This window comes from Synechocystis sp. LKSZ1, assembly GCF_040436315.1.
Taxonomy (GTDB): Bacteria; Cyanobacteriota; Cyanobacteriia; order Cyanobacteriales; family Microcystaceae; genus Synechocystis.
On the sequence record NZ_AP031572.1, the window covers coordinates 3,105,981 to 3,163,651 of the forward strand.

The 57,671-nt window shown below is 52.5% G+C and carries 50 protein-coding genes (2 of these 50 cut by a window edge); 20 read left to right on the plus strand and 30 right to left on the minus strand.

Features of this window, described 5'->3' with window-relative positions; genetic code table 11:
- Both ABXS88_RS14080 and ABXS88_RS14085 read right to left on the minus strand, forming a co-directional pair.
- A protein-coding gene (locus tag ABXS88_RS14080; RefSeq protein ID WP_353672678.1) for an AI-2E family transporter crosses the window boundary here: on the minus strand, positions 1–299 show its start. The gene continues 739 nt to the left of window position 1, outside the view; the window shows 299 of its 1,038 coding nt (coding positions 1–299); the start codon lies at positions 297–299; its stop codon lies off the left edge, out of view.
- A gap of 123 nt (positions 300–422) precedes the next feature.
- Positions 423–1,364: a DNA adenine methylase gene (locus tag ABXS88_RS14085; RefSeq protein WP_353672679.1), complete on the minus strand. Its 942-nt coding sequence runs from the start codon at positions 1,362–1,364 to the stop codon at positions 423–425.
- 113 nt (positions 1,365–1,477) lie between these two features.
- Between ABXS88_RS14085 and ABXS88_RS14090 the strand changes: the two genes are divergently transcribed.
- Positions 1,478–2,491: a folate-binding protein gene (locus ABXS88_RS14090; protein ID WP_353672680.1), complete on the plus strand. Its 1,014-nt coding sequence runs from the start codon at positions 1,478–1,480 to the stop codon at positions 2,489–2,491.
- On the opposite strand, the gene ABXS88_RS14095 is transcribed toward ABXS88_RS14090, so the two are convergent.
- The 18 genes from ABXS88_RS14095 to ABXS88_RS14180 form a co-directional block, all read right to left on the minus strand.
- A complete protein-coding gene (locus ABXS88_RS14095) occupies positions 2,488–3,075 on the minus strand; it encodes a PAP/fibrillin family protein (RefSeq protein ID WP_353672681.1) in 588 nt (195 codons plus the stop codon). The two genes, ABXS88_RS14090 and ABXS88_RS14095, sit on opposite strands and share 4 nt — an antisense overlap.
- Before the next feature lie 54 nt (positions 3,076–3,129).
- The gene (locus ABXS88_RS14100) at positions 3,130–4,911 is read right to left on the minus strand and encodes a DUF389 domain-containing protein (protein ID WP_353672682.1); all 1,782 of its coding nucleotides are present in this window, start codon (positions 4,909–4,911) and stop codon (positions 3,130–3,132) included.
- Between the two features lie 12 nt (positions 4,912–4,923).
- Complete coding sequence (locus tag ABXS88_RS14105) at positions 4,924–5,901, minus strand: ribonuclease Z (protein WP_353672683.1); 978 nt, start codon at positions 5,899–5,901, stop codon at positions 4,924–4,926.
- Between the two features lie 167 nt (positions 5,902–6,068).
- On the minus strand, positions 6,069–7,127 hold the full coding sequence (gene aroF, locus ABXS88_RS14110; protein ID WP_353672684.1) for a 3-deoxy-7-phosphoheptulonate synthase: 1,059 nt from the start codon (positions 7,125–7,127) through the stop codon (positions 6,069–6,071).
- 91 nt (positions 7,128–7,218) lie between these two features.
- A complete protein-coding gene (locus ABXS88_RS14115) occupies positions 7,219–7,674 on the minus strand; it encodes a PAM68 family protein (protein WP_353672685.1) in 456 nt (151 codons plus the stop codon).
- Between the two features lie 17 nt (positions 7,675–7,691).
- Complete coding sequence (rpsO, locus tag ABXS88_RS14120; protein WP_353672686.1) at positions 7,692–7,961, minus strand: 30S ribosomal protein S15; 270 nt, start codon at positions 7,959–7,961, stop codon at positions 7,692–7,694.
- 68 nt (positions 7,962–8,029) lie between these two features.
- Positions 8,030–8,494, minus strand: coding sequence for a hypothetical protein (locus ABXS88_RS14125; protein WP_353672687.1), 465 nt, complete (start codon positions 8,492–8,494; stop codon positions 8,030–8,032).
- Positions 8,495–8,649: 155 nt separating this feature from the next.
- Complete coding sequence (hisH, locus tag ABXS88_RS14130) at positions 8,650–9,282, minus strand: imidazole glycerol phosphate synthase subunit HisH (RefSeq protein WP_353672688.1); 633 nt, start codon at positions 9,280–9,282, stop codon at positions 8,650–8,652.
- A gap of 60 nt (positions 9,283–9,342) precedes the next feature.
- Positions 9,343–10,632: a glutamyl-tRNA reductase gene (locus tag ABXS88_RS14135; RefSeq protein ID WP_353672689.1), complete on the minus strand. Its 1,290-nt coding sequence runs from the start codon at positions 10,630–10,632 to the stop codon at positions 9,343–9,345.
- A gap of 131 nt (positions 10,633–10,763) precedes the next feature.
- The gene (locus tag ABXS88_RS14140; RefSeq protein WP_353672690.1) at positions 10,764–11,954 is read right to left on the minus strand and encodes an aldo/keto reductase; all 1,191 of its coding nucleotides are present in this window, start codon (positions 11,952–11,954) and stop codon (positions 10,764–10,766) included.
- A 12-nt stretch (positions 11,955–11,966) separates the two neighbouring features.
- Positions 11,967–14,111 carry a glycine--tRNA ligase subunit beta gene (gene glyS, locus ABXS88_RS14145; protein ID WP_353672691.1) on the minus strand — a complete coding sequence of 715 codons (2,145 nt, stop codon included), beginning with the start codon at positions 14,109–14,111 and terminating at the stop codon, positions 11,967–11,969.
- 91 nt (positions 14,112–14,202) lie between these two features.
- Positions 14,203–14,502 (minus strand): hypothetical protein, encoded by a 300-nt coding sequence (locus ABXS88_RS14150; RefSeq protein WP_353672692.1) that lies wholly within the window; start codon positions 14,500–14,502, stop codon positions 14,203–14,205.
- Positions 14,474–15,337 (minus strand): sulfite exporter TauE/SafE family protein, encoded by an 864-nt coding sequence (locus ABXS88_RS14155; RefSeq protein WP_353672693.1) that lies wholly within the window; start codon positions 15,335–15,337, stop codon positions 14,474–14,476. The genes ABXS88_RS14150 and ABXS88_RS14155 overlap by 29 nt, the downstream gene beginning before the upstream one ends.
- 9 nt (positions 15,338–15,346) lie before the next feature.
- The gene (locus ABXS88_RS14160) at positions 15,347–15,520 is read right to left on the minus strand and encodes a type II toxin-antitoxin system HicA family toxin (protein WP_353672694.1); all 174 of its coding nucleotides are present in this window, start codon (positions 15,518–15,520) and stop codon (positions 15,347–15,349) included.
- Positions 15,521–15,570: 50 nt separating this feature from the next.
- Complete coding sequence (locus tag ABXS88_RS14165; RefSeq protein ID WP_353672695.1) at positions 15,571–15,795, minus strand: type II toxin-antitoxin system HicB family antitoxin; 225 nt, start codon at positions 15,793–15,795, stop codon at positions 15,571–15,573.
- Positions 15,796–15,829: 34 nt separating this feature from the next.
- On the minus strand, positions 15,830–16,369 hold the full coding sequence (locus ABXS88_RS14170; protein WP_353672696.1) for a rhodanese-like domain-containing protein: 540 nt from the start codon (positions 16,367–16,369) through the stop codon (positions 15,830–15,832).
- 52 nt (positions 16,370–16,421) lie between these two features.
- Positions 16,422–16,931, minus strand: coding sequence for a DUF3122 domain-containing protein (locus tag ABXS88_RS14175; RefSeq protein WP_353672697.1), 510 nt, complete (start codon positions 16,929–16,931; stop codon positions 16,422–16,424).
- Entirely contained in the window at positions 16,924–17,622 is a 699-nt protein-coding gene (locus ABXS88_RS14180) for an MBL fold metallo-hydrolase (protein ID WP_353672698.1), read from the minus strand. Before ABXS88_RS14180 ends, ABXS88_RS14175 begins: the two co-directional genes overlap by 8 nt.
- Before the next feature lie 133 nt (positions 17,623–17,755).
- Here ABXS88_RS14180 and ABXS88_RS14185 point away from each other — a divergent pair, with 133 nt between their 5' ends.
- The 7 genes from ABXS88_RS14185 (at position 17,756) to psbB (ending at position 29,666) form a co-directional block, all read left to right on the plus strand.
- A complete protein-coding gene (locus tag ABXS88_RS14185; RefSeq protein WP_353672699.1) occupies positions 17,756–19,630 on the plus strand; it encodes a DnaJ domain-containing protein in 1,875 nt (624 codons plus the stop codon).
- Positions 19,631–19,782: 152 nt separating this feature from the next.
- On the plus strand, positions 19,783–22,698 hold the full coding sequence (gcvP, locus tag ABXS88_RS14190) for an aminomethyl-transferring glycine dehydrogenase (protein WP_353672700.1): 2,916 nt from the start codon (positions 19,783–19,785) through the stop codon (positions 22,696–22,698).
- Positions 22,699–22,808: 110 nt separating this feature from the next.
- On the plus strand, positions 22,809–24,086 hold the full coding sequence (gene ahcY, locus ABXS88_RS14195; protein WP_353672701.1) for an adenosylhomocysteinase: 1,278 nt from the start codon (positions 22,809–22,811) through the stop codon (positions 24,084–24,086).
- A 161-nt stretch (positions 24,087–24,247) separates the two neighbouring features.
- Positions 24,248–24,865 carry a DedA family protein gene (locus ABXS88_RS14200; protein ID WP_353672702.1) on the plus strand — a complete coding sequence of 206 codons (618 nt, stop codon included), beginning with the start codon at positions 24,248–24,250 and terminating at the stop codon, positions 24,863–24,865.
- A gap of 9 nt (positions 24,866–24,874) precedes the next feature.
- A complete protein-coding gene (locus ABXS88_RS14205; protein WP_353672703.1) occupies positions 24,875–26,107 on the plus strand; it encodes an SUMF1/EgtB/PvdO family nonheme iron enzyme in 1,233 nt (410 codons plus the stop codon).
- Positions 26,108–26,130: 23 nt separating this feature from the next.
- On the plus strand, positions 26,131–27,933 hold the full coding sequence (locus ABXS88_RS14210; RefSeq protein ID WP_353672704.1) for an N-acetylmuramoyl-L-alanine amidase: 1,803 nt from the start codon (positions 26,131–26,133) through the stop codon (positions 27,931–27,933).
- Positions 27,934–28,139: 206 nt separating this feature from the next.
- Positions 28,140–29,666 (plus strand): photosystem II chlorophyll-binding protein CP47, encoded by a 1,527-nt coding sequence (gene psbB / locus ABXS88_RS14215; protein WP_353672705.1) that lies wholly within the window; start codon positions 28,140–28,142, stop codon positions 29,664–29,666.
- Positions 29,667–29,767: 101 nt separating this feature from the next.
- On the opposite strand, the gene psb28 is transcribed toward psbB, so the two are convergent.
- On the minus strand, positions 29,768–30,148 hold the full coding sequence (psb28, locus tag ABXS88_RS14220) for a photosystem II reaction center protein Psb28 (RefSeq protein ID WP_353672706.1): 381 nt from the start codon (positions 30,146–30,148) through the stop codon (positions 29,768–29,770).
- 72 nt (positions 30,149–30,220) lie between these two features.
- On the minus strand, positions 30,221–31,510 hold the full coding sequence (proA, locus tag ABXS88_RS14225; RefSeq protein ID WP_353672707.1) for a glutamate-5-semialdehyde dehydrogenase: 1,290 nt from the start codon (positions 31,508–31,510) through the stop codon (positions 30,221–30,223).
- Between the two features lie 196 nt (positions 31,511–31,706).
- Here proA and priA point away from each other — a divergent pair, with 196 nt between their 5' ends.
- From priA to ABXS88_RS14240, 3 genes are all read left to right on the plus strand, one after another.
- Entirely contained in the window at positions 31,707–34,157 is a 2,451-nt protein-coding gene (gene priA / locus ABXS88_RS14230; protein ID WP_353672708.1) for a primosomal protein N', read from the plus strand.
- 94 nt (positions 34,158–34,251) lie between these two features.
- Positions 34,252–35,076, plus strand: a complete 825-nt coding sequence (locus ABXS88_RS14235; RefSeq protein WP_353672709.1) for a hypothetical protein — start codon at positions 34,252–34,254, stop codon at positions 35,074–35,076.
- Positions 35,077–35,121: 45 nt separating this feature from the next.
- Positions 35,122–37,614: an HD family phosphohydrolase gene (locus tag ABXS88_RS14240; RefSeq protein ID WP_353672710.1), complete on the plus strand. Its 2,493-nt coding sequence runs from the start codon at positions 35,122–35,124 to the stop codon at positions 37,612–37,614.
- Here ABXS88_RS14240 and ABXS88_RS14245 read toward each other — a convergent pair.
- From ABXS88_RS14245 to ABXS88_RS14260, 4 genes are all read right to left on the minus strand, one after another.
- Positions 37,611–38,552 carry a UDP-glucuronic acid decarboxylase family protein gene (locus ABXS88_RS14245; protein WP_353674828.1) on the minus strand — a complete coding sequence of 314 codons (942 nt, stop codon included), beginning with the start codon at positions 38,550–38,552 and terminating at the stop codon, positions 37,611–37,613. The genes ABXS88_RS14240 and ABXS88_RS14245 overlap by 4 nt on opposite strands.
- A gap of 59 nt (positions 38,553–38,611) precedes the next feature.
- On the minus strand, positions 38,612–40,966 hold the full coding sequence (locus tag ABXS88_RS14250; RefSeq protein ID WP_353672711.1) for a transglutaminaseTgpA domain-containing protein: 2,355 nt from the start codon (positions 40,964–40,966) through the stop codon (positions 38,612–38,614).
- A gap of 78 nt (positions 40,967–41,044) precedes the next feature.
- Complete coding sequence (locus ABXS88_RS14255) at positions 41,045–41,935, minus strand: amino acid ABC transporter substrate-binding protein (protein WP_353672712.1); 891 nt, start codon at positions 41,933–41,935, stop codon at positions 41,045–41,047.
- A gap of 55 nt (positions 41,936–41,990) precedes the next feature.
- Positions 41,991–42,779 (minus strand): ABC-2 family transporter protein, encoded by a 789-nt coding sequence (locus ABXS88_RS14260; protein ID WP_353672713.1) that lies wholly within the window; start codon positions 42,777–42,779, stop codon positions 41,991–41,993.
- Positions 42,780–42,800: 21 nt separating this feature from the next.
- Here ABXS88_RS14260 and ABXS88_RS14265 point away from each other — a divergent pair, with 21 nt between their 5' ends.
- Complete coding sequence (locus ABXS88_RS14265; RefSeq protein ID WP_353672714.1) at positions 42,801–43,586, plus strand: biotin/lipoate A/B protein ligase family protein; 786 nt, start codon at positions 42,801–42,803, stop codon at positions 43,584–43,586.
- Here the strand turns inward: ABXS88_RS14265 and ABXS88_RS14270 are convergent.
- Positions 43,572–44,651: a helix-turn-helix domain-containing protein gene (locus ABXS88_RS14270; protein WP_353672715.1), complete on the minus strand. Its 1,080-nt coding sequence runs from the start codon at positions 44,649–44,651 to the stop codon at positions 43,572–43,574. The genes ABXS88_RS14265 and ABXS88_RS14270 overlap by 15 nt on opposite strands.
- 102 nt (positions 44,652–44,753) lie before the next feature.
- Between ABXS88_RS14270 and carA the strand changes: the two genes are divergently transcribed.
- Both carA and ccsB read left to right on the plus strand, forming a co-directional pair.
- Positions 44,754–45,902: a glutamine-hydrolyzing carbamoyl-phosphate synthase small subunit gene (gene carA / locus ABXS88_RS14275; RefSeq protein WP_353672716.1), complete on the plus strand. Its 1,149-nt coding sequence runs from the start codon at positions 44,754–44,756 to the stop codon at positions 45,900–45,902.
- Between the two features lie 302 nt (positions 45,903–46,204).
- Positions 46,205–47,170: a c-type cytochrome biogenesis protein CcsB gene (gene ccsB, locus ABXS88_RS14280; RefSeq protein WP_353672717.1), complete on the plus strand. Its 966-nt coding sequence runs from the start codon at positions 46,205–46,207 to the stop codon at positions 47,168–47,170.
- Here the strand turns inward: ccsB and ABXS88_RS14285 are convergent.
- Both ABXS88_RS14285 and ABXS88_RS14290 read right to left on the minus strand, forming a co-directional pair.
- Complete coding sequence (locus ABXS88_RS14285) at positions 47,167–47,913, minus strand: DUF2232 domain-containing protein (RefSeq protein WP_353672718.1); 747 nt, start codon at positions 47,911–47,913, stop codon at positions 47,167–47,169. The genes ccsB and ABXS88_RS14285 overlap by 4 nt on opposite strands.
- A gap of 17 nt (positions 47,914–47,930) precedes the next feature.
- A complete protein-coding gene (locus ABXS88_RS14290) occupies positions 47,931–48,629 on the minus strand; it encodes a Crp/Fnr family transcriptional regulator (protein ID WP_353672719.1) in 699 nt (232 codons plus the stop codon).
- Between the two features lie 176 nt (positions 48,630–48,805).
- Here ABXS88_RS14290 and ABXS88_RS14295 point away from each other — a divergent pair, with 176 nt between their 5' ends.
- From ABXS88_RS14295 to mfd, 6 genes are all read left to right on the plus strand, one after another.
- Complete coding sequence (locus tag ABXS88_RS14295) at positions 48,806–49,978, plus strand: AI-2E family transporter (RefSeq protein WP_353672720.1); 1,173 nt, start codon at positions 48,806–48,808, stop codon at positions 49,976–49,978.
- Positions 49,979–49,983: 5 nt separating this feature from the next.
- Entirely contained in the window at positions 49,984–50,280 is a 297-nt protein-coding gene (locus ABXS88_RS14300; protein WP_353672721.1) for a hypothetical protein, read from the plus strand.
- Between the two features lie 85 nt (positions 50,281–50,365).
- Entirely contained in the window at positions 50,366–51,385 is a 1,020-nt protein-coding gene (locus ABXS88_RS14305) for an FAD-dependent oxidoreductase (RefSeq protein ID WP_353672722.1), read from the plus strand.
- Positions 51,375–52,370 (plus strand): YihY/virulence factor BrkB family protein, encoded by a 996-nt coding sequence (locus ABXS88_RS14310; RefSeq protein WP_353672723.1) that lies wholly within the window; start codon positions 51,375–51,377, stop codon positions 52,368–52,370. The genes ABXS88_RS14305 and ABXS88_RS14310 overlap by 11 nt, the downstream gene beginning before the upstream one ends.
- Positions 52,371–52,508: 138 nt before the next feature.
- Entirely contained in the window at positions 52,509–53,588 is a 1,080-nt protein-coding gene (gene fba / locus ABXS88_RS14315; protein WP_353672724.1) for a class II fructose-bisphosphate aldolase, read from the plus strand.
- A 175-nt stretch (positions 53,589–53,763) separates the two neighbouring features.
- Complete coding sequence (gene mfd, locus ABXS88_RS14320; RefSeq protein ID WP_353672725.1) at positions 53,764–57,243, plus strand: transcription-repair coupling factor; 3,480 nt, start codon at positions 53,764–53,766, stop codon at positions 57,241–57,243.
- A 56-nt stretch (positions 57,244–57,299) separates the two neighbouring features.
- Here the strand turns inward: mfd and ABXS88_RS14325 are convergent, their stop codons facing one another.
- Positions 57,300–57,671, minus strand: the 3' portion of a protein-coding gene (locus ABXS88_RS14325; RefSeq protein WP_353672726.1) for a hypothetical protein. The gene runs 270 nt beyond the window's last position; 372 of the gene's 642 nt are visible here — the last part of the coding sequence; the start codon falls outside the window, past its right edge — the gene reads right to left on this strand; it ends in the stop codon at positions 57,300–57,302.

Consider the following 57,671-nt stretch of genomic DNA (forward strand, 5'->3'; position numbering starts at 1 on the left):
CCCTGGCCCTGGTTGATCACTTCTATGCCTAGTAGAGTAACCGCTCCCACCAAGGTCACCACGGCAATGGTAAAAGTTAGGGCAATGGCCCCAGGCCGGGGAATATAGCGAGAGAGCCAGGCCACAGGATAGTTTAAGAGAGCGGCGAAGATACCCGCCGTCGTAAAAATGGCAATGACACTGTAGAAATAGTTGATCAAGAGCATGAGGGCCCAGCCACAACCAAAGAGCAACAGAATATTGAGGAGGGTGGCGTTACTGAGGTTGGGCCAAAATTTAGCAGAGGGCAGTTGGCGCATAGTTTAGAGTCGTCTTTGGCCAGCGGAGTGGGACGCCAGCGGCAGAATAGTCGTATTTTGAGCTATTTCACTTTAGCAAATCTCCTGGCCCAGTAAAGTCTTCTAGCGCTTGTCTGTAATCAACTAATAGTTAACAATTACCAGTTCTTTAATGAAGCCTCTTTTTTGAGCATTACTATTAATCATCCGATGGGCTTGAACCCGATAAATCCGATAGTCTTGATAGAGTATTTCAAAAAAATCATCATCACTGTTTTCATTGTGGGGGTCAGAATTACTTAGCATCAATTTGGCCCCAGAGGATTGATCTAGATGACGAAAAAATAGACTTAGACGGTGTTGCTGTTGATCGTTAAAAGTGAAGGTAGAGTAGGTGGTAAAATTAGCAGTTCGGTTAAGGGGACGATAGGGTGGATCGAAATAGACAAAAGTATTAGAGTTGATATGCTGAGCGCAAACTTCAAAATCACCCCATTTTATTTCCACATTTTTTAAGAGCTGGGCAACAGCTAATAAATTTTGAGCATCTAGAATTTTAGGATTTTTATAGCGACCATGGGGAACGTTAAACTCTCCTTGGTGATTAAGGCGGAATAGGCCATTAAAACAAGTACGATTTAAAAATAATAATAGGGCTGTTTGCTGAAGCCACTGGCCAGAATAGCAATGATGATCTAGAGCCTGTTTATTTTGATTGTAGCGTTGACGCAGGGCATAGTAAAATTCTTTACGTTCTAGTTCAGACCGTTGTAAATAATCTTCTGCGATCCCTTGGAGAACGGAGATCAAATCTTCAACATTACTTTTAACTACATTGTAGGCAATAATCAAATCCCAATTGATATCATACAAAAAAGCAGATTCAATTTTATAGGTCTGCATCACATCAAAAAAAACAGCGCCTCCTCCGACAAAGGGTTCTACATAGCGATTAAGCTTGTGCTCCTTTAATGCCAATGGATACAGATTATGGAATTGGGATAGTAGTTGGGATTTGCCGCCGGCCCATTTAAGAAACGGTTTAGCCTTGGGGACATTAGCAAAATCAGCCTTGACTGGGTTCATTTTTAACCTAAAGAAAATGTGGAGATTTGAGTAGTTGTTTTCGGTTTTCCTCAGCTTCAACTGGTCTGCTAAGCTAGGGTAGCGCTTCTCTTCTAACCCCTTGCCTTTCGGCTATGAATGCTCACCCTTCTGATCACGACACTAATAGTACATTATCTGAACACCTAGCTTGGCAAGCTCTCCAAAGCACCGTTGCTGTTTATTGGCCACAGACTGTTGGTCTAATTAAATTAACGGGGGCCGACCGGGCCCGTTTTTTGCACAACCAGAGCACGAACGACATCCAGGGCCTGAGAGTAGGCCAATTTTGCGAAACGGTTTTTGTGACTTCGACGGGACGAACCCTCGACCTAACCACAGCCCTTATTCTCGATCAAGAAATGATCCTCCAGGTATCGCCCCAACGCCGTGATTTTTTGCTGGGCTGGATGGATCGTTATCTCTTTCCCATGGATAATGTCCAACTCCACGACCTCTCTTCAACCTATACGTGGATCAGTTTAATTGGCCCGGGTGCTAAAGCCCAATTAGCGCAATGGGGCCTGCCTGTCCCCTCACCTTCCCAGATGGCCCTGGCCGGGCCAAGTGATGCACCTTTCTACCTGCTACCGCAGACGGGCCTAGACCTACCGGGCTACACCATCATTTTTCCCGTTACCCAACAGACTCAGTTTCAGCCCTGGATAGAAAGCGCTGGCCTGGAAGTCATGGGGGAAGACCTCTGGGAACATCTGCGCGTTCAACAGGGCCGGCCGGCCCCCGGTATGGAATTAACGGAAGACTACAATCCCCTAGAAGCTGGCCTGTGGCGGGCTATTTCCTTCACCAAGGGCTGTTACATCGGCCAGGAAACCATTGCGCGCCTCAACACCTACCAAGGGGTCAAGCAACGCCTCTGGGGAATTCGCCTAGAGAGACCGGTTGCGCCTGGAACGCCCCTGATGGTTGCCGAAGAAAAGGTAGGCCTGATTACTAGCCTCAGTCCCCTCGATTCTGGTTTAGGCCTGGCCTATGTCAGAACCAAGGCCGGGGGCCAGGATTTAAGGGTGCAAGCCGGAGACAGCACTGGCCTCATTACCGCTGTTCCCTATCTGTCCCATGAGTATTATCGGCCCTCTTCCTCCTAGGCCTCCTTGGCCAGGATGAAGACATTGCCTTCATTGCCCCGGCCAATGCGGAGATCCTCGTCAAGATAGGTGATTTCTAGCCAGCCCATGGATTCTCGGCGGTCTAGGCTGAAATCGATGGGGAAAAATTTCTTGCCCAGTTCCAGGGCCTGAACAAACTGGGTTGGATTTTGATAATTGAGCCACCGTTGTAGGCCAATAATTGAGCGCTCAAATTTGACCTCCACCCGGCGATCTGATACGGCTTCAAAACTGGCCCCGACCACCACCAAGGCCTCCAGCAACGGCAGGCCCTCGATTTCTGCCACGTTGTACAGTTTGCCATTGATCAAATCTAGGTATTGATAAATTTGGCCGAGTTGGATTAGGGGAAACCGATCAAGGCCCAGGATCCCCCGACTGGTGGTGTAGAGAAGTCGCCAATTACCGTCCAGCAGGGCCTGGAACTGTAGAGGATGGGGATGGGGATTGTGATCCTCCAATTGTTCGACGGCGGAGAGAATCGCAACCCGGTCGGCCTCGGTGGCGAGGAGGCCACGATTAGTGCCGGCAATGGCTTCAAGGAGTTTAGTTTTTTCCTGCATAGTCAATTAGGAGAAGGTCACATTGTCTATTGTCTGTTAAAAAGCAAGGAGAGATTAGCCCTGGCCATTCTTCTCGTGTCCACTTTGGGTTTCGAGGCGGAGTTGAATATCGGTGGCTGGAGTCGTCACTTCCCGGAGGCGGTCACGGGGAATTTGCCATTTTTGTTCTAGATAGGTTTGCAGGGCCAAAAGAGAACTGATCAGGTCTGGTGAACTGGATGAGCCTAAAGCTGGTATTTCTAGGACAAGCTGTAAGCTGGGATAGCGTTGGAGGGTTTGGCCCGCTTTGTCCAGCATAGCCTTGGCTTGGGAGGAAAGATCAGAGGTTGGAGAAGGGGAGATTTTGCCGAGATTGGGATGGAGGCGGGTAAAGCGAATCGAGGTCTGGGGTAGGCCAAGGGCCTGACGGAGATTTTGGCTTAATAGGGCTTGGGCATCGGCCTGGAGCTCCCGTGGGGCAAGATAGATAATGTCTAGACTGAAACTCTGTTGGGGACGCAGCTCCAGTTGATAGGTTACAAGCTCTGCAACGGAGGGCAGGCTGAGGGTCTCTAGACTAGCACCGACGTTCTGGAGAAGTTGAGCTTGCAATTCACTGATTGGTGGCGGTAGGATTGCCGGAACATTCGGAACCCGGAGATTCTCTGCCAGTTGGCTAGTGGGAATTTCAACCAAGTTGAGATTAATACTATCGGGAGTACGTCGGAGGGCAGTCGCCAAACGCTCTAGAAAACGTTGTTTGTCGGCATCAGAATAGAACTGATTCGTGAGGATCTGGAGTTGGATGTTGAGGCTATTGGCGGTTTCAGTAAACGTTAGTTTATTGATATAGGCTTGGAGGTCTTCGCTAGAAGATGACCCTAGGGTTTGTTGCCAGACTTCCGTGATTTGGTTACGCAGGTCACTGCTAGCTCGTTTACGGACAACTTCTTGGCGTAACTCCTGAAGCGACTGCGTCAACGGAAAGGAAATGGCCACCATGGTGACAACGATCAGTAAAAAGCGTGCTGGCAGACCACCAATTTTTTTAAGGTAGTGGCCCTGGGGAAAGGAACTCAATAGATTTTGAATGATCAAGCTTTCACGGTTGCCAGCCTTCCAGGCCTGCATGTGTTCCCGCACCGCTGGTGTTTCAAAATGCACCAAAAAAAAGACCACCATGGCCGTAAAAATAATGGCCACCAGGTTTGTAAAAAAGAGCAGTCCTCCCCCCTGGGCAATGGTCAGGCCCTGGAGAGTGCCAGAACTCCAGGCCGTTCCCAGGCCGTAACCCACCACACAGAGGGGGGGCATCAGGGCCACAGCAATGGCAACCCCTGGAAGAGAAGCGGCAATGCCTTTGACCTGTTTACAGGTGGCCACAGAGCCAACGGCCCCGGAAAAAAGGGCCACCAACAGATCCAGTAGAGTCGGATTGGTGCGAGCAGCAATTTCGGAGGTGACTTCCTGAAACGGCAGTAAAAAGACCAAAACCATGGCCAAAAGAATGGCCAGGCTACAACTCAGAACTAAATTCAGGGCCGAGCGCAGGGCCAAGACCACATCCCCCACCGCTAAGGCAAGTCCATTGGCCAAAATACTGCCCATCAGCGGCGAAATCACCATGGCCCCGATAATCACCGCCGGGCTATTCAGCACCAGGCCCAAGGTGGCAATGCCAGCGGCAAAGATGACCTCTAGCCAAAAACTGATGTTATTAAGACTAACGGACTCGCTCAGTTGTTCATAAATCAAGGTCTTGTGACCATCGTTAAGGGCCAAATTGTGGGCAAAGGCCCGGCGAATGCGGCTAATCCAGCGGAGCCAACGACGGGAGGAGAGAACTTTATCTGGCATACGACGAGACTCCTAGGCGAGAGGGGTGGCTAGGGGTTGGGCGTGGGCCCCCTTAACTCGTTGACGGGGAATTTCGTAGCAGAGAAAATCCTTGGCTAATCGCGTATTAGGGAAAATGGCCTGGGCTTCTGCAAGCAGATCTTCTAATTGCAGAGAATTACCGGGAGCATAGCGGGGGCTGAAGTGGGTCATAATCAGCTCTCGTACCTGGGCCAACAGCGCCACCTGGGCCGCCATGGTGGAGGTGGAATGCAAACGCTCAAAGGCCATCTCAGCGTCTTGATGGGCAAAGGTCGCCTCATGGATTAGGACATCGACCCCCTGAGCCAACTGGACGGCCCCATCACAAAATACGGTATCGGTACAATAGGCCAGTTTTCGTCCCGGTTCCGTCGGATCACACAGTTGAGACCCCTGAATACGTCGGCCGTCGGCAAGGGTAATGGTCTCGCCTCGTTTCAGTTTGCCGTAGAGTGGGCCGGAGGGAATACCCAAGCCCTGGGCCTCTTCTACCCGAAAGCGGCCGGGACGGTCTTTTTCTTCAATGCGATAACCGTAGGCCGGGATGCGATGCTTCAACAGACCACAGCTAACCCGAAATTCGTCATCTTCGTACAGCAGGCCGTCCCCCTCAATGGTGTTGACCCGGATGCGATTGATGAGATGGGTGGCGGAATACTTGCAACAGGCCTTAAGATAATCCGCTAGGCCCGGCGGGCCATAGAGTTCAATGCCTTGACCAACCCCGGCGAGGCCACAACTGGCTAACAGGCCCATCAGTCCAAAAATATGATCCCCATGGAGATGGGTAATAAAAATCCGGGTCAACTGAGAGATTTTGACATCACTGCGGAGTAACTGGTGCTGGGTGCCTTCGCCACAATCCAAGAGCCAAACTTCGGCCCGCTGGGGCAAACGCAGGGCGATACTCGACACATTGCGTGAACGAGTGGGGACACCAGAACTGGTTCCTAAAAAAGTAATCTCCACGGGCCTGTGATCTAAAAATAAGGTTTTGTCGTTTTATTGTAGCCCTTTGTTTACGGACGAAAAACAGCCAAGAGGCAGCCCTGCGGTTGTGAGTCGCCTGGTTCTGCTGTGATAAAAATAGGCCCCTGGGATGGGGGCCTGGCATCTTTAGAACAAGTTAACTTGACCTAGGCAATGGCCGCCGCTACTTTCGGCCAACGACCAACGGCGTGACCAATCGTGCCCAACTGTTGCATGACTTCATCAAAACGGTCAGGAGTCAAGGACTGGGGCCCGTCGGACAGGGCCTTGGCTGGATTGGGGTGGACTTCAATCATCAGGGAATCTGTGCCAGCGGCAATGGCCGCCATAGCCATCGAAGGAACGTAGTCTGATTTACCCGTGCCATGGCTGGGGTCGATCATGATCGGCAGGTGAGTCAGGGCCCGCAGAACCGGCAACACCGAGAGGTCTAAACAGTTGCGGGTGTAGTGGCTATCAAAGGTGCGAATACCCCGTTCACAGAGAATGACGTTGGGATTACCAGCGGCGAGGATATACTCGGCGGCCATTAGCCATTCATCAATGGTGGCGGCCATACCCCGCTTCAGCAGAACGGGCTTATCTTGGGCCCCGACTTTCTTCAGCATGGCGAAATTTTGCATGTTGCGGGCCCCAACTTGAATCACGTCGGCAACTTCAGCAATTTTCTCTAGATCCGCTGCATCCATCACTTCTGTGATGATGCCTAACCCCGTAGCTTCTTTAGCGGCGGCCAACAAGCCCAAGGCACTTTCCCCATGGCCCTGGAAGGCGTAGGGGGAGGTGCGGGGTTTGTAGGCTCCCCCCCGGAGGAATTTGGCCCCAGCCGCCTTGACGCGCTTGGCGGTTTCGATAATCATGGCTTCGTTTTCCACGGAACAGGGCCCGGCCACTACCGCAACGGGATGGTGTTGGCCAATGGCCACAGGGCCAGCGGGAGTTGATACAATGACTTCGCTATATTCGCCGTGACGGAAGGTAAGGCTAGCGCGTTTAAAGGGTTGTTCCACCCGGAGAACATCTTCAATCCAGGGGCTGACTTCTTGGATTTGTAGGGGATCTAGGGCAGCAGTTTCCCCCACTAGGGCAATGACCACCTTGTGTTTACCAACAATTTTTTCGGGGGTCAGGCCCCGTTCTGTGAAGTCTTGGCTAATGCGTTCAATTTCTAGCTCAGGGGTGCCGACCTTCATCACGACGATCATGACAACATTCCTCGGTATTTGGATTTAGGGAAAGCGTTAGACGGGCTAACAGAATTTTTTGACTTTTTGATTAAAACTAATCTTAGCTAAACTAATTTTCCTTTGCCTCCTGGGCCTGGGCACGAGCATTCCGCCAGGCCTGGACAGTACGGCCAAGATTCAGGGTAAATTCTTGCCAACCCCACCAACTTCCGGCTTCCCGTTCATCCCAAGAGGTGGAGAAAATGCCGTAACTGAGGCCCAACACCCCTAGGCCAAATAACAGTAGGCTGACGGCAAAGACAACGTAGGTCGGAATCTCTAACCAATCGTGGCTGACAATCCAATAAAAGGCTACAAAGGAAAACATGCCCAGCCCCGTGGGGATACCGGAAAAAAGGGCCATTCGCCGTACCATCCGATTACCCACCACCTCAGGAATCCTTCCCTGCTGGGCCTTAGACGAGGGAGCGGGGGACGGAGAGGTTAGCGGGGGTGTTTTTTCAGGCTTTTTTTTCTTGGCTTTTCGCTCAAAGGGAAGACGGTCGCGGGGGGAGGGCGCAGGCATAGTTTTTTCAAGACAAATTAACGGCGGATGCCTAAACGCTTAATCAGGGCTTGATAGCGTTCGGGTTCCTTGGCATTGATATAGCCTAACAAACGGCGACGATGGCCGATCATCTTGAGCAGGCCACGGCGGGAAGCATGGTCTTTGGGATTGGCTTGCAGATGACCCGTGAGTTGAGAGATCCGCTCGGTGAGCAGGGCCACTTGCAAATCAGGGGAACCGGTATCGGTTTCGTGGACTTGATACTCGGTCATCAATTCTTGTTTACGGGTTTGGGTTAACGCCATAATGCTGAGCAGGGAAAAGTAACTGGACTAGGAATTAAATTTGCAATCTCCCATATTACCACGACTCCTTAAGGATAGGGGGAGTTCTGGCCAGCTAGACCCTGCTGGCCGATCACAACCAAGCCGGGATAACAGGCTTCTTGCCATTCAGGATGAAGCACGGCTTTACAATCTCCCTGGCCCCTGAGTTCCCAGCCCAAACAAGCCGAGACCAGGGCCGGCAGGTCAAAAACCTGGGAACCAACCTGAGAATATTGCGGCTGGCCGGAGCGGGGGCAAATAATTTCCACGGGCAAGGAGGAAGACGCTAGATCTCGATAAATTTGCTGGCCCCAATGCTGAAAAGCCTGCCATAGTCGTTCTTTTTCCTGTTCAACAGCGTCGCCTGCCAACGCTAGGGACAGTTGGGCCTGGAAGAAAATGAAAAGAAGTTGCTGGGGAGGCGTCGGCCAGTCCGGCAGGAGGGTGGGGTAATGACGCAGGAGATAGGCCGAGGGCGGGACAAGATAGGTTTCGTACAAATTCGCAACCAAACGGGAAAAATGAGGAAAGTTAGGGCTAATACCAATTCTCCAAAAATTAAAGCTACAAATTTTTGCCCCTCCGCCTACGGCACCTCCCCTTGCCAAGGGGACAGTGGGGTCAATTGTGTCGTCATATTTCAGAGATTCCGTATTACGTCAGCAGCTTAAGGCGCAAGACCCACCAGGGGTTTGACAAAATTAGCCAGGATTTGCAGGCCTAGGGTTGAAGACTTTTCGGGATGGAACTGGACGGCGGCAAGATTCTCCTGAGCAATGGCGGCAGTAACGGTCTGCTGGCCATGGGTGACAGTGGCCGCTATTACCCCTGAATCACTGGGATCGACGTAGTAGGAATGGACAAAATAAACGCTGGGATCTGGGGGCAGGCCCTGCCAAAGAGGATGTTGGGGTTGGGTCAGGGCCAGGGAATTCCAGCCCATGTGGGGAATGGTCAGGCCCGGTTCAGAACGAAAGCGACGGACGCGCCCCGGTATTACCCCCAGGCCCGCTTCTTGGCCTTCCTCCGAGCCTTCAAACAAAATCTGGAGGCCGAGGCAAATACCCAAAAACGGTTTACCGGCGGCAATCAGGTCTTGAATAGGCGCGATTAAGTCCCGTGACCGGAGATGCTGGATGGCTGGATCAAAAGAACCTACCCCTGGCAAAACAACTCCGGCGGCTTGGGCCAAGGTCTGGGGCGAGTCGGTGACAATGGGCTGGCCCCCCACTTTTTCGATGCCTTTACAAACTGAGTGTAAATTGCCCATATCGTAATCAATAACGGCAATTAAACCCATGGTTTTCTCCTCAGCGACTGGGCTTCGATCTTATCAAGTTTCTGAGACGATTTGAGCCGCCTAGGCCTGGCCCAATTGTTCTTCTACCTCTAGGTTGAACAGCATCTTAAGCGATTGCAGGCATTGTTTCCGGGCTTCGATATCCTGCTGGGCCCGCAGTTGTACCATGGGTTCGTGGAGAATTTTATTGACGATGCCACGGGTCAGGGCCTCGATCACTTCCTGGTGTTTTTCGGCAAATTCACTGCCGAGGCGGGACAGGGCCTTTTCCAGTTCCTGCTCACGAATATCCTCGACTTTATTGCGCAGGGAGCTAATGGTGGGAACCGTTTCCAGGGAACGCCACCAGAGTTCAAAGGCATCTACCTCTTCATCCAACAGGCTTTCGGCCTCTTGGGCCATCTTGCGGCGACTGGCCTGGTTTTGGGCTACGACGGCCTTGAGGTCATCCACATTAAAGACTTGAATATGGCCCAACTCCTCAACATCAGTAGACACGTTTCTTGGTACAGAAATATCCACCAGCATCAGTGTAGCGGCACTCAAGGCACAAGGACTTAAATTGGCCTTGGTCAGAATCGGATCGGTAGCCCCGGTACTGGTAAAAACAATATCGGCTTCCGCGATGGCCGCCAACATCTCCGCCAGCGGCCGCAGGTTGAGATGGGCCTGGGGAAATTGAGCCGCCAGTTCCTCCGAGCGGTGCCGAGAACGGTTAACAATGGTAATGGCTGTGGCTCCCTTTGCTAACAAGTGTTTCACCAACAGACAGGACATTTTGCCAGCCCCGATAATGGCGACGCGCTGACAGGTCAAGTCAACCTTGGTATGCACTAACTCCACCGCTGCTGAACTAATGGAAACGGCCCCGGTGCCAATGCTGGTTTCGGTACGGACACGACGTCCGGCGGTGATGGCCTGCTTAAACAAACGGTCGAGGAGACGGCCCACGCCCTGATATTTTTGACCAAGCTTATGGGTAGTACGAACTTGGGCCAGAATTTGCCCTTCCCCCAGGACGAGGCTTTCTAGGCCAGCGGCTACCCGCATGAGGTGACGCACCGCATCCTGATGGAGCAAGGTGAACAGATAGCGACGCAGGGTAGCCAGGGGAATATGGCCGATTTCCGAGAGAAACTGCGTAATTTCAATCACCCCTTTTTCCGTTTCCGTGACAACGGCGTAGATTTCCAGGCGATTACAGGTGCTGATAATGGCGACTTCTTCGATGTGGGGATAGCCCCTTAGGTGCGTCAGGGATTCTTCTATTTTGGCTTCTTGAATACTGAGCTTTTCACGAATTTCAACGGGGGCTGTTTTGTGACTCAGTCCCACAACGGCAATATTCATGGGTTCTCCTAAGGATGGTTATCGTTGCGTTACTAAACGATGGGTTTAAAGGGGTTTCTCTAATCTTTGCAATGTAGTCTGAATTGGCTTAGGGAACAAGGGGCTGTCTGCCTAATCTCCATGAATTTTTGTTAACTCTGGGAAAGACGTTTAACGGCCGCCCCCCCTAATAATTCATCCATGTCCTGAAGCAATTGGGGAATGATCTCACGGTGGGGACTGTGGCGCAGACAATCCTGGAGGGCCTCGGGGTTAATGTTTTTCGCGGGTTGGCCAGGGAACCAGTGGCCACCATTGCCCAAGAGGTTGTAGCGCATTCTGCCGTAGTCCACCAGATCGTAGGCCAACACCAGATTGCGGAGCCAGAGAATCTTGCTAATATTGATGTTTCCGGGGGTTTCTTCCGGAGTCGGCAGGCCCTCTTGCCAAGTAGCCAACCAATCAGACCCAAGAGCTTCCACTAGCCGCTGTTCTAGGCGTTCCACAATGGGATTCAATAAGCCTGGCAGGCATTCTGGTTCTGCCAGGTAATCCAGGGCCTGGAGATGTGCCTGAAAATCCGTCGGCCGGGCCGCACCAATACTCAAGGTATGCACCTGGGAATAGGACAAGCAAAAGAGGTCATTAAAGACCATGGGACTGAGCGGGGCGCAGAGATCGACGAGTCTAGGGGGCGGGTCGTAGAGATTTCCCCCCTTATTATTGGGACTGATGATAAACACCCCCATGTCCTGCTGGGCCGCCGCCAGAATAGCTGGCCAGTTGTCCTGAAAAATGTAGTACCAATGCAGGTTGACGTAATCAAATTCTCCCGTTTGAATCGCCTGACAAATCAAGTTCGTCGGGGCGTGGGTGGAAAAGCCGATAAATCTGACCCGGCCCTCTCGTTGCCATTGACGGGCCTGGTCTAAACATCCCCCTGGTCGCAGGCTATAGTCCAACAGTTCGGGAGTGTTAATACCATGTAGGCCGAGCAAATCAACGTAGTCCAATTGCAAATAGGCCAGGGACTGCTCAAACTCTGCTTGAAAATCCTCTGCCTTAGCCTTGGGGGAAATTTTAGTCTGGACAATCAGTTGCTCACGGGGAAATTGGGGCAAGATCTGGCCCAGTTGCATCTCTGAGGTGCCGTAGCCCCGTGCCGTTTCAATGTGGTTAATGCCGAGACTTAGGGCCTGACGGATGGTCGCTTCTAGATTTTCTTGATTGGCCGGGGGAATCTGGTCTAGGCCGGTGTCCTGCCATTGGTATTGATACCGCATACCGCCACAGGAAAACACAGGCATGGCTAATTCAGTACGGCCAAACCGTCGATAGAGCATGGCTGAAGACTCCTAACCTTTCACAATGGCGCCAAAGTCGGCCAAAATGCGGGCATGGTTGCGCAGTAACCCTAACAAATTCAGCCGATTTTGACGAACGGCTTCCGCCTCCGCCATCACCAGCACGCTATCCGGGCCATCAAAAAATTCAGCCACCGTGGGGGCAATCTCCGCCAGAGCATCCACTAATTGTTGATAGTCGCGATTGGACTGGGCCGCCTGGGTTTTGGGTAAGAGGGCCAGCAAGGCCTGGTAAACAGCCTTTTCAGAAGCTTTTTCAAACAAAGCTGGCTGAATTACCGGCACGGGGTCGAGTTGAGTGGTCGCTAAATTGCCCTTCACCGCCAGACGACTGGAACGGTTCACCGTGGCATAGATTTGTTCGAGTTGGCCGTTGTTGCGGATCTGCTGAAGGAAGTGGGCCCGGTCGCGGACATCCAATAAATCCGTTAAGGCCCGCTGACGATAATCGGGATCGTTATCGCCTAAAACCGCTTTCACCAAGTCATAATCTAGGCCCTGTTCATCTTCTAGCAAGGCCTGGAGCCGTTGCATAAAAAATTGGCGTAGGGCCTCTAGGGGCGACGTTCTGTTATCGTGCCCGGTTACAAAGTCTTGGCTTCCCTGCTGGAGGAGTTGGTCAAGATTGAGGGGCAGATCCGCTGCCCAAGTAATGTTAATAACTGCGTTGGCGGCCCGACGCAGGGCAAAGGGATCGGAGGAACCCGTCGGCAACAAGCCTAGACCAAAAATACTCACCAAGGTATCCAGACGGTCACTTAGGCCCACGACTTGGCCGGTAAGGGACTGGGGCAGAGGATCTTCTTGATTGCGGGGTAGGTAATGCTCAAAAATCCCTAGGGCCACCTGTTCCGATTCCCCACTCACTAGCGCATATTTTTGGCCCATCACCCCCTGGAGTTCCGGAAATTCGTAGACCATCTGGGTAACGAGATCTGCTTTGCAGAGCATAGCGGTACTTTCCACCTCAGCCCGCTGGTCTTCATTCAGATCCAGTTGCTCCGCAATGGCCTGGGCCAAGTTCATAATCCGGTCTACCTTGTCCCGCATCGTGCCCAATTCTTCTTGAAACGTGACGGTTTCCAATTGGGGTAAATAGCTATCGAGGGGTTCATCACAATCGGCCTGGAAAAAGAAGTTCGCATCCGCCAAACGAGCCCGGATGACTCGGGCATTACCTTCTGCGATTAAGTCAGCTTTTTGGGGGTCGCCGTTGGCAATGGTGATGAAGTGCGGCAAGAGCTGGCCCTGGGCATCATAAATTGGAAAATAGCGTTGGTGGGTCACCATCACTGTTGTAATCACTTCCTTCGGTAGGCGTAAAAACTCGGCTTCAAATTGGCCAATCACCGCCGTCGGAAACTCGACCAACTGCACCACTTCATCGAGGAGATCGGGATAAATTTCCGCCGTTCCCCCCAGGTGTTGGGCCTGGGCTTGAATTTGCTCTAGGATGATTTGCCGCCGTTCCTCGGGATCTACAATAACGGCCGCTGAACGGAGCGCCAGGGTATAGTCTTCGGCTTTCACCAGGGAAACCGGTTCGGGATGCAGAATGCGATGGCCACGAGAGGTGCGGTCACTGGCAAGGGTGTGACTGCCGTTGGTCAAACTTAGGGGTAAAACGTCACCATCGAGGAGGGCCAACAGCCAACGAATCGGCCGGGGAAAACGAAAATCGCCATCACTCCAGCGCATAAAGCGGCGGCCTTCCAGGCCCTGTAACCACTCCAGGGCCTGGTCGGGAAGCAGTTCTTGGGCGGGTTTCCCCGGAATTTGCCGACGCACAAAGACAAACTCTCCCTTATCCGTCGGACGGATTTCCAGGTCAGCCAGGTCAATGCCCTGTTTTTTGGCAAAACCCAGCAGGGCCGGGGTGGGCTGGCCTGCTTTATAAGCCGTGGTCACGGGAGGGCCTTTAATGTCTTCCTCGCGGTCAGGCTGTTGATGGGGCAGGCCAGTGATTAAAACCGCTAAACGCCGGGGCGTTCCAAAGACTTCCACTTTGCTCGGCGTGAGGGAGGCTGCTTCTAAAGCCAGGGGAATGCGGGCCTGCCATTGGGCTAGGGCACTCCTGACAAAATCCGCAGGCAATTCTTCAGTACCGATTTCAAGGAGGAAAGTCTGCAAAGACATAGGATTTGTAGAGTGAAGTGGACGGCGCTAAGGCATTTTAGCAAACCGGGAGTCTCTCAGCTTTCCTCGACCCAGGAATTGGCCTCTTTGGTTAAGACAATTGTTCGAAATGAGTTGACAGGACTCGGAAGTCCAGAACCAGGGCATAGCCCCCGTAGATGGGTGAAGTTCTATCGGCTTCAGAGACAAAGCGTTTTTCAAAGGCGGGATAGTCCAGCGGCCGGGCATAGACAGCGGTGGCCCTCGGCGGCGGATCATTCACAATTTCTAGTACATCGCCAGGGGATAGCGTAGCCGAAAAACTCCCACTCACCGGGGCTGCAAAACTAGTGATGCCGGTTACGGAAAGGATTTTGAGGGCCTTATACTTTTGTCCTTTCTGGGGAGTCATAGGGAATGGTGGGCATAAGGGACGTTTTGGGCTGACGAAAACTATCCCGCTGTTGGAAGAGGATAAAGGCCGCGATTACCATTAAAAAATAGCCAAAGCCTTGCTGTAAATCCTTCGGTTTGAGATAGCGAGACAAGTAGCTTCCCAATAAAATACCCAGGGCCGCCAGAAAACTAAAGGAGACCACCAAAGGGTAGTCTAAATCGACTCGACCCAGATAACCGAGAAAACCCGCCACCGAATTTAAGCTAATAATCAGCAGGGAGGTGCCAATGGCCTCCTTCATCGGGACTTTACCCAATAGAACTAACGCTGGCACAATGGCAAAGCCGCCCCCGACCCCCACCAGGCCGGTCAAAACGCCAATACCCAGGCCCTCGGTTAATAACCATAACCAACAGTAACGACACACGGGCGGCGGATACTGACTCAGGTCAATTTCATCCTCAGGAACCCTGGCATGGGGCTGTCGCGATTTGAGGATCATAAACACTGCCGCCATCAGCATCAGTACGGCAAACAACAAAAGCTGGAAGGTATCGGTCACCCAGGGATAGCTAGCCAGCTTTGCTCCCAGAAAGGCCCCCACCATGGTTGCAGAGCCAAAAATTAAGGCTTTGGGGAGATTAACATGGCCCTTGCGCCAATGGGGAATTACCCCAATCAAGCTGACAACCCCCACAATCACCAGGGTCATGGCCACCGCCGACTTGGTGGGAATGTGGAGTAAATAGACCAGAACCGGCAGGGCCAAAACCGAGCCACCGCCACCAATCAGACCCAAACTTAGGCCAATAACAATCGCCAATAGATAACCAACAAACTGTAACACCATAAATATCGCCTAGAAATCCTCTGGAGTTAAGCCCGTTTTTCTAGCAATACGAGATAGCATTTTGGGGCCAATTTCATCACTATCTCGAAACGCAAAGACATAATCGTCCCAACCCTCTCGACTTAAAACTTTATGGGAGCCTGTTTGGCGTTTGATTTTCCATCCCACTGTCTCCAGGGCCATCAATACTTTCCTTGCTTTTTGTGATGATCACTGCCCCATCTGAGTTGCTCCTAAGCAGCAATAAATCGAAAGGAGTCTGTATCGACTGCAACCTCTCCCTGCTCCAACTTATCCGCCAGCACTCGCAGGGCCAAGGCTTTGACTTTTTGGATAGCGTGCAGTTGACTATCTGCGTAGACGAGAGTCCCAGGAAGTTCTAACACTTCTGCCAACCAACGGCCATCCTCCTCCTGTTCCGTTTCAATGGTGAACTGAGAGAGTAATGATAAGGACATAGATGCTCCCACTAAACCTTATTTATCTTGGCACTTACTTCACTTGATTATAGGGAAGCTTGCCTAAAAGATTGGCCATCATGCAAGTCCCGGAAAGACCAGCAAAAGTCAGGCCCGCGCCGACAAAACCACTCAGCAATAGGAAATAGGGAGAAACCAAGGCCCCCAATATAGTTCCCGTCAATACCAGTGTGCCGGCAATGATTTGCACCTGGCGCATGATGCTGATCGGGGCATTTTTACGTTTAATCGTGGGAAAGCCGGCCTGTTTCCAAGCAGTTAATCCTCCCTGGAGATGTAGGACTCCTTCTTCCCCAAAATTCTGGGCCTGTTTCAACGCTTGGCCAGAGCGATGACTACTTTGACAATACAGAACTAAACTTTTACCAGCGGCCCAGGGGAGTTCCTGGGGCCTGAACTGGGAAAGGGGCATTAACTTCGCATCGGCAATCCGTTCTCCGGCATATTCCAGAGGCTCCCGCACGTCGACAAGAACAACGGAATCCTGCTCGATTAATTGACGAAGGGTTTGGACATCAATGGTTTGGTTAGTAGGCACTTGAATGGAGGTCATAGCGTTGAATGTTATTCAAAAAAGAAGAGAATGACAGTAATCCGGTGAGGTGTTAACGAGCACTGGGAGGAGATTCCGCCACCTTTTGCCATTCCTGGATCAGAAAGTAGGGCACATTCAAAACCGTTGGCTCCAGGTCTTCGAGGGGCAATTGCAATTGCCAGAAATTATTAGCCGGCAGTTGGCTGAGCAGGCCCTGAAAATCGTACTCCCCCACATTCTCGCCAGGGTTATTCTGGCCCAATAGATCCGGCGCTGCTAGGGTAACGGTCTCATCGGCCTTGATGGTTAGCGGGGCCGGGTGCCGAAAATGGGTTACTCCTGGAAAACCTACCAATCGCAGGTGCAGGGCGGATACGGTGTCTGCTTTAACCCGCTTAAAGAAAACCACTTGCCAAGTATGCCCCGTAGAATCCCGTAGGCTTTTGCGAGATTGGTAGAGGTGTTGTCCTGGTGCTTCCGCCATCTCCCGCAGACTGGCCTGGGCCGGTGCGGGGGAAAGGATCAACAAGCTCAAAACCAAACTCGCTAGCAGTAGTCGGGTAAACCATCGCTTAAGCATGAACTTCTACCTGACCACAGACTTGGTTGGCGGGCACGGCTTCCATCATTTTTTGGGGCGGGGGCAGTCTTAAACCCGCCATGAACTCGATGAAATCCTGGCGACTACGCCTGGCTAGGCGGGGATTCCACTGGCGTTCCTCCCAGATGGTCGAAACGGTTTGGCCACGGTAATCATGGCCAGGATAAACCAAGGTATCTCCTGGTAAGGTAAAAAGCCGTTGGGTAATGGCATCGTAGAGGAGGCCGGCATTGCCACTCTGAAAATCGGTGCGACCACAGCCGCGAATCAGTAGGGCATCACCGGTTAAAAGATGGGTTTGATTCACCAGATAGGCCAAATGACTATCGGTATGGCCCGGTGTCGCAATGGCTTTAATCGAAATGTCGCCGATCCAGATTTCTTCATCATCGTGAAGCTGTCGATCCGCACAGGCCACTTCGGCATACTGGGGCACGATGGTTTGACACCCCGTTAAGGCCTTGAGTTGCCCGGCCCCAGTAACGTGATCGGCATGGACATGGGTTTCCAGACAATAGCGCAGGGCCAGGCCCAGTTCCCGCAGTAGGCGAGTGTCCCGTTCTACCTGCTCTAGAACCGCATCCACCAGGGCCGCTTCCCGCGTTTGGATATCGGCGATGAGATAGGTGTAGGTACTGGTGCCTGGATCAAAAAGCTGACGAAAGAGCATAGTCTTTATCCAACCAATTGACTATATGGTAAATCATGGAATTGATTTCTGTCAAGGGTAAGAAGATTAAGGTAGCAACAGCAGTCTAGATTAATGTGCTAGATTCCTCGTACTGCATTGATGGATAGAGAGAATGGACTTCCCAGCAGATCAAGGTTTTGTCGTGGTCGGCGCCTCCAGTGGCTATGTGATGGCGAGTCAGGTAGGAGGTATTGGCGTCATCGGTGGTTTTGGAGGAATTGCTCTGGGGACACCCGTTATCGTCATCAGTGGCGCGATTGTAGGGGCGGCAGTTCAGGGAATTTTAGAAGGAATAGAAAGCGATGATGTCAACATTTTAGGCGTGACAACAGTCGGCTCTGTGTTGGGGGCCGGGTTTTCAGCAGCGGTCGGGAATGTAGGGGTTGGTGTCGCGGGAACCGCTTTTAGCGTCGGCATGGGGACAATGGCTGTAACCGGCGGAATCTTTGCCTTGGGTGTTTATCAGTTGCTCAAAAAATTTGTCCAACAAGACAGTCAAGAATCCATTCAGCAAATTTTTGCCCGAATGGAGGACAAGATTTTAGATCAAGAGTTTTATTATCAAGCAATGCTTGAACTTGACCCCGTACTGGGAGAATTGGCGTGGAAGCAAAAGATAACTGAGCTAGAACTGGAGGAGGAATTACAGCAATTAAAAGCCAATGTACAGAGTAATCTGACAGAGGATAATGACCAAAATTACCAGTGGCAATCATTGGATAATCAGCAGGATCTAGAAAAAATTAAGCAACACCTGAAAACCTATTTACAAAACTCAGATGGTGTTCCTCAGCTACTCTATGATTTAACCGAAGCTAGTCAACCGTTAGGTCAGTTAATAACCCACAAGAGACAAAAACTCCAGTGGCAAGCAAAAACGTTAAGCTATTTTGACTTGCAAGCGATTAGTGCCGTAGCGATCACTAAAAATAATCGTTACTTGTTCAGTGGAGACAGTCGAGGAATGATTAAGCAATGGGACTTAGTCACACACCAGGCAGTCTTTAGTTTTATTGGCAACACAAAAGAAATACAGGCTCTCGTTGTTAGTCCTGACAGTCAAAAGTTATTGGCTGGCGGTTTCCATGGTCATATCAACGCTTGGCATCTTGAAAAGAGAGCCATTTTCCCCGCATTTTATAGTGCGAACTCTGCCCTTAGTCATCAAGGGATTATCAATGCTTTAGCGATCAGTCCCGATGGTCAATGGTTAGCCAGTGGAAGCAGTGATCATAAAATTAAGATTTGGAATACCCTGACTGGCACATGGGAAAGAACTTTAAATGACCATTCTAATAAAGTCACCGTTTTAGCTTTTAATCGTGATGGTCGGCTCTTAGCGAGTGGAAGCGAGGATAATAGTATTTTGCTGTGGGATACTACGAATTATCAGAAGCCCCTACTTCAATTAGACAATCATCATCGGCCAATCACGGGTTTAAAATTTCTTCAGGATTTCCCATTATTAATCAGTAGTGATGTAGCAGGAACAATTCAGATTTTTGACACTGCAAACCAAACTATCCTGAAAACAATCAATAGTCATGAGCCGATCTTTTCCCTAGATGTTAATTCTTCCTTGGGAGTGATCGCAACAGCTAACTATCAAGCAGTTAAACTCTGGGATTTAGAAACTGGGGAATGCCTACAAGCCTTAGCCGGCCGTCATCCTATTACCTTTAGTGAAGATGGTCAAATCTTGGTTAGTGGAAGTCTCCAGCAGAAACCAATGATCAAGCTTTGGCAATGCTCTTTAGATCGTTTTAATCAACCCAATGAAAGTGATGACGTACTTTTTGACTTGTCCCAAGCTTGGTGGCAGATCTTAGGCGTTGATCCCGATGCCGATCCTCAATCTGTAAAACTTGCTTACTATCATTTAGCCAAACAATTTCATCCAGATCAAAATGCTACTCAGGAATCCGTTCAGGCCATGCAAGCTATTAACCATGCCTATCGACAGTTTCGCCAGCAACGAAAGTATTAAAGTAATAATTTGTTAATTTGGGTAAATTCCATCACCAGATTCTGACAACCGGTTAATACCCGTAATACCCGTAACTGAATCTTCTCCAGAGTTTGCTAAGCTTTGTAACTGAACTCTTGCTTTTGGTAACGTTTTCTTCATCTATTCTGCCCATGTCTAATGTTGCTCCTCTCCCTCTTACCTTTGTCTCCCCGGACGTTACCAAAGCTGAACCACTGGCTACAGCAGATTTTGTGCGTCGTCACCTGGGGCCGAATGAAGCGGATCAGGCCAAGATGTTGGCATTTCTAGATCTGGAGAATCTTGATCAACTGGTTCAAAAAACAATTCCCCCCAGTATTGCCCTCCAGCAGCCGCTAGAGCTACCAGCCCCCCAGAGCGAAGCCCAGGCCCTGACGCAGTTAAAAGCCATCGCGGCTCAAAACCAGATTTTTCGTTCCTACCTGGGCCAGGGCTACTACAACACCATCACGCCGCCGGTGATCCAGCGCAACATTTTAGAAAATCCCGGTTGGTACACAGCTTACACCCCTTACCAGGCTGAAATCGCCCAGGGCCGCTTGGAAGCCCTCCTGAACTTCCAGACGATGATCGTCGAATTGACAGGCCTGGAAATTGCCAATGCCTCCTTGCTGGATGAAGGCACGGCGGCGGCGGAGGCCATGAGCTTGAGTTACGGCGTGAGTAAAAGTCAGAGCCACACTTTTTTTGTCTCGGCCCATTGCCATCCCCAGACTCTTGCGGTTCTCCAAACCCGCGCCAATCCCTTGGGCATTGAGTTGCTGATTACCGATCATCGGGAGTTTGATTTTTCTACCCCCATTTTTGGGGCCCTCCTGCAATACCCGGCCACCGATGGTGCGATCTACGATTACCGGGCCTTCATCGACCAGGCCCACCAGCGCCAGGCCCTGGTTACGTTGGCGGCCGATCCCCTCAGCTTGACCCTGCTGACACCGCCGGGGGAATTAGGGGCCGATATTGCCGTCGGCAGTACCCAGCGCTTTGGCGTTCCCCTGGGTTACGGGGGCCCCCATGCGGCCTACTTTGCCACCAAGGAAGCTTATAAACGGCAGATTCCCGGTCGTTTGGTGGGGGTTTCCAAGGATCGTCGCGGTAAACCGGCCCTGCGTCTGGCCCTGCAAACCCGGGAGCAACATATTCGTCGAGAAAAAGCCACCAGTAATATTTGTACGGCACAAGTCTTACTAGCGGTGATGGCGGCGATGTATGGGGTTTACCATGGCCCTGAGGGGTTGCGCCAGATTGCCCAACGCATTCATCACCTGACAGTGCTCTTGGCTACAGGCCTGCAAAAACTGGGCTATGGCCTAGGCCCTGAACCCTATTTTGATACCCTGGCGGTTCAGGTAGGGGAAGATTTGGAGACAATCCAGGCCCGGGCCCTCGACGGTCGCATTAATTTACGTCGCCTGGATACTCACCGCCTGGGGATTAGCCTTGATGAAACCACGACGATTCAGGATGTCGTCGATTTGTGGCAGATTTTTGCCGGTCAGGCCCCACTGCCTTTTACGGCCGAAAGTTTACTGGCTCAGGTTAACCCTGACTTTCCGCTGGCCCTGGCTCGCCAAAGTCCCTTCCTGCAAGACCCGGTGTTTAACCGTTACCACTCGGAAACGGAGCTCCTGCGCTACCTTCATCAATTAGAGAGCAAAGACCTGGCCCTGAATACGGCCATGATTCCCCTCGGTTCCTGCACGATGAAGCTCAACGCAACGGCGGAAATGCTCCCCGTTACCTGGCCCGAATTTAGCCAATTACACCCCTTTGCTCCCCGCGATCAGGCCCGAGGTTATCAGATCCTTTTTCAGCAACTCGAGGCCTGGTTGGCAGAAATTACCGGCTTTGCGGCCATTTCCCTCCAACCCAATGCCGGTTCCCAGGGAGAATACGCCGGCCTGCAGGTCATTTGTCAATACCATCGCAGTCGCGGCCAGGGCCAACGCAACATTTGTCTCATTCCCGAGTCGGCCCATGGCACTAACCCCGCTAGTGCCGTGATGTGCGGCCTTAAGGTGATTGCGGTGAATTGTGATGGTGAGGGCAATATTGACCTGACCGATTTAGCCAGCAAGGCCGAGCAGTACCAAGACACCCTGGCGGCCCTGATGGTCACCTATCCCTCGACCCACGGGGTTTTTGAGGAAAACATTGTCGATATCTGCGCGATCATCCATCGTTACGGCGGCCAAGTATATATGGACGGGGCCAATATGAATGCCCAGGTGGGCCTGTGTCGGCCGGCGGATTTTGGGGCTGATGTGTGTCATTTAAACCTGCACAAGACCTTTTGTATTCCCCATGGGGGCGGGGGGCCGGGGGTCGGCCCGATTGGAGTACAGTCCCATTTGCGTCCTTTCCTACCCCCAACAACATTAAACAGTGAGCCGACAGCGTCCATTGGCCTGGTTTCGGCCGCTCCCTACGGCAGTGCCAGCATTTTGGTAATTTCCTGGATGTATATTGCCCTGATGGGGGCCACTGGCCTGACCCAAGCGACTAAGGTAGCCATTCTCAATGCTAACTACGTGGCCCGGCGTTTACAGGCCTATTACCCAATTCTGTTCCGGGGCCTTCATTCCCTAGTGGCCCACGAATGTATTTTGGATTTGCGGCCCTTGAAAAAACAAGCCGGCATTGAAGTCGATGATGTCGCCAAACGTCTGATGGATTTTGGCTTCCATGCGCCGACGGTTTCCTGGCCGGTGCTGGGCACGATGATGGTGGAACCAACGGAAAGCGAGTCCCTCGCCGAACTCGACCGCTTTTGCGAGGCCATGATCGCCATCTACCACGAGGCCCAGGCTATTGCGGAGGGTAACATTTCCCCCGAGGATAACCCGCTGAAAAATGCCCCCCATACCGCAGAAAGCTTAATTTGCCAGGATTGGAGCCATTCCTACTCCCGAGAACAGGCCGCCTATCCGGCCCCCTGGAGCAAGCAATATAAATTCTGGCCGGCGGTGAGTCGCATTGATAACGCCTACGGCGACCGCCATCTGGTCTGTTCCTGCGAAGGCATGGAGTCCTACCTATCCCAATAGTGTTATCCTTTAAACTTCAAGCTACGTGGGGATTACCCTGGCCTGATACAATCTGTTAGACATGTTACGTTACGTTACACTGGCAAAAGTTTTTAGAGGAATTACCGTCGATGGTTGCCGCACCGGTCAAACAGAAATACGACATTAAAGATATTAATCTGGCTCCCCTAGGCCATCAGCGCATCGAGTGGGCTGGCCGGGAAATGCCCGTACTGAAGCAAATTCGGGAACGCTTTGCCCAAGAAAAACCCTTTGCGGGCCTGCGTCTGGTGGCCTGTTGTCACGTCACCACCGAAACTGCCCACCTGGCCATTGCCCTCAAAGCGGGTGGAGCCGATGCGGTGCTGATTGCCAGTAATCCCCTCTCGACCCAGGACGATGTGGCAGCCTGCCTCGTCGCCAACTACGACATTCCCGTGTTTGCCATCAAGGGCGAAGATAACGATACCTATCACCGCCACGTCCAAACAGCCCTAGACCACCGCCCCAATATCATCATCGACGATGGTAGCGATGTGGTTGCCACCCTGGTGAAAGAACGCCAGCACCAAATTGCGGATCTGATCGGCACCACCGAAGAAACCACCACCGGGATCGTTCGCCTCCAGGCCATGTTTAAGGATGGGGTTCTGAGCTTCCCCGCTATGAACGTCAACGATGCAGACACCAAGCATTTCTTTGATAATCGCTACGGCACCGGCCAATCTACCCTAGATGGCATTATTCGGGCTACCAATATTCTCTTAGCCGGTAAAACCATTGTTGTGGCTGGCTACGGTTGGTGTGGTAAAGGCGTTGCCATGCGGGCCCAGGGCCTGGGGGCCAACGTGATTGTGACCGAAATCAATCCTGTTCCCGCCATTGAGGCCGCCATGGATGGTTTCCGGGTGATGCCCATGGCTGAAGCCGCTAAGGAAGGGGACATTTTCATCACCGTCACCGGCAATAAGCACGTCATCCGGGCCGAGCACTTTGCTTCGATGAAGGATGGGGCCATTGTTTGTAACTCCGGCCACTTTGACATTGAAATCGACCTTAAATCCTTGGCTAGCCAGGCCACAGAGGTCAAAGATGTCCGTAACTTCACCCAGCAGTACACTTTGCCCAGTGGCAAGTCCGTGATTGTGATTGGCGAAGGCCGCCTGGTAAACCTAGCCGCTGCCGAAGGTCATCCCAGCGCCGTGATGGATATGAGCTTTGCCAACCAGGCCCTGGCTTGTGAATACTTGGTGAAAAATAAAGGCCAACTCCAACCCGGCCTGCACTCGATTCCGCGGGAAGTTGACCAGGAAATTGCTCGCCTTAAACTCCAGGCCATGAGCATCCAGATTGATAGCCTAACCCCGGAACAGGTGGAATACATCAACTCCTGGACTTCGGGAACCTAAGGATTTAGGCAATTATTAAAGGGCGGGAGCTTTCCCCCCTTTTTTTGCGCTGAACAGCCTTCAACTTCGCTACTGATACTGAGCGAGGAGAGCAGAGATGCTTAGATTATCTTTGCAACAGCAATAGGTTTTGTTAACACAGTTTTTTGGTACTAAATCCTATGTCTCAATGGCTTGCCGAGTGGATTCCTAACATCATGAACCAGTTGGGGTATTTTGGCATTGCCCTGCTGATGTTTCTGGAAAACCTTTTTCCGCCGATCCCCTCCGAACTGATTATGCCCCTAGCAGGTTTTACCGTTGCCCAGGGCAAGATGGAATTTATGCCCGCGATCCTGGCGGGGGTCTTAGGTACGATTCTAGGGGCCTATCCCTGGTACTACGTCGGCAAGCTCGTCAGTGAAGAACGCCTAGAGCATTTAGCCGACCGCTACGGTAAATGGATTGGCCTAAGCGCCCAGGATATCCACAAGGCCAACCGTTGGTTTAATCGCCATGGCACTAAAGCCGTGTTTTTCTGTCGTCTGGTGCCGGGGGTTCGCACCCTAATTTCCTTACCTGCCGGTATCAATGAAATGCGGCTCTTGCCCTTTACCCTCTACAGCACTCTAGGAACCGCTTTGTGGGTGCTCTTTTTAACCGGCGCTGGTTACAAGCTCGGTGACAACTACGAGTTAGTTGATCAATATTTAGGCCCTGTTTCTAAAATTGTCCTCGTCAGCCTGGTCATTTTTGCTGTGCTTTGGCTGGTACGGAAACAACTACAACGTTCTAGCTAGAAGCCAGGCATGTCTGCGCCAATCCTCACTATGAATTGGGAAAGTCTGAAACAGGCTTTCCATGACTGTCGGGCCCAAACCTTGACTTTATTGGCGGCCATTGAACCTCACTGGTGGTCTTGCCAACTCCATCCCGACTTTAGCCCCATCGGTTGGCACTTTGGCCATATTGCCTTTACGGAAGGATATTGGTTGCTAGAACATTGTCAGGGTCAGGTTCCCCCCCTGGCCCAGTACCGAGACCTCTTTCGTGCCGATGGCCTGCCCAAGGCGGAACGCCAACAATTACCCTCTCCAGAGGGTATCTTCGACTATTTGCAACAGGTTCGAGAACAAGCCCTTAACTACCTAGTCCAAGCTCCCCTCGAAAGTCAGGCCCGGCTCTGGTGGTGGTTAATCCAGCATGAAAGTCAGCACACCGAAACCATTGTTTTTCTGCGTCATCTGGCCCAATACGCTGTCAAAAATCCTACGGCCTCGACAAATCTAGACTGGCCAGCCCCACCCCTGACCCCTTTGGTGGAAATTTCGGCGGGTAGCTTTGAAATGGGCAGTAATGCCCTGGTAGCCCAGGACAACGAACGGCCAGCTCACGCTGTTTTTCTAGAGACTTACGGGCTAGAACAACATCCCGTTACCCAAGGCCAGTATCAGCAATTTATTCAAGCCGGAGGCTACCAAACTCCTGACTATTGGAGCCCCGAGGGCTGGCAATGGCGACAGGGCCAGGAAATCCATTGTCCTTTGTACTGGCAACCCCAGTCGGCCGCCTGGCACCATCCTGTTTATGGGGTCAGCTACTACGAAGCCCAGGCCTACGCCAACTTTGTGGGGCGGCGACTACCGACGGAGGCTGAATGGGAAAAAGCAGCCCGTTGGCCCACCGCTTTGGAAATTTCAGCCAAGGAACAATCGTCTATCCCCAGTTCAAACCTGGGTAACTTTAACCAATGGCAACGCCAGACAACGCCGGTGGGTCATTTTCCCCAGGGCCGGAGTCTGGCGGGTTGTGATGACCTCGTGGGGAATGTTTGGGAATGGACGAGTTCTTTGTTTACCCCCTATCCTGGCTTTGAGTCCTATCCCTACCCCGGCTACTCCCAGGCCTACTTTGACCAGCAACACTACGTTCTGCGGGGGGGCAGTTGGGCCACCCGGCCCTGGGCCCTGCGGGCCAGCTTTCGCAATTGGTATCATCCTTGGGTACGGCAAATTTTGGCGGGTTTCCGCTGTGCTGTTTAGTCAAAAAATCTGCGATGAACGTCATGCTGAAGACTGCTTTTTCCTTCGCCTTTGGTTGCGGCATGAGTATAATGCTTCCCTGTTGGGCCCAGACCGAGGGCCGTCTTTTTTTGGCCTATCCGCCGGATCAGCATCAAACCCAGGCTAGTCAAATCTTTTTTATCGGCTCGGCGCCTCCTAACGCAGAGGTCACTATCAATGGCCAGAGGATTGATCGCAGTCCTGCCGGCTATTTTGCGCCCTCCTTTCCCCTACAACTGGGAGAAAATCGTTTTTTGCTCCGCTACCAAGGCCAGGAAATTCGACGCACCATCACCCGCCGCAGTGACCAGCCGCTCCTAACGCCTGGTTCCATTTTTATTCCGGCATCCTTAACCCCAGCCCAGGATATGGCGCGATTACCCGGAGAAGCGATTTGCTTTTCAGTGCTTGCGGTACCCCAGGCCAAAGTGACGGTGAAGCTCGGACAACAATTGATTCCCCTCTCCAGCCAAGGGCCAGCCGTACAATTACCAACCAATGCGGCCCTGCTTAACGGTGATAATCAGCCCCAAGTTAATTCCCTGGATAAATATCAAGGCTGTACAACTTTTTTACAGTCGGGTTCTTTAGGCCAACCCCAGTTTCAAGTGCAGGCCCTGGGCCGAACCCAGGCAGGATCAGCCGTTGGCCGTATTACGCTCCTGGATCAAGGCCCTAGCGCTCTGTCGCACACCGAAGTCATGGCCGTGACCAGCGAGGCGGGAGTCACCCGCACCGGGCCAGGGAGTGACTATTCTCGCCTAACGCCCTTGCCCAAGGGCACTCAGGCCAGCGTTACCGGTGCAGAAGGAGATTGGCTTCGCTTAGACTATGGGGCCTGGATTCATCGCTCAGAAACCCGCTCCCTAGGGAATAAAGTTCTCCCTCGTTCTGTGATCCGTAGCGTGGCTTATCGCCGCCTAGCCGATGCCACAGAATTACGCTTTCCCCTAGAAGTTCCCGTCCCCATTACCCTTGAGCTGGGCCTCGACCAACTTCAATTAACGTTGCATAACACCACGGCCCAAACCGATACGATCCGCCTGGATGCTGAAGATCCGGTGCTGAAATTGCTGACGTGGCAACAGGTCAATCCTCAACAAATCACCTATACTCTGAAATTTAAAAGCCAACAGCAGTGGGGTTACGATCTCCGCTACGAAGGTACGACCCTCGTTTTATCTCTACGACATCCCCCGGTTTTGAGTCCGACCCAGGGAAATCTCCGGGGTATCAAAATTCTTCTTGATCCGGGCCATGGCGGCTCGGAATTGGGGTCAGTCGGCCCCAATGGCTATCCCGAAAAGGCAATTAATTTATTAATCAGTCAAAATCTGGCCAAAACTTTACGGCAACGGGGCGCAACCGTTTACTTGACCCGCGAGAATGACCAGGCCGTTTCCCTGGCTGAGCGAGTGCGTCAAATCAATACCCTAAAACCTAACATTGCCCTTTCCATCCATTACAATGCCCTCCCCGATGGCGGCGATGCCCTCAATACCCAAGGGATTAGTGCCTTTTGGTACCAACCCCAAGCCCAACCCCTGGCCGCTTTTCTTCAACAGGAGCTGGTCAAGCGCTTAAATCGCTCTTCCTACGGCTTGTACTGGAATAATCTAGCCCTGACCCGGCCCTACAGTACGCCGAGTGTGTTGCTGGAACTGGGTTTTATGATTAATCCCCAGGAATTTGAATGGATTACTGATCCCCAGGCCCAGGGCCAACTCGTCCAGGCCCTGGCTGATAGTCTGAGCGCCTGGTTTTTTCAGCAAGCGGCTAGTCAGCGGCCCCTAGAGACCCGTTAGCCAAAATTCCTTGCCGAATTCCCTGGCCCTCGTTAGACTACTTCAAAATATCCTCACTTTCGTTGGATAATGAAAAGAACTTGACTCTGTTGGCCGGACGTTATTTAACGCCCCAACGACGACAGCAGTTCTACCGATAACCTAAACCATTCATTAAAAAAGCGTCTCTAAAGACACTAAATTGTCCGTTATTAGAAGGAGCGTCAATGGGACTACCTTGGTATCGAGTTCATACCGTCGTTCTGAATGATCCAGGACGACTGATTTCTGTTCACCTGATGCACACCGCACTGGTTGCCGGCTGGGCAGGTTCTATGGCTCTCTATGAGCTAGCTATTTTTGACCCCAGTGACCCCGTGTTAAATCCCATGTGGCGTCAAGGGATGTTTGTTCTTCCTTTCATGGCTCGCCTCGGGGTGACCTCTTCCTGGGGGGGCTGGAGTGTGACGGGAGAAACCGGTGTTGATCCTGGCTTCTGGTCCTTTGAAGGCGTTGCCGCAGCCCACATTATTCTCTCGGGCTTACTTTTCCTAGCCGCCGTTTGGCACTGGGTATTCTGGGATTTGGAATTATTCGTTGATCCCCGTACGGGTGAAGCCGCCTTGGATCTGCCCAAAATGTTTGGGATTCACCTGTTCTTGTCTGGTCTTCTCTGCTTTGGCTTTGGGGCCTTCCACCTCACCGGTGTCTGGGGGCCAGGCATGTGGGTTTCCGATCCCTACGGCTTAACGGGCCATGTCCAACCCGTAGCACCAGAATGGGGCCCTGCCGGTTTTAACCCCTTTAATCCAGGTGGGGTTGTTGCCCACCACATTGCCGCTGGGATTGTCGGGATTATTGCCGGTCTGTTCCACCTCACGGTTCGTCCGCCGGAGCGCCTCTACAAGGCCCTGCGGATGGGAAATATCGAAACGGTTCTGTCTAGCAGTATTGCCGCCGTCTTCTTTGCCGCCTTTGTTGTAGCGGGAACCATGTGGTACGGTAACGCCACCACTCCCATCGAACTCTTTGGCCCTACCCGTTACCAGTGGGATAAAGGCTACTTCCAGGAAGAAATTCAGCGTCGGGTTGAAGCACAGGTAGCCGATGGCTCGTCCCTCTCCGAAGCCTGGTCTAATATTCCTGAAAAACTCGCTTTCTATGACTACGTCGGTAACAGCCCTGCGAAAGGCGGTCTCTTCCGTACCGGGGCCATGGATAGTGGCGATGGTATTGCCAAAACCTGGCTGGGTCACCCCGTCTTCAAGGATAAAGAGGGCCGTGTCCTGACCGTGCGTCGGATGCCTAACTTCTTTGAAACCTTCCCCGTGGTCATGACTGATGAGGAAGGCATTGTCCGGGCGGATATCCCCTTCCGTCGGGCAGAATCTAAGTTTAGTGTGGAGCAGACGGGCGTTACCGTTAGCTTCTACGGCGGTGAATTGGACGGAAAAGTCTTTACCGATGCGGCTTCAGTCAAACAGTTTGCCCGGAAAGCGCAGTTGGGTGAACCCTTTACCTTCGATACTGAAACCCTCAACTCTGATGGGGTATTCCGCACCAGTCCCCGTGGTTGGTTCACCTTTGGCCACGCCGTATTTGCCCTCCTCTTCTTCTTTGGCCATATTTGGCACGGTTCCCGGACACTCTTCCGCGATGTATTTGCTGGGGTTGATCCTGAACTGTCTGAAGAGCAAGTGGAATGGGGTCTTTACGCCAAGGTGGGTGACTTGACCACCCGTAAAGAAGCCTAAATTTAGGCCCTTGAGCGTTACTTAGCCCTAAGTCGCTTGTTGTTTTAATCTTTTTAAGATAGTAGTTACGGCTACTATCTTTCTTTTTTAGGAACGGTTAATTAAGGGGCCGTTTCTTTTTCCTGGTAGCCCATGCCATTGGCCGCCGCATAGCGATCCATAAACCGCATAAACCGATCCCAATGATCGGCTTCAACCAGTTCAAAGGTGCATTGGGCCCCCCGAATGTCATCGCCATCGTCACCACCAAAAATAAACTTGACCGAAGATGGTTCTACGGTGATGATGCCCTCTTCATCAGTGAGGCGCAGGTGACCGTTAAATTTTTGGGTAAAGCTCTGGAATTTCTCGATGGCCTGGAGGGTTTTAAAGGTCATGACCACCGTGCGTTGGCCGGTCTTTTGATTGCGGCGCAAACTGACATTGCTCAGATCTTCAGCCAGGCCTTCAAAAAATTCAATAGTGGGAGTTAGAGTCGCCATAATTGATACCTCAAGGGGGATACTTTCATCATAGCGAGGCTGGAGAAATAAAGAACAAGTGTTTGGATAATGTTACAGATCACGGTGCTGAAATGGCTTGGCCTGGGCACCGCTGTAGGTTGCGACAATGTGACCCTGGCCTCGGAGTTGGTATTTATAAGTAACCAGGCCCTCTAGGCCAACGGGGCCGCGGGGGGGCATTTTTTGAGTGCTGATGCCCACTTCTGCGCCGAAGCCGTAGCGAAACCCATCGGCAAAACGAGTACTGCAATTGTGATAAACGCCTGCCGCGTCTACCTGATCCAGAAAGGCCTGGGCCACTACGAGATCCTCGGTAATAATGCCATCAGTGTGCTTAGATCCGTAGGTATTAATGTGTTTGATGGCGGCCTCTAGGGAGTCCACCACTTTAATGGCCAAGATCAAGTCACTGTACTCCGTGCGCCAATCCGCTTCCGTGGCGGGGTCACAGGCAATCAGGGCCTGGGTTGCGGCATCCCCCCGAAGAACCACACCCTTGGCCTGGAGAGCGTCAGCGAGGGTCGGTAGGATCTGGGGCGCAATAGCCTGGTGAACCAGGAGGGTTTCAATGGCGTTACAGGCCGCTGGATATTGGGTTTTCGCATCCACCGTGACAGCAATGGCCTGGGGAACATCTGCGGCTTGGTCCAGGTAGAGATGACAAATACCATCGGCATGGCCCAGGACGGGAATCTGCGTATTTTGCTGAATGTAGCGGACAAATTCGTTGGAACCCCGGGGAATAATCAAATCCAAGTATTGGTCTAATTCCAGAAGGGCCCGAATCTCCTCGCGGGTTGTGAGCAGTTGCACCACTTCCGGCGAGACTGCGGTACTCGCCAGGGCCTGTTTAATCACCTGGGTCAAGACTTGGCAGGAATGGGTTGCTTCCTTGCCGCCTTTGAGAATCACACCATTGCCGGACTTGAGGGCCAGACTGGTGATCTGGATTAAGGCCTCAGGACGCGCTTCAAAAATAACCCCCACAACTCCGAGGGGACAGGCTACCCGCTTGAGAATCAGACCCTCATCCAATTGTCGGTGCAGACTGACTTCCCCCAGGGGATCGGCTAGATCCTGTACCTCTTTAACCCCTGTAATCGTTGCTTGGAGCTTGCTACCGCTCAGTTTTAAACGGTCGTAGAGGGGTTTGGCAATTCCCATCTCGAGGGCCTGGTGACAATCTGCTTCGTTGGCGGCCAAAATCTCCGGTGTGGCTTGGGCTAGGGCCTCGGCAACGGTGGCAAGGGCCTGATTCCGCTCAGCCAGGGGCAGTATTCCGAGGGACAAGGCTCCTTGGCGACAGGATTGGGCAAGGGTCAGCAGGGTGTTGGAGGACATGGATCTGGCGAGCAAATAGCAACAATAAAGTCTGTTTTCTATTATGGGCCGAGGCGGGCCCCTGCTTAGGGGGAGCAGGAAGGGATGGGGGCTCTCGACAGTAAGCTCTTGCTTTTATTCAATGCCTGGGTCTGATCGTCTGGGAACCGGGAAATTTTTCGCTATACTGACCAAGTCCTTGCCCTCAGCCGCTGGAATGACCGCCTCAGATTGCTTTAATTATCTTCTTCCCTCAGCCTGGATACTCGTTTTGGTGGATTGCCCTGGGAGTCAGGGCATTTATACCTATGTCTCTCCTCCAGAACTCGGCCTGGAAGTCGGAGATATTGTCAGCGTTCCCTTTGGGGCCCAGATTCGGGGGGGAATCGTGGTGCAGTCTCTAACGGAATTACCGGCGGATCTAAGTCCTGAGCAAATTCGCCCGGTTGAGGAGCGGGTGGTTTCCGGGTTTTTTTCGCCTCAATTTTGGCAACTTCTCCAGTGGGTTGCTGACTACTACTGCACCGAGTTAATGGCGGTGATTCGTCTGGCCCTGCCGCCGGGTCTTTTGGAGCGTTCCCAACGCCGCATTCGCCTCACCCCCCAGGGCCAGGCCCAGGCACCGACGGGCTGTTCCCCCAAGGCCCAACCCCTGTTGCGACTCCTCCAGCAAGCCAAAACCGGCGACTATAGCTACCGCTATCTCCAGCAACAACTGAAATCCCTCCTCCGCCCCGGTCTTCAGGAGTTGCTCCGTGGGGGTTGGGCGGAAAGTTATCTAGAACCGCCCCAGGCCCTGCGCCCCAAGCAACAAAAAATAGTTACCCTTGTCCAGGCCAATAGCTCTGAGACCCTGACAGCAAAACAACGGGATGTTCTCGAAATTCTGCGTCGTCAGGGCGGTGAACTTTGGCTCAGTGAACTGGTTCAGCAAAGCCGCTGTAGTGATGCGGTGGTGACCGCCTTAGCGACCAAGGGCCTGGTGACCATTACCGTCCGTGAACGCCTCCGTCTTCTGCATCAGCCCACCATTGACCGTGACCAACCCCGTTGCTTAACCGCTGATCAGCAAGCGGCCCTGGCCCACATTCAGGCCCTGCGAGGCTATCACACCGTCCTCCTGCATGGGGTGACCGGTTCGGGTAAAACCGAGGTTTACCTCCAGGCCATTGCCCCGATTCTTCAGGCCCATCAATCCGCCTTGGTTCTGGTGCCGGAAATTGGCCTAACTCCCCAGCTTACCGATCAGTTTCGGGCCCGTTTTGGGGATTGCGTGGCGGTTTACCACAGTGCCCTGAGCGAGGGGGAACGCTACGACACCTGGCGACAGATGTTACTGGGCCAGGCCCAGATCGTGATCGGCACTCGTTCTGCTGTCTTTGTTCCCCTCTTGAATCTGGGGCTGATCATCCTGGACGAAGAGCACGACAGTAGTTTTAAGCAAACCCAAATGGCCCCCACCTACCATGCCCGACGGGTGGCCCAGTACCGGGCCCAGTTAGAACAATGTCCCTTAATTCTCGGCTCGGCAACCCCAGCCCTAGAAACCTGGGCCCAACGCCAAAGTGCAACTTCTCATTATCATTATCTGAGTTTACCGAACCGCATCCAGGCGCGCCCCCTTCCTCCAGTGACCCTGGTGGATATGCGGGAGGAGCTTAAAACCGGCAATCGTTCCATTTTCAGTCGCCCCCTCCAGGCGGCCCTCACCCAACTTCCCCTCGAGCATCAGCAGGCGATTCTGTTTATTAATCGTCGGGGTCATAGCACCTTCGTGTCCTGTCGCAGTTGCGGCGCCGTGCTGGAATGTCCCCATTGCGACGTTTCTTTGTCCTACCACTACACCCATGATGGCGCGGCGCAACGCCTACGCTGTCATTACTGCAACTATAGCCAAGACCAGCCCCAGGTCTGTCCCCAATGTCAATCGTCCTACCTGAAGTTTTTTGGCAGTGGCACCCAGAAAGTCACCCAGGCCCTGACGGCGGAATTTCCCCATCTGCGTTGGCTCCGGTTTGACAGTGATACCACTCGCCGTAAAGGGGAACACCGTCGCTTGCTCACCGCCTTTCGCGAGGGCCAGGCGGATGTCCTGGTGGGCACCCAGATGCTGACCAAGGGCTTGGATTTAGCCCAAGTGACCCTGGTGGGAGTCATCGCTGCCGATAGCCTCCTTAACTTGGCGGATTATCGTTCCGCCGAACGGGCCTTTCAAACCCTGACCCAGGTGGCCGGTCGGGCCGGCCGGGGAGATAACCCCGGTGCTGTGATCCTCCAGACCTACATGCCCGAGCATCCCGTCCTCAAAGCGGTCCAAACTCACGATTATCAGCAGTTTGTGGCCCAGGAATTGCCCCAACGCCAGGCCCTGAACTATCCGCCCTACGGCCGACTCCTCCTTCTGCGTTTCTCGGGAACTAACGAATCCCAGGTCTGTGCAACCGCCCAAGGCATTGCGGACGTTTGTCGCCAATCCCTCGGCCCCAGCATTGACATCCTTGGCCCGGCCCCCGCCAGTATCCTGCGGGTTGCCGATCGTTTTCGTTGGCAAATCCTGCTCAAAATGCCATCCCATCAGGCCTGGAAGCCGGACTTGGCCCGCTGGCAATCCCTGTGTCCTTCTGGTGTTAGTCTCCACCTGGATATTGACCCCCTGTCCATTGACTAAATTGTGACCACCAGAAACTTGGCTACAATGGCCCTGACTGCCTATCTGCGCTCTTTAGGCGTTAATCCTGATGACATTCCTCCGGTTTAGACCGATGCCCCTATCGTTACTCGAACGTTTTCAGGCAAGCCTGTTGGGCAGCACACTTTTTTTAGCCCAAGGAGATAGAGAAGCCCTACCTGCCTGGATTGAGTGCCTGGAGCGGTTTGACCGGGAAAGCTTATTTCAACGGAGTGGTTCCTTAGTCTTAGTCCATCCTACGGAACCCTCCTGGCCAGACTTGCTTAACTGGTTATTGTTATCCCTGCTCTACCACGACGAGCCTTTAGCCGCCCCGGCCCTGGGTCAACTAGAGCCCCTAACGTACAAGGCCTGGCAAGACTGGTGTCAAACCCTGGCGATCATCCTAAGGGGCCAACGGATTCCGGCCCAATACCCAGGGCCTTTATCATTACCGTGGCTAGAAACGCCGCCAACCGTCACGACCGTTCCTCAACAGCTACCGCGGCGAGACTCTTCGCCAATTAATAGGATCGATGCCCCGGCCTGGCTCGCTATCGTATTATCCGCCTGCTATTACTGGGCCGATACCCCTAGTCAGGTTGTTCTGAGTGCTCATCGTGTCCAACAACAGCAGTCTGCTTTCGTTCCTCTCCTAACGGGGGCCTTAAGTGGCGCCTACAATGGCCTGGCAATGCTCTCGGCCTGGCCTGGCTCCCTCCCCATAAGCTCCTCCCTACGCTTTTTATTGTACGAAGTAGGAATTGACCTCTTTCGTTGCTGGAGTGGTGCCCTCTGTTCCAAGTCTTGTTTTGAGCCGGGCCTGGCGATTACTAGCCCCCTCGTCATGCAAGCTCGCCCTAGTCTAAAATTATTGTCTCAGGCTCAGTACTGGATTGATCCTTTGCAAAAATCTTGAGGAGTGTGTGTCGATTAGTCTTTGGTCTTTTGCTTCCCCCCTTTCATGAAACGACTCTCCGTCTTATATCAATATCTGCAATCCTGGTACCGTCGGGTTGGCCCTGAAAGTCCTCCGCTAAGCCAGGTTCTGCCACGGACATTCTCCTCCCAGGCCAAAGGTACATCCGGTCGATGGTCTTTCTGGCATCGACTCTACGCCTCGAGAACCATTCGTTGGGTTCACCCACCTATTATGTTTGGGGTGACGGTCATTGCCCTAACTAGCGTAGTAGGCTATCGCTACTATAATCAGCCCCAACTCGGGGTCGGCAGTCGGGCCCCCTCCACCATTTATGCTCCAGCAGACGGTGAATTTTTAGATGGAAAAACCACGGAGGAACGCCGTAAGGAAGTCCGGACAGGGATTGTTCCTCGTCTTCAGCGAGAAGAACAACTTACCGCCACTATCCACCAAAATACCAATCAAGTCCTCGCCCATATTGACCAGTTCCGCCGCCTTGGCGCTCCTTTCCCCTACCTCAGTATCCAGACTTTAAATTTATTACAGCAACAGTATCTCCGGAGTTGTCCAGAATCAGAATGGCAAACATTGAAACAGGCCCTGTCTTTGGGAGAGCCTGCCCAGAATATGCCATCAAATTTAGCTAGCCTATACCAGGCACTCCAGGAAACGACGGCAACCCTTTCCTCTGCCCAGCGCCAGGCCCTAGTGCAAGCAATCGAGAAAGCACGGCAACGCTACGCCCTCGCCCAGAAGCCTTTAGAGGCGGACAATTTAGCCCTGCTGTCCCCCAAGACTCTGGTCACCGCTCTCACTATCAAGCCATCCCTCTGGACAACGATTCAAGCAGATATCCGACAGGCCCAAGAGCGAATGTTAACCCAGGGTCTACCGGGGGGAATTTCTCGTACTCTGCTCCAGGAAACCATCCAAGCCAATCTTTCGGGCACTCAGTCTCGGGAAGCCAAACAGGTGGCTGAAGAAATTTTGTTCGTCCTCCTACAAGATCAGTACAATCTTGTAATTGATACGGAGGCAACGAAGCGCCAAGCGGAAAGGGCCGCCCAGGCCGTCCAACCCATTGTCGTTACAACTAAGCAAGGAGAGGTCATTATCCAGGCTGGCCAAGTGATTGAGCAGCCTCAATTTGTCCTACTGGATGGTTTTGGCCTGAGTCAGCGAGGGATTAATTGGTCAGGACTGCTCCAGACAGCGGGAGTAACAACAGGAGTGGTGTTAATCTTTGGGGCCTTAACTCGGATAATCCATCGTCCTTTGCGACGACGAGACCATATCCTGTTACTGGCTCTGAGTTTGACAGGCCCTGCCTCCGCCCTGATCGATCCTTACTACATGACCCTGCCGGCTATTGGTCTCCTGGGTAGTAGCTACTATGGCCCGACCCTGGCTATTGCCCACGTGCTGCTGGTGGGGGGGATGACCGGCTATGCCCTGGCTGCTCCCTCGGAAACCACCACTGATACCATCAACTGGGAATACTTAATCGCTGGTATGGCAGCGGGGGTTTTGGCCGGTAGCTTGGCCGGTCGGCTACGTTCCCGTGATGAATTGGCCCGCCTCGGTGTGGGCGTAGGTTTAGTACAGGGAGGGGTCTATCTCATCGGTTATTTGATACTGAGTGCGACTCCCACCACTGTCTGGTATGCTCTCCTCCCCGGTGCCTTGATTTACGGGAGTCTGGGGACGCTGTGGATTGTGGTGGCCATTGGGATTTCTCCCTACCTCGAACGTTTCTTTGATGTGGTTACGCCGATTCGTTTAGTAGAACTCAGTAACCCTAACTGTCCTCTCCTACAACGCCTGGCCAAGGAGGCCCCCGGCACCTTTCAACACACTCTCTTTGTGGCTTGCCTAGCGGAATCGGCAGCTCGAGAACTGCGCTGTAATGTGGAACTGGTGAGGGCCGGAACCCTGTACCATGATATTGGTAAAATGCACGACCCTCTAGGATTTATCGAGAACCAAATGGGCGGCCCCAACAAGCACGACCTCATTGCCAATCCCCAGCAGAGCACTCAAATTATTAAGGCTCACGTTTCCGAGGGCCTAGAAATGGCGCGTAAGTACGGATTGCCTAAAGTAGTACGGGATTTCATTCCAGAGCATCAGGGCACCATGCTCATTTCCTATTTTTATCACCAGGCTAAGGAAAAAGCTGCTCTCCAGGGCGCGGAGGCTGAGGCCATTCTTGAGGCCGATTTTCGCTACGATGGCCCCATTCCCCAGTCCCGTGAAACCGGAATTGTCATGCTGGCGGATAGCTCAGAGGCGGCCCTGCGTTCCCTGAAGGATGCTAATCCAGAAGTAGCCTTGGCCATGGTTAACCGAATTTTTAAAGCCCGTTGGCGAGACAATCAACTTCAAAACAGTGGTTTGAAGTACGAAGAATTACCGATTATTGCTGAAGTGTTTGTCCGGGTCTGGCAACAGTTTCATCACCAGCGCATTATGTATCCTCAAGCGGCCCTGGAGACCCCAGCCGTGGCTTCGCCCTCCATCCATCCGGCCCATTAAGGTCCTGGGGCCAATCCCAAACGAGTCTGAAAATCTGCAATCGTCAGGGCCAGGCCTTGATCTAGGGGAATAGTCGGTTCCCAACTCAGATAGGTTTTGGCGAGCGTAATATCCGGTTGACGTTGTTTGGGGTCATCGCTGGGCAGGGGTTTGTAGACCAATTCAGCGTTGGGATTGATCAGCGTTTGAATTTTTTGCGCCAATTCTAAAATGCTGTACTCGCCGGGATTGCCTAAATTAATCGGGCCTGTCTGTTCTCCATTCATTAAACGCATCAGTCCCTCGACTAAATCCGACACATAGCAAAAGCTACGGGTTTGGGAGCCATCTCCATAGACCGTGAGGGGCGTTCCCCGCAGGGCCTGGGCAATAAAATTACTCACCACTCGGCCATCATTTTCCAACATACGTGGCCCATAGGTGTTGAAGATGCGTGCAACGCGAATGTCCAGGTCATGTTCCCGATGGTAGTCAAAGGCAAGGGTTTCAGCCATTCGCTTGCCTTCATCGTAACAACTGCGGATCCCAATGCAATTCACATTGCCCCGATAGGTTTCTGGTTGGGGATGCACATCGGGATCGCCATAGACTTCAGAGGTCGAAGCCAACAAAAAGCGGGCCTTGACCCGTTTGGCTAAACCCAGCATATTCAAGGTGCCGATAACGTTGGTTTTCACTGTTTTAATAGCATTGAACTGGTAATGGACTGGTGAGGCGGGACAGGCGAGATGATAAACCTGATCAACTTCCAGGCGAATGGGTTCGGTAATGTCGTGGCGGATCAGTTCAAAGCGGGGATGCCCCAACCAGTGACTAATATTCTGTTTACTGCCGGTATAAAAATTGTCCAAGCACAAAATTTCGTGGCCCTCGGCCATCAAACGGTCAATCAAATGGGAGCCAATAAAACCAGCGCCGCCCGTTACCAAAATCCTCATAATGCCCCCGACAGTGACGTTGTGCGAACAATGCTCCGCTGATTGTATCAAGAATTGCTCTAGGAAAGCCGGATAAACCGTAGCCACCCGAATCCTTTGCTGAGGGGGGATTGCCGCCGTGAGAGACTGCGCTGGAGTTGTCGTCTTTGTTGTTCTAAATGCGCCAGGTTTTGGCTCTGACCACCGTAGTAGCCAGCGATGTAGGCCTGGGTAATTTCCATCACCAGGGCCCATTGTTCCGGCGTCAGGTCTGCTTGCAAGCATTGCCCATATTCCCAGGGAGTTTGGCTAGGACTTTTCCGGGGATAGCCCTGGGCCGCTAGGTTGAGCAGCAGGAGAGAATAGCAACGCACCAAGGGAGGGAACTGGGCCAAACGTCGTTGTTGTAACCAGCGCCGGGCCTGTTGCCCACCCAACCAGGCCAGTAACCCCATGCCACTGACCAACATCAGGCCCACAATCGCGCCCAAGAAACTACCGGACACCAATTGCCAGAACCACTGGACAACTTTGAGTAAGCTTTCGACGACATTCGTCCAGACTAAACTAACGAAGTTTGTTACTGGCGAAGGCAACCACCCCGCAACCCATTGCCAAAATTGCTTTAGGACGCTAAAAGTTTCACTTTCTTCGATGGAAGGAGGATAGAGGTCATGGCCAGGAATGGGGTCAAAGGTAAACCAACCATAGCTCGGAAAATAAACCTCAGTGAGACCATAGGCATCGGTATTATGCACCAAATAGTAGCCAGTAAAGGGATTAAACTGCCCCGGAGCAAAGCCGACGGTGAAGCGAGCTGGAATATCGAGGGAACGGAGCATTACCGTCAGGACGGTCGAGAAATGATCAGGATAGCCCCCCTGATATTTGAACAAAAAGGCCTCAACTAAATCTTCGCCAGGTTCTAGAAAGGGAATATCCGTCCTCACACGATAATGTTGTTTCAGGGCCTGGGCTAAGTAAAGAGAAATTTCATAAACGGAATTGAGAGGCCGGGGAGATTTTTGCAGAAGAGCCTGAGCCTGTTGCTGCACCTTGGCCTTGAGGTCAGGGGGCACTTGTCGGTAGCGGTCGAGTACAGAACTATAGCGAACCGGAGCCTGACGTAGGCGGGTTCTATCTCGAAAGGGAACCTCGGAAATGACCGTATAGGTTAATCCTTCTACCAAACCAACGGGGGCACGGAGACTGCCATTACGGTCGAGGGCCACTTCTTTGGTGGGGAAATAAAGATAACGAGCCGAGTAAAGATTGGGGATAACGTTCGGCAGATCCATGACTGCGGTGTAGGTCTGGATCACTTTTTTCGTCTCTAACTGGCTAAAGTCTCCTTCAAGATTAAAGCGATAGGACCAGTCTGGGCGCTGGAGGGTCGCCAGATCATCGCCGTTGCTAATTTCCCAACCCTGGCCAGTGTAATGGTCAAAAGCCAAGGCCCGCCAAAACCCTTCCGCCTGAGAACGTACCCGCAGGACCAACTGCTTCTTCATTTCGCCCCGTAGATTTTGGTTAATGCGATTGTTGAAGCCGTAGTAAAAGGTGTCATCCAGAGGGCCAGCCCCTTCCACCGGACTAGTCCCCTGGCCACTTCCCTGGCCTGCTCGTCCTGGATTCACGTAGCCGGGATTAACAATACCGCGGTTTTGGGGATCAAATTCTTGATTTTTGGTGGATTCGGGGGCGTTGACGGGAAACGTCTGGAGTTGATAACTGGGTAGACGAGGAATCAGGATAAAGATCAACAAACCAAGGAGCAAAGTGAGGCCCAAGAGGGTGACTAATCGAGTGGGAATGAGGGGAAAATCGGGACGACGAAAAGTAGTTGGAGCCTCTGTTCGTCGGGTAAACCAGCCGAAATAGGGGTCAAGAGCGGCCAGGCCAAGGCGAGAGCGATAGTCTAGAACCAGAGTCGGCAGGGCTACGCCTAGAAAAACAATTAACCAGGGGGCAAAAGCCATATCTTGGGAAATGGTTCCTGCCACTCCCAATAAAATTAGACCAATTGCCATGGAATAGCCCAGGTCTTTACGGCGGGGTAGGTCAAAACTGTGAAGAACCTGTAACTGCACCAAGAGTCCGGCAAGGGTAATGCGGCTATCCCCGAAATTCACCACCAGATTATTGAGAAAAATCAACAGCACTCCCAGCATTGCAATGGCCAAGCTGAACTTGAGGGCCACATTACGGTGTTTACGCCTGCGCCAACTCCAATAGGCCCCTACCCCACCGAGGGGAATCGCCCAGAGGCTCCAGGTCGTTTGGGCGGCCACATCGGTCGCAACAATCCCAATACTGACCAGAACTTGGACGAGAACTCGCAATAAAATCGATTCTTCTGTAGCCGGAAGGGGAGCAGTCTCCCAATGCTTTTGCCAACGCTTGACCCAGTTCGGTTTAGTAGAGGAGAGTGCCATGGTGGTTCTGAGCAGATTCTTCCCCAGCTTATCATCTAGATTTTGGCCCAGGGCGGGCTCCCATCCCTCTAACTAATGTTAATAGTCAACGATGGGAATCCATTCGTAACTGTTGATAATGCCCTGGAAATAGTCATTGATTGTATCCCGAGGATAGGGAACTACCCCAGCGTCGCCGAACCATTTTTCGTAGAGATTAACGGCGGTCATTTGGTCACTGACAACGCCTTCCATGTACTGTAAAAGCGCGTAATTAACCAGATGGCGCCAATCGGAGTCGTCTTTAGGGAGGGAACAGGCGTAGGCTTCGTACTGGTAGGGAAAGGCCGGCGTCACCACCCAGGCTTGGGGATTTTTGGCCCGCTGGCGTAGGCCTTCTAGAACAATACCATCGCCTGCCAAGGCATCAATTTCACCGGCTTCGAGTTTCCACAACCCATCCGCTTGGTCTTTAACGGGGATGAGTTTCGCCGCGGGTTGAACCACTTGCATGGCCCGCTCATTGGTGGTGTTTACAATAACGCCAATGTTTTTCCCCGCTAAGGATTCAGCCGATTCTAGCCCACTCTGGGGCCGGGTCAAAATTTTGGTGCCATCGGCAAAATAACTCACGGAAAAGTCCACCTTAGCGGTGCGGGCCCAGGTGAAGGTGGTGGAAGAACATTCCACATCGATGGCCCCCTGCTGAATAAGCTTGAACCGCTCCTCCGGGGTCGCCTCCACCAGCTTGAGACGAATGGGTTTGCCCAAACGTTTTTCTGCTTGCTGACGAATCAGTTCTAGGATGTCAAGGGAATAGCCGACCCACTGGCCCTGGGCATTGACGTAGCCAAAGGGAATGGCATCCTTACGGGCCCCAGCGGTGATCGTGCCAGTTTTTTGAATCCGGTCTAGGGTCGGGCCAGCCCAGCTCGGACTCGCAGAAGCCAGTAGGAGGGTGAGGGTAACCCAAACAAGTTTTTTGAGCATGGTTTGAGCGAAATAAAGCTGATCCTACGACTACCAAGACAGGAGGGAAGTTTCCTCAGGCCCCCATGCCGGAATATTGCTTCAGACCCTGTCGCCATAGCCAACGATTTAAGCGCCAAAATAGGATCATCCAAACAGTAATAATGACCAAACTTTGGCCGAGGGGCATCGGTAGGCCCACAAACATAGCGGCGGGAAAATAGACACCGTAGGGAAACGGAGTGAGGAGAACCCAGTCTCGTATGGCCTCTGGAAAAGTATCCAAGGGGGCCACAATGCCGGAGAGAAAGATATAAAACAAAAACCAGAGGTCTTGAATGGCGCTGGCCCGTTCCGTCCAAAAGGCAAACAGGGCAAAGGTGTATTGGATTAAAAAATAGAGGGTAAAGGAAAGAATAATGCCTAAAGTACCTAGGAAAAATTGGTCGGCCCTGGGAACCCAAAAGGCCTGGGGATAGAGCTGAAAAAAGAGGACGGTCAATAAAATAGCAATGGGAAAGCGGGTCACTTTTTCCGCCAGGTGACGGGCAACGTGATGCCACACCGGATCCAGCGGTTGGAGCAGTTTAAAGGAGAGTTTTCCCTCTAAAATTTCGCGCTCGAATTCCCAGATCACCCAAACATTGGTGAATTGCCTAACGATAAAAACTGCAAAAAAATAGCGGGCAAATTCCACACTACTTAAGGGAAAATCGCCACTATTAGCAGCTTGAACCCAAACCCCCATCAAAATAATCGGTAGGGAACCGGACAAAATCCAGAAGAAGATCTCGGCACGATACTCCAGCATTTGGGCATAGTACACTGAGAGCAGGGCCTTCAAGGTGGTAAGAAACCAAGGCATGGTATTTGGGGTGAGAAAACAATGGCCAATGTTCAAGATCTTAACGGTTCCAGTCTGCCATCCGTTCTGACCAAGACAACCTGGCGTTTAATTCCCTACCTGGAAGCTCCCGGACAGCAACAAATGGCTTTGGATAGTTGGCTACTCCAGGATTACGTTCCCCGCACCCAGCAACCCGTCCTCCGCTTTTACGGTTGGTGTCCAGTCGCCATTTCCCTAGGCTATTGCCAACACCACTATCCTGAACATTGGGGTAACCTCCGGTGGCAGGGCCAACCCTTGGATCTGGTGCGTCGTCCCAGTGGTGGTCGAGCCGTCCTCCACCAAGGCACCCTGACCTACGCCATTGTCTTACCTCACTGGGGTTCCCGTAAGCGCCGCGACCACTATACCTATCTCTGCGAGTTTCTCCGCCAGGCCTGGGGTTCCTTGGGGGTGGAACTCACCTATGGCTCGGCCGACCACCACTATCGCCACAATGCCAGTTGCTTTAATACGGCTACTGCGGCGGATTTAGTGGCTCTAGACGGCAGTAAGTTAATTGGCAGTGCCCAGCGCTACACCGACCAGGCCCTGCTCCAGCACGGTGCGATGCTCCTCGAGGGCGATCCTCTATTGTTTGAGCAGGTTTTTGGCCAAACAGCCCCTTGGAAAAAGGGCCTACTGCAACGAACGAGTATCCCATCCCTAGCAACCCTCTTGGAAATCCTAGAGACGACGGCCCGGCATTATTTTGGTGTTGAAATTATCTCCCAGGCCTTGACCCCGGAAGAATGGACGGCTATTCAGGCCCTAGTTATTGCCTAGTTGATAGACCTTGCCGTCGAGGAAAATACGAGTAATCCCCTTGGAACGGAGATGACCCAGGGTTTTCTGGAGCAGGCGGCTATCGGGAATTTTGATCACTTTCTGGAAACGATTGGAAAAGCGCCGGGCCACCCGATGGTTATCAAAAACGGGCAGGGTCTTTTGTTGCACCTCTTCGGCCGGGATCTTACCTAAATGGGCAAATTCCTTGAGGGGACGCACCACCAGTTCCGCCGACCGATCTGTCACTAGATAACAACTGGGGGGCAGGATGGCCTCAGAAAAGGGAAGCACCCGAATTTCGGTATCCCCTAGGGAAAGAAAGGCCTCTGAGGATTCCTCGCTATCTGTCTCCTCCCAAACTTCATCGAGGTCGTCTTCTATATCCTCGTCATCATCCTCTTCCTCCAGATCATCCTCATCGATTAAATCATCGTCTAAATCTTTGACAATGGCACTGAGGTCAATATCTGCAACGGCTTTCCTAGGAGAGGGAGGAGGAGGAACTGGATCTTCAAGGGGAGAAAGCTTTTCTATGGGCTGAGACTGGGGCTGTTCGAGGGGAAGAGACACGTCTGCCACCAGAGCTTGGGATTCCCCGGAGGCTGAAGGGCTGGCAGATAAGGTTACCCCAGAGTCGGCAACCATGGTGGCAGAACTACGTCGCTTGCGGCTTCTGAGGATAGGAACTGGATTGGGGTTCGCGGAGACGGTTTGGGCCGCTAAGGTAACGGTTTCCGGGGAGGGGCCTTCGGAGTGGACGGCTTGGGATGGGATGATAACCGGCGGCTCGGGCTGGATGGCCGTCTGGGCAATCGCCTCCGTCGTTGCTGAAGTCTCCAACGCCAGGGCCAATTGACTATCCGTTTTTGAATTACGGGCCAACCGCTTTTGATGAATCAACGTTTCGTATTCTTGATTAGAAAGCATGCCCTTGAGAAAGCGGCTAATGGTCGAACTACTGACCCCAAACTGTTCTGCCAAGGTCGATGTTGTTTCCGATGTTTGCCGATAGAGCGCCAGAATTTTAGCCTTATCTGCTTCCGTTAGTTTTTGGGGACCCATCAGCTCACCTACTATCATGGTCACTTGACATTGGCAAAACAGCGGAATTGGATCTGTTACGATGATCCTTGATTCATTCCTGCTAACCTGCAATATATCATTATGCCAATTGCTGAGGCTAAACCGGCGCTTTTAGTCCTAATTGATGGAACGGTTTATCGCGGCTGGGCCTTCGGAGCCCAAGGAACAACCGTGGGAGAGGTGGTCTTTAATACCGGCATGACGGGCTACCAAGAGGTTTTAACCGACCCCAGTTACTGTGGCCAGATCGTCACCTTTACCTATCCCGAATTAGGCAATACCGGCGTTAATCCTGAAGACGAAGAGTCTGCCCATCCCCAGGTTAAGGGGGTAATTGCCCGCAATATCACCCAGCGACCCAGCAATTGGCGCTCTACCCAATCCCTCTCTGATTACCTGGCCCAACACAACATTGTCGGCATCTATGGCATCGACACCCGGGCCCTGACCCGTCAACTTCGCTCCGTTGGCGCCATGAATGGGGGGATTTCAACGGAAATTTTAGACCCGGAAACCCTTCTGCAACGGATTGAGGCGGCTCCCAGTATGGCCGGTCTTAATCTTGTTAAGGAAGTGACGACTGCTCACCCCTACGAGTGGTCAGAAGTGACCCCAGCAGCTTGGGAATTTGGCCCGGTAGAGTCCCCAGCTTCCACTGCGCCTTTAACGGTAGTAGCCCTCGATTTTGGCGTCAAACGCAATATCCTACGCCGCCTGGCTAGCTACGGCTGTCGTGTCATTGTCGTTCCCGCTTCTACTCCCCCGGAGGAGATCCTAGCTTATAACCCCGATGGCATTTTTCTGTCCAATGGGCCGGGAGATCCCGCCGCCGTCCAAGAAGGAATTAGTACGACCCAAGCCTTGTTAGCGGCCCAGAAACCCACTTTTGGCATCTGCATGGGCCATCAAATTTTAGGCCTATCCCTAGGAGCTGATACCTTTAAGCTCAAATTTGGTCACCGGGGCCTGAATCAACCGGCTGGGTTAAAACAACAAGTGGAAATTACCAGCCAAAACCACGGTTTTGCGGTGACGGAAGAGTCCTTAGGGGCCGACGTGGAGATCACCCACCTCAATCTCAACGACCGGACAGTGGCCGGTTTGCGCCACAAAACTCTTCCCTTCTTCTCCGTGCAGTACCATCCGGAAGCCAGTCCTGGCCCCCATGATGCCGACTATCTGTTTGAAAATTTCGTCCGACTGATGCGGGAATATAAACAAGTAGCCTAGGCCCTGGTTTGTCCAAGGGTCTTGGCTGAATCCGAGAATAAATCGTTGGGCCTTGATTGAGGATGGCCCCCTGCATACGAGTCCTCCAACATTAGGGCTATAGAGTCTTACCCTAACGCCTCCAATGCAGGCATCTCCCCTTGTTTGAGGTGGAGCTAGTTGTGTTGTTGGGCTTTAGCAGTTTGGGATAAGACAATGGGCCAAAAAGGACGTGGTATTTTTCCAGATCGTCTAGTCGTACTAGTCCTAGGGCCGTGTAGGATAAACAAGGTAGGCTTTCCCACTCGCTAATTAAGTGTTTTATGGATCTGATTCGCCTTGAAAGTTTTTTAGACAATACCTCTTTTCTGATTCTCTTTGCGACCCTGCTGGCCTATTGGATTGGAGCCGTCTTTCCCCAGGCTTGGTTGGCCCAATTGGGGAGCCTGGGGATGGCCAGTGCCAATCTGGTCATTGCGGCCCTTTTGGGGGCCCGTTGGTTAGAGGCCGGTTACTTTCCCATTAGCAATCTCTACGAATCTCTCTTTTTTCTGGCCTGGGGTCTGACCACGGCTCATCTCATCGCGGAAGCCATGAGCCAGAGTCGTCTGGTCGGTGTCTGTACTGCCCCCGTGGCCTTAGGCATTACTGCCTTCGCGGCCCTGACTCTACCAGTGGATATGCAGGTCTCAGCCCCGCTCGTACCGGCTCTGAAGTCCAATTGGTTGATGATGCACGTCAGCGTCATGATGATTAGCTACGCGGCTCTGATGGTGGGATCGTTGCTGGCCATTGCTTTTTTGGTTGTCACCAAGGGCCAAACCGTGGCCCTGCGGGGCAGTTCCGTCGGGACGGGGAGTTATCGTCTGCAACGTCACGAGTCCCTACCGAGTCAGATTCCAGCTGAAAGTAGCGGCGGAGTAGCTGTCCTGACTCGACCAGAGACCTTGGCCCTATCCCCCGAACGCTTGAGTTTAGCGGATACCCTCGATAACATTAGCTATCGCATTATCGGTCTAGGATTTCCCTTGCTGACCATTGGCATTATTGCTGGGGCTGTTTGGGCCAATGAGGCCTGGGGTTCCTACTGGAGTTGGGATCCGAAAGAAACCTGGGCCCTGATTACCTGGCTTGTCTTCGCGGCCTATCTCCATGCCCGTATCACTAAAGGTTGGCAAGGCCGACGACCGGCCCTGCTGGCAGCTAGTGGTTTTTTAGTGGTTTGGGTCTGCTATCTGGGGGTCAATCTTCTGGGGAAAGGCCTGCATTCCTACGGTTGGTTTTTCTAGTCGTAGTCTAAAATAACTGCTAACCACTGGGGCGGCCGGGGAATGGGCGTTTTTAGGCGGTCGAAAACCAGCAGAGCTACCAAGTGAACCGCAAAAAGATAAATCAAACTGTTCACAAAAATAAGAGCAACGGCCAAGCCTTGGATGACGACGATATCAGGTTGTACAAGGAGATTAAGCTTGAGAAACAGCCAATCTAAGAGGTTTGTTACCTGGGTTATGACGTAGCGCCAGAGGTCCTCCCCCAACAAAATGGAAAAGAGCCAGAAGCGGAAGAAAAATCCAATGGTGCCAATCAGTGCACCAGAAAAGATCGAAAAGCCCCAGGGAGCCGCTCGTTGCCAACAAAAGCCCAGTTGGAGACTCATCAGACCATAGGGAATCAGAAAGACAACACTGCGGGTCGGCCCCATCAGTACCGACAACAATAAACTGGCAACGACGACGCCCTTAAAGGCAGTCCGATGGCCCCAGCGCAGATAAACTAACGCCAAGGGCAAAGGAAAGAAAATACGTAGGATTGGGCCAAGGGGAAAATAGTAGTTAATCAGCCAAATCAGACTGGCGGCGCTAGCTAGAAAAGCACTTTCTACCATGGCCAAAGTCGGGTCAGATTTGGGCAGGGGCAAGGGTGGCTCTCGTTGAGGCGGGGCTTGGGCGACTGTCTTGCTGTCGAGGTCTACCCAATTCGTTTCTTCTTCTAACCAACCAGGCTGTTCGGCATCTGGGGAAGGGAGGGTCATAGAGTTCCAAATTCAGTCTAGGAAATGAGGTTTTCGAGGTCTTCGAGGTTAGGGATGCGGATTTGATCAGGCTCCCGGAAAATTAACCCCCGCTTTTCGAGCTTAGTAAGGGAGCGGGTGACCGTTTCTCGAGCTAAGCCACTGATACTGCTCAGTTCCCGATGGGGGAGGTTCGGAATCAGGGTTCCCTGGCTGGTGGAGCTGCCTTGGCCCTCGGCTAGAAAAAGGAGAGTATCGGCGACTCGGGCCAAACTTTCGGCTTCCCGGAGACGCAAGCGACGATTTAACTGGCGTAACCGTTTGGCGATGAGCTGGGCCAGATGAATACCAGCTAGGGGTTCAGCCTTGAGGAGAGCAAAAAAATCCGGCGCAGGAATACTGCAAACTTCTACACTGGTTAGGGTAATGGCGTCCGTCGAGCGGGGGGCCTCTTCAATAGCAGCCATTTCGCCAACAATTTCTCCCTTGCCGACAATATTGAGCGTAACTTCCTTGCCATCGGCATTATGGGTTCTAATTTTGACCCATCCCCCCAAAATAAAATAGACCGCCCCCCCCCAATCGTGCTCCAGCAAGATAACTTGATTGGCGGGATGCTGACGGATGGAAAAATGGGTTAAGTACTGGGCCAGGGAATCTTCTGAAAGGCCCTTAAAAAAGGGGATCGCTTCCCTCAGTTGTTGAATTTGTGCAGGGGATAGGGGGGTATCATCCATAAATGATGAAGGGAAAAGAAGACAAGGGGTAGTTTGATTTTACGCGATGCCTGAAAAAGCTGGGTTTTCTCAAGGCAGAAAAATTCCCTTAGAATGATGGAAGTATTGGCAATTCGTTGCGTTAAGGGCCCTAAACCGGGGCATTCGGTCAGCTTTCCCACGGATTAATAGCGATTATGGTTCATTCCCGCTCTTCTTCGTCACACCAGAATTGGTTATTTAAATGGTGGGATTCCCTCAATTCCCTGACCCGCCTACTGGTACTGGCCTTGGGGGCTCCCCTGATGGTACTCAATGCTAGGGCCCTGTCAGCTATTTTTGGCTATTTTCAATCGCTGTTCGTCATTATTTTACTGTCAGCGGTCTTTTCCTTTCTGTTGAACTACCCTGTAGCCTGGTTGGAAAAAAAAGGGATTCAGCGTTTGTTTGCCGCGGGCCTGGTGTTTCTGCTGACCTTGATCTTGATTATTGCCGTTGGGATTACCCTAGTCCCGTTGGTGTTTACCCAGGCCCAGCAATTGGTAGCTCGGCTACCCGAATGGTTAGATTCAGGCCAGCGCCAATTAATGTTGTTAGATGAACGGGTAGCGGTCTTAGGTTGGCCGATTAATCTCGATGGCTTGATTACCCAGATTAATACCCGCTTGGCCAGTCAGATCCAGGGGTTAGCGGGCAGTACTCTCAACCTGGCGCTTAACCTGACGGTGTTTACCGTTGTCCGTCTGCTGGATGTTTTACTGACGATAATCCTCACCTTCTACCTGCTCCTCCACACCGAAGATATTTGGCAGAGTATTATTGGCTGGCTCCCCCTCCGGCTCCAGCAACCCTTTTCCCAAACCCTACGCCGTAGTTTTCAGAATTATTTTCTCGGCCAATTAGTTTCTGCCACCTGCATGGCCCTGGGCCTGGTGCTGGGTTTTCTACTCCTCAAGGTTCCCTTCGGCCTGTTGTTTGGTCTGACGGTGGGGTTAATGGCCCTGATTCCCTTCGGCGGTTCCGTTGGTATTGCCCTGGTCACTTTTTTGGTGGCCCTGCGAGATATTGGCATGGCACTGCAATTGCTGGCGGTGGCCCTGGTGATTCAACAAATTGTGGAAAATGGCATTGCACCGCGGGTATTGGGCAGTGTGACCGGACTGAATCCCTTCTGGGTCTTGATTTCTCTGCTAACGGGGGCCCGTATTGGTGGCCTGTTGGGGGTGATTGTGGCGGTTCCTTCAGCGGTGATGATTAAAGAGGCCTTAACTGCCATGCGTAGTCTGGAAGCCTTACCACCCCAGTCTCTAACGACTAGCAATCTTTACTTAGTGGAAGAGGAGGCCCATCCGCTTCCCCCCAATAGCTAATCGCCATGTTATTCACCATCGGCCTGATTGTGCTGGCCCTTGCGGCTTTACTCTTGGTTTTCGAGCTTCGTACTTCCTATGTCACCCACGGCGGTGAAATTGGTCAGGTGCCAGTTCTGAGTGCTGTGATCCAAGTGCCTTTACTCGTTATGGTCGGTTTGTGGCTAATCACCAAAGCAAAACCTGCCTTGGCTTTTCCTGGGTGGATTTATCCTCTCCTCGGTGTTGCTCTTGCCCTGATCATTGGTTGGCTGATTATCAAAATTGGCGATCTCGGTAGAAGGAGGGAGAGACTCAAATGACGGCTAACCAGTCAATCAACCAACTTAATGGCAGACGATGGGCCTTATTGGAATATCTCCAACCGGGAAGAACCGAGGATAACAGATGACCTTAGGAACGACGGTGAATAAACCTAACTGTTTGATTGTCGGAGCTGGAATCTGTGGTCTGATCGTCGCCACAATTTTGCAAGGCCAGGGTTGGCCTGTAACCGTCCTCGATAAAGGTCGAGGGCTTGGCGGTCGCTTAGCAACCCGTCGTCTTCGCCATGCCGATCAAGTGGGGTGTTTTGACTATGGTGCCCAGTATTTTACTGTTAGCCAACCCGCGTTTCAGGCCTGGGTTGATCAATGGCAGGCGGCCGGCGTGGTGACGCCCTGGGGCCAAAACTTTGCCAAGGTGGATGGGACGATTCGTCAAACCGACAAAGTGGCCTACCGGGGTTTGTCGAGTAATCGGGGTCTGGCCCAGTATTTAGCCCAAAATCTCACGGTGTTTCATCCCGTCCGGGTGGAACGGCTCTGTTGGCAGAAAGGCCAATGGTGGCTCGAAGGGGATAATGCCCAGGACTGGCAAGCCGACATTGTTGTTTTGACTCCTCCGTTACCCCAATCCCTAGATCTGTTGGCCCAATCCCAGATTGCCCTACCGACAGACGTCGATCAAGCGTTGGCCGCTGTGAGTTATACGCCCTGTCTGGCCCTGTTGGCCCTGTTGGAAAAACCAAGCCGCATTCCGGCCCCTGGGGGCCTCTGGGGAACCGGGGAACCATTAGTCTGGCTGGCCTGCAATGAAAATAAGGGAATTTCGCCCCAGGGCCATGCCGTTACGCTCCACGCCGGCCCTCAATTTAGCCAGGCTTATTTTTCAGCCTCGGAGGCAGAGATCACCGCATTTCTACTGGCGGCGGCCGCTCCTTGGTTAGGTAGTCCTCCCCTGACAACCCACCTGCACCGTTGGCGTTATAGCCTCGTCACCAACCCTTATCCTGATTCCTATCTATCTCTAGACCAGCCTGGGCCGCTTTATTTGGGAGGGGATGCCTTTGGGGCCGGCAAAATTGAAGGGGCCGTTCTTTCTGGCCATGCCATGGCTGAGCAGATTCTCTCCCATCATGTTCCCTAAGCACCTCCTCGCCTTCCTAGTTCAGTTCTGGCAGACCCGGCTATGGCCCAGTCGGGGGGTACAACTCCTCTGGCAGACTTGCCGTAAATGGCAACGGGATGATTGTCTGGAAATGGGGGCCGCCCTGGCCTACTACGCCTTTTTTTCTCTATTTCCGCTCTGTTTGGTGATCCTGGGGGTTTTGGGTCGGGTACTCGGCCCTACCACTGATACCTACCGTCAACTGCTCACCCTCGGCCAACAGGTACTTCCTATGGAGACCCATACCCTGGCTGTCGAGGCTTTGAATAATCTCAATCGCAGTAGTTGGGGGGCCGGCGTAGTCGGCTTTTTACTCCTGCTCCTCGCTGCGAGCAAGATTTTTGAGGCCCTGGGCCGGAGCGTGGATAAAATCTGGCGGGAAACTCACCCGGTTCAGGTTTCCCCCAGTTTAACTCAAAACTTAGTACAAAGCTTACGGAATAAACTTTGGGCATTTTTACTGGTATTTAGTACTGTTTTTATTCTATTACTATCTATGCTGGCTCAGCTCAGTCTCCAGCTAATCACAGCTCTTTTACAAAGTTTAGATGCCGGCCTACGTCAACAAATTCCAGGCTGGGGGCCCAGAACCCTAGAGCACTGGATCGTGTTGGAAAATATCCAGCGAATCGTTGCCTACAGTCTACTGACAGCAATTATCTTAGTTGCCTTTAAACTATTGCCCAATCCTCGTCTCCTCTGGCGCGACATTCTACCAGGAGCCTTGCTTACCTCCGCTCTGTTAATGGCCCTGCAATCAGCAGTGGGGAGTGGCATGATTAGTCTTGGTAAACATTTTCAGGCCTACGGGGTGATTGGCAATGTGATGGTGTTATTGCTCTGGATTTATCTCACCTTCGCTATCTTTTTTTGGGGGTGTGAATTCACGTTTGTCTATACGCATCTATGGGGGAGTCGGCGGCTTCGGGGAAGGCCCTGCCATCATCCTCAGTTCAAACCTTGACTTACCACAGACATTGGGTTTTGGAAAAAAAATTTCGTTAAAAATTGTCAAGGGGAGGAAACTAGCTTAAGATTGAACGAATATAAAGCTAATGTTACGGCTCACCCTAAATTTAGGCATTAAACTAGGAGGACACTTATGGCGCTCGTACCTATGCGGCTGTTGTTAGACCACGCAGCCGAACATGATTATGGTATTCCTGCATTTAACGTCAACAACATGGAGCAGATCCTTTCGATCATGCAAGCTGCCCATGAAACCGACAGTCCCGTTATTTTGCAAGCTTCCCGTGGGGCCCGTAGCTACGCTGGAGAAAACTTTCTGCGTCACCTGATCGTGGCGGCTGTAGAAACCTATCCCCATCTCCCCATTGCTATGCACCAAGACCACGGCAATAGCCCCGCCACTTGCTACTCGGCTATTCGCAATGGCTTTACCAGTGTGATGATGGATGGTTCCCTGGAAGCCGATGCGAAAACCCCGGCTAGTTTTGAATACAACGTCAGCGTTACTGCCGAAGTCGTGAAAGTCGCCCATGCCGTTGGGGCCAGCGTTGAAGGAGAACTGGGTTGTTTAGGTTCCCTCGAAACGGGCCAAGGCGAAGCCGAAGATGGTCACGGTTTTGAAGGCAAACTAGACCATTCTCAACTGCTCACCGACCCCGATGAAGCCGTCGAGTTCGTAGAAAAAACCCAAGTTGATGCCCTCGCCGTTGCCATTGGTACCAGCCACGGAGCCTATAAATTTACCCGCAAGCCCACCGGTGAAATCCTGGCCATCAGCCGCATTGAAGAAATCCACAAGCGCCTGCCCAATACCCACCTGGTAATGCACGGTTCTTCCTCCGTTCCCCAGGAATGGATTGACATGATTAACCAATACGGTGGCTCTATTCCCGAGACCTACGGTGTGCCCGTGGAAGAAATCCAAAAAGGCATCAAGAGTGGTGTCCGCAAGGTGAACATCGACACCGACAACCGCTTGGCCATTACCGCCGCTTTCCGGGAAGCCGCGGCCAAAGACCCCTCCAACTTTGACCCCCGCCACTTCCTCAAGCCTTCTATCAAGTACATGAAGCAGATTTGTGCGGAACGTTACCAACAGTTCTGGACTGCCGGTAATGCCAGCAAAATCAAGCAAATGACCCTCGATGAGTACGCGGCCAAGTATGCCAAAGGAGAACTGGCCGTCACCTCCAAAAAAGCGGTAGGCGTCTAGATCAATCCTGAATTTTCCCTAGATTGATCCTTCTTCCTTGAGTTTTGGCCCCCATGATTACCATGGGGGATTTTTATGGCCCTAGGGTAAAACCGCCAGACCAAAGGGTCAGGAACCGGGCCTGGACTCCATCGGGAGAGTAAGATCGAACAATGCCCCTTTTATCTCCTTGGCTATGACCCTTTCTTCCGTGCTACGTCACCTAGAAAAATTGCCCCTAGCGGTGGAATTGCGCCAAAAATTACAAAAACAGCGCTCCCTCAAGCTGAGTGGCATTGCACGTCTACCCAAAGGGTTGGTGGCGTCAAGTCTGGCCCAATCCCTCCAACATCATCTCTTAGTCGTTACAGCGACCCTGGAAGAAGCCGGGCGTTGGGCCGCTCAATTGGAACTAATGGGCTGGCGAACGGTTCATTTTTATCCCACCTCCGAGGCTTCAGTCTATGAAAGTTGGGATGCGGAACTAGAGATGACCTGGGGCCAAATGCAAGTCTTGATGGCCCTGCAACAACCGAGAGAAGGCAAGGCTATTGTTACTACGGAAAAGGCCCTCCAACGACTTCTCCCCCCTGCCGATTGCTTTCACCGGGCCTGCCTAAATCTGAGTAAGGGCCTGAGCCTCGATAGCAAAATTCTCGATTTAACCCTGGCCCAATTGGGGTATGAACGAGTAGCGGCGACGGAAACTGAGGGCCAATGGAGTCGTCGGGGGGATATTGTGGATGTGTTTCCCGTAGCGGCAGAATTACCCGTCCGGTTGGAATGGTTTGGTGATGAACTGGAACGGTTGCGGGAATTTGATCCAGCCAGTCAACAATCCCTAGACTCGGTCGAACAGTTGACCTTAACTCCCCGTGCTTTCGAAGTCCTGATTGAACAGCAGTTACGAACTCAGGGCCTTGAGCTTGAACCTTACTTTAACGAAGATGACTGGGGCCAGTGGCAGACAGGCCAACGTCCTGAGGGACTCCTACGGTTACTCGGCTTGGCTTTTGAGCAACCCGCTTCCCTGTTGGATTATCTCCCCCCTCAAACCCTGGTGGCCTTTGATGAACCCGAACAATGCCAGGGCCATGCGGACCGCCGTTGGGACTACGCCGAACAGGATTGGCAGGCCCTGCAACAGCCCTCCTTACCGCCCCTACACCAACGGTTTGAAGAGAGGGTACAGCAGGTGCAGGCTAACTTCCTGAGCTTAGAACTCAGGGAACTCCACGACAGCAGTGAATCCGATAGCCTTGACCTCTCCAGCCGTCCTCTGCCAACCACGCCCCATCAATTTGCCAAATTAGCGGAAATTTTGCGGGGTAAACGGGAAATTTATACCGGCATTAGTCTTGACCGCTACGCCACTTGGCTGGTGTCGGCCCAGCCCTCCCGCACCGTTTCTCTCCTCCAGGAGCATGATTGTCCGGCCCAATTTATTCCCAACCCCAAGGATTACCCGGCCATTGAAAAATTTCAGATCCAGAAAACTGCCGTGGCCCTCAAATACGCTGGCATTGCGGAGCTAGAAGGCTTCATTCTGCCCACCTTCCGCATTGTGGTGGTGACGGATCGAGAACTCTTTGGCCAGCACGCATTAGCCACCCCAGAATACGTCCGCAAGCGTCGTCGGGCCGCCTCCAAACAAGTCGATATCCACAAGCTTTCCCCTGGGGACTACGTCGTCCACAAAAGTCATGGCATCGGCAAGTTTATGAAGCTAGAGGCCCTGGCTACGCGGGAATATCTGGTGATTCAATACGCCGACGGCCTGCTGCGCGTCCCCGCCGATAGTTTTGATAGTTTGTCCCGTTACCGCCACACCGACCGGACACCGCCGCAACTCCACAAACTGGGCAGTAAAACCTGGGAGGCCACCAAGGCCAAAGTCCGCAAGGCCATTAAAAAATTGGCTGTTGATCTGCTCAATCTCTACGCCAAGCGGGCTAAACAGAAGGGCTTTATGTTCCCCCCGGATACCCCTTGGCAACTGGAACTGGAGGACTCCTTTCCCTACCAAGCCACCCCTGACCAACTCAAGGCCGTCCAGGATGTCAAGCGAGACCTCGAAAGTGAGCGCCCAATGGATCGTCTGGTCTGTGGGGATGTGGGCTTCGGTAAAACTGAAGTGGCTGTCCGGGCCATTTTTAAGGCTGTCACCAGTGGTCATAAGCAAGTGGCCCTCCTGGCCCCGACCACCGTCCTCACCCAGCAACATTACCACACCCTCAAGGAACGTTTTGCTCCTTATCCTATCACCGTGGGCCTGCTGAATCGTTTCCGTACCCTGTCCGAGAAAAAAGAGATCCTAGAGCGCCTGGCTTCGGGGGAACTAGATATTGTGGTGGGAACCCAGCAAATTTTGGGTAAATCCGTCAAATTTAAAGACCTGGGACTATTGGTAATTGATGAAGAACAACGCTTTGGGGTCAACCAAAAGGAAAAGATCAAAAGCTTGAAAACGGAAGTGGATGTCCTGACCCTAACGGCGACTCCTATCCCCCGCACCCTCTACATGTCCCTGTCCGGCATCCGAGAAATGAGCCTAATCACCACGCCGCCCCCCTCCCGTCGCCCCATTCAAACCCACGTTTCTCCCTACAATCCTGAGGTGGTTCGTACTGCGATTCGTAATGAGTTAGACCGGGGGGGCCAGGTTTTTTACGTAGTGCCGCGGATTGAAGGCATTGAGGAACTGGCGGGCCAACTCCAGCAGATGATTCCCGATGCTCGCCTAGCCATTGGCCACGGCCAAATGGAGGAATCGGAACTGGAAAGCACTATGCTGGCCTTTAATAACGGCGAGGCCGATATTTTAATTTGCACCACGATTATTGAAGCGGGACTGGATATTCCTCGGGTCAACACCATCATTGTGGAAGATGCCCAAAAATTTGGTCTGGCCCAGCTTTACCAACTGCGGGGCCGGGTGGGCCGCTCCGGCATTCAGGCCCATGCCTGGTTACTCTACCCCAACAAACGAGATTTGACAGAAACGGCCCGGCAACGGTTACGGGCCCTGCAGGAGTTTAGCCAACTGGGTTCGGGCTATCAGTTGGCCACGCGGGATATGGAAATCCGGGGCGTAGGGTCTCTGCTGGGGGCCGAACAATCGGGGCAAATGGAGGCCATTGGCTTTGAGTTGTATATGGACATGCTCCAGGAAGCCATCCGCGAAATCCAGGGCCAAGAAATTCCCAAGGTGGAAGATGCCCAAATTGATCTGCAAATTACGGCCTTTATTCCCAGTGACTACATGCCCGACCTGGAGCAGAAAATGGCGGCCTATCGTCGCATTACTGCCGTGGAGTCAGCCCAGGCCCTGGTCAAGATTGCCTTAGAATGGGCCGACCGCTATGGCCCTCTGCCCAACCCCGTGGAACAACTCTTTCGGGTGGTGGAATTAAAACACCTGGCCAAATCCCTGGGCTTTTCACGAATTAAACTCGAAGGCCATCAAAACATTGTTCTCGAAACCCCCATGGAAGAGCCGGCCTGGAAACTCCTGTCAGAGAACTTGCCCCAACATTTGCGGACTCGCTTTGTCTATAGCCCCAAAAAGGTGATTGTGCGGGGTCTGGGGGTCATGAAACCGGCCCAGCAGTTAGAAAACCTCGTGGATTGGTTCAAAAAAATGAAGGGTGCGTTACCCGAAGCCCAGGATGGCTAATATCCCATCTCCGAAACCTGACTACACAACTGACCCCACCTAGGCATTTGGGTGCGTTATTCCTGTTTTCCCATTAACTCTGGTCGTCGTCCGGGCGCGTTTTCAATGGCCGCCAGGGCCGCTCGGGAGCCAGCTAAAATATCCCGTTCCTCACCGCCTAGATAAAGTCGGCCAAAGCTACCAATAGAACTCACCTGCAAAATATTAATCAGGGCCGCTTTTTCTGCTTCGTTGGCCGCAAGGGAAGCGTAGGCTGCTGGCTGAACTTCCAGCACAAATAAAGTTTGACCCGCCAACAGCATTTGGCCGCGTCGGTTGCGATTGATCAATTGGGCCTGGTAGGCATCAATGTTGCGAATGATCTGACTCGATACCACCTGGGGTTTGAGACAATCATGGGGCCTGGCCCCGAGGTATTGCAAAATGGC

Bases quoted from the DNA above. Each gene is read 5' to 3' on its own strand.
- ABXS88_RS14085 (WP_353672679.1), bottom strand. From the start codon at position 1,364: ATGAACCCAGTCAAGGCTGATTTTGCTAATGTCCCCAAGGCTAAACCG.
- ABXS88_RS14090 (WP_353672680.1), top strand. From the start codon at position 1,478: ATGAATGCTCACCCTTCTGATCACGACACTAATAGTACATTATCTGAA.
- ABXS88_RS14095 (WP_353672681.1), bottom strand. From the start codon at position 3,075: ATGCAGGAAAAAACTAAACTCCTTGAAGCCATTGCCGGCACTAATCGT.
- ABXS88_RS14100 (WP_353672682.1), bottom strand. From the start codon at position 4,911: ATGCCAGATAAAGTTCTCTCCTCCCGTCGTTGGCTCCGCTGGATTAGC.
- aroF (WP_353672684.1), bottom strand. From the start codon at position 7,127: ATGATCGTCGTGATGAAGGTCGGCACCCCTGAGCTAGAAATTGAACGC.
- ABXS88_RS14115 (WP_353672685.1), bottom strand. From the start codon at position 7,674: ATGCCTGCGCCCTCCCCCCGCGACCGTCTTCCCTTTGAGCGAAAAGCC.
- rpsO (WP_353672686.1), bottom strand. From the start codon at position 7,961: ATGGCGTTAACCCAAACCCGTAAACAAGAATTGATGACCGAGTATCAA.
- hisH (WP_353672688.1), bottom strand. From the start codon at position 9,282: ATGGGTTTAATTGCCGTTATTGATTACGATATGGGCAATTTACACTCA.
- ABXS88_RS14135 (WP_353672689.1), bottom strand. From the start codon at position 10,632: ATGAATATTGCCGTTGTGGGACTGAGTCACAAAACAGCCCCCGTTGAA.
- ABXS88_RS14140 (WP_353672690.1), bottom strand. From the start codon at position 11,954: ATGCTCTATCGACGGTTTGGCCGTACTGAATTAGCCATGCCTGTGTTT.
- glyS (WP_353672691.1), bottom strand. From the start codon at position 14,111: ATGTCTTTGCAGACTTTCCTCCTTGAAATCGGTACTGAAGAATTGCCT.
- ABXS88_RS14150 (WP_353672692.1), bottom strand. From the start codon at position 14,502: ATGACTCCCCAGAAAGGACAAAAGTATAAGGCCCTCAAAATCCTTTCC.
- ABXS88_RS14155 (WP_353672693.1), bottom strand. From the start codon at position 15,337: ATGGTGTTACAGTTTGTTGGTTATCTATTGGCGATTGTTATTGGCCTA.
- ABXS88_RS14160 (WP_353672694.1), bottom strand. From the start codon at position 15,520: ATGGCCCTGGAGACAGTGGGATGGAAAATCAAACGCCAAACAGGCTCC.
- ABXS88_RS14165 (WP_353672695.1), bottom strand. From the start codon at position 15,795: ATGTCCTTATCATTACTCTCTCAGTTCACCATTGAAACGGAACAGGAG.
- ABXS88_RS14170 (WP_353672696.1), bottom strand. From the start codon at position 16,369: ATGACCTCCATTCAAGTGCCTACTAACCAAACCATTGATGTCCAAACC.
- ABXS88_RS14175 (WP_353672697.1), bottom strand. From the start codon at position 16,931: ATGCTTAAGCGATGGTTTACCCGACTACTGCTAGCGAGTTTGGTTTTG.
- ABXS88_RS14180 (WP_353672698.1), bottom strand. From the start codon at position 17,622: ATGCTCTTTCGTCAGCTTTTTGATCCAGGCACCAGTACCTACACCTAT.
- ABXS88_RS14185 (WP_353672699.1), top strand. From the start codon at position 17,756: ATGGACTTCCCAGCAGATCAAGGTTTTGTCGTGGTCGGCGCCTCCAGT.
- gcvP (WP_353672700.1), top strand. From the start codon at position 19,783: ATGTCTAATGTTGCTCCTCTCCCTCTTACCTTTGTCTCCCCGGACGTT.
- ahcY (WP_353672701.1), top strand. From the start codon at position 22,809: ATGGTTGCCGCACCGGTCAAACAGAAATACGACATTAAAGATATTAAT.
- ABXS88_RS14200 (WP_353672702.1), top strand. From the start codon at position 24,248: ATGTCTCAATGGCTTGCCGAGTGGATTCCTAACATCATGAACCAGTTG.
- ABXS88_RS14205 (WP_353672703.1), top strand. From the start codon at position 24,875: ATGTCTGCGCCAATCCTCACTATGAATTGGGAAAGTCTGAAACAGGCT.
- ABXS88_RS14210 (WP_353672704.1), top strand. From the start codon at position 26,131: ATGCTGAAGACTGCTTTTTCCTTCGCCTTTGGTTGCGGCATGAGTATA.
- psbB (WP_353672705.1), top strand. From the start codon at position 28,140: ATGGGACTACCTTGGTATCGAGTTCATACCGTCGTTCTGAATGATCCA.
- psb28 (WP_353672706.1), bottom strand. From the start codon at position 30,148: ATGGCGACTCTAACTCCCACTATTGAATTTTTTGAAGGCCTGGCTGAA.
- proA (WP_353672707.1), bottom strand. From the start codon at position 31,510: ATGTCCTCCAACACCCTGCTGACCCTTGCCCAATCCTGTCGCCAAGGA.
- priA (WP_353672708.1), top strand. From the start codon at position 31,707: ATGACCGCCTCAGATTGCTTTAATTATCTTCTTCCCTCAGCCTGGATA.
- ABXS88_RS14235 (WP_353672709.1), top strand. From the start codon at position 34,252: ATGCCCCTATCGTTACTCGAACGTTTTCAGGCAAGCCTGTTGGGCAGC.
- ABXS88_RS14240 (WP_353672710.1), top strand. From the start codon at position 35,122: ATGAAACGACTCTCCGTCTTATATCAATATCTGCAATCCTGGTACCGT.
- ABXS88_RS14245 (WP_353674828.1), bottom strand. From the start codon at position 38,552: ATGAGGATTTTGGTAACGGGCGGCGCTGGTTTTATTGGCTCCCATTTG.
- ABXS88_RS14250 (WP_353672711.1), bottom strand. From the start codon at position 40,966: ATGGCACTCTCCTCTACTAAACCGAACTGGGTCAAGCGTTGGCAAAAG.
- ABXS88_RS14255 (WP_353672712.1), bottom strand. From the start codon at position 41,935: ATGCTCAAAAAACTTGTTTGGGTTACCCTCACCCTCCTACTGGCTTCT.
- ABXS88_RS14260 (WP_353672713.1), bottom strand. From the start codon at position 42,779: ATGCCTTGGTTTCTTACCACCTTGAAGGCCCTGCTCTCAGTGTACTAT.
- ABXS88_RS14265 (WP_353672714.1), top strand. From the start codon at position 42,801: ATGGCCAATGTTCAAGATCTTAACGGTTCCAGTCTGCCATCCGTTCTG.
- ABXS88_RS14270 (WP_353672715.1), bottom strand. From the start codon at position 44,651: ATGGGTCCCCAAAAACTAACGGAAGCAGATAAGGCTAAAATTCTGGCG.
- carA (WP_353672716.1), top strand. From the start codon at position 44,754: ATGCCAATTGCTGAGGCTAAACCGGCGCTTTTAGTCCTAATTGATGGA.
- ccsB (WP_353672717.1), top strand. From the start codon at position 46,205: ATGGATCTGATTCGCCTTGAAAGTTTTTTAGACAATACCTCTTTTCTG.
- ABXS88_RS14285 (WP_353672718.1), bottom strand. From the start codon at position 47,913: ATGACCCTCCCTTCCCCAGATGCCGAACAGCCTGGTTGGTTAGAAGAA.
- ABXS88_RS14290 (WP_353672719.1), bottom strand. From the start codon at position 48,629: ATGGATGATACCCCCCTATCCCCTGCACAAATTCAACAACTGAGGGAA.
- ABXS88_RS14295 (WP_353672720.1), top strand. From the start codon at position 48,806: ATGGTTCATTCCCGCTCTTCTTCGTCACACCAGAATTGGTTATTTAAA.
- ABXS88_RS14300 (WP_353672721.1), top strand. From the start codon at position 49,984: ATGTTATTCACCATCGGCCTGATTGTGCTGGCCCTTGCGGCTTTACTC.
- ABXS88_RS14305 (WP_353672722.1), top strand. From the start codon at position 50,366: ATGACCTTAGGAACGACGGTGAATAAACCTAACTGTTTGATTGTCGGA.
- ABXS88_RS14310 (WP_353672723.1), top strand. From the start codon at position 51,375: ATGTTCCCTAAGCACCTCCTCGCCTTCCTAGTTCAGTTCTGGCAGACC.
- fba (WP_353672724.1), top strand. From the start codon at position 52,509: ATGGCGCTCGTACCTATGCGGCTGTTGTTAGACCACGCAGCCGAACAT.
- mfd (WP_353672725.1), top strand. From the start codon at position 53,764: ATGACCCTTTCTTCCGTGCTACGTCACCTAGAAAAATTGCCCCTAGCG.